Raw genomic sequence first — 57,671 nt, 5'->3', positions numbered from 1 at the left:
GACGCCCACTATCGGCCGGCCTTCCTGCAGGGCATGCGCGAACAACTCGCCGACGTCAAGTCCATCACCAGGCGAGCGGATGCCGCCACCTTCGAGAACACGCTCGTCGCGCTCGAGCGCAGCGGGCAGACACTTGCCCGAGTCGCCGAAGTCTTCTTCAACAAAAGCTCGTCCGACTCCAATGTCTTCACCACTGACCTCGAAACAGAACTCGCTCCGCTGCTCGCAGCCCACGCCGACGCCATCCGGCTCGATCCAGCCCTGTATGCGCGCATCGCCGCCCTGCACGCACAGCGCAGCAGCCTGGAACTGGACGCTGAGTCGCTCTACCTGCTCGACCGGTACTTCACCGAGTTCACCCTCGCCGGAGCTGCACTGAGCGATGACGACAAGTTGGAGCTTCGCCAGTTCAACTCTCGGCTGTCAACCCTGACCACCCAATTCGAGAAGAACCTGTTGGCCGACACCAACGAACTCGCGCTTGTCATCGACAATGCGTCCGAGCTCGACGGGCTGACCGATGGCGAGATATCCGCTGCTGGCGAGGCCGCCCGTGACCGTGGCCTCGCCGGGCAGTACCTGATCAGTCTGGTCCTGCCGACCTCACACCCCTACCTTGCGAGCCTGACCAACCGTGCCGTGCGGGAACGGTTGCTGACGGCGAGCCGCGCACGGGGCATCCGTTCTGATGCCGCTGGGGCCGCCAACGACAACCGGCCTCTCGTGATCGAGATCACCCACCTGCGCGCCCAGCGTGCGCGCCTGCTCGGGTTCGACAGCCATGCCGCCTACGTAACCGCAGATGAAACGGCCAAGACCCCCGGCGCCGTCTGGGATCTGCTCGGGCGCCTCGCACCGGCCGCTGCCCGCAACGCTCTGGTCGAACAGGCCGACTTGCAGGCGGTGATCGATGCCGAGGGCGGCAGCTTCGAGCTGGCGGCCTGGGACTGGGCATTCTTCACCGAGAAGGTACGCCGGGCGAAGTTCGACATCGATACCGCAGCCATGCGTCCCTATTTCGAGCTCGAGAGCGTACTCACGAACGGAGTGTTCTTCGCCGCCCAGAAGCTGTACGGTCTGACCTTCACCGCGCGGCCTGATCTGGTGGGCTGGCACCCCGAGTCGAGGGTGTTCGAAGTCTTCGCCGAAGACGGCTCGCCGGTCGGGCTGTACGTCGGTGATTTCTACACCCGCGATTCCAAGCGAGGCGGGGCCTGGATGAACGCCCTCGTCTCGCAGTCGACGCTTCTCGGCACAGAGACCACCGTCGTCTGCAACAACCTCAACGTGTCCAGACCGGCGGCCGGTCAGCCGACACTGCTGACCTACGACCAGGTGACGACCCTGTTCCATGAGTTCGGCCACGCCCTGCACGGCCTGCTCGCGCGCGCGACTTACCCCAAATTTTCCGGCACCAACGTATACCGGGACTTCGTCGAATTTCCCAGCCAGGTCAACGAAATGTGGATGCTCTGGCCCGAGGTCCTCACGAACTATGCCCGCCACTTCCAAACCGGTGAGCCGATGCCACAACACCTCGTCGACCGCATCCAGGCTTCCTCTGCCTTCAACGAGGGCTTTCTGACCAGCGAATATCTGGCCGCAGCGCTCCTCGATCAGGCCTGGCACCGCATCGACGCCGACACGATCGTCACCGACGTTGCACAGTTCGAAGCGGATGCCCTCGCCGCCGTCGGCCTCGACAATCCGGCTATCCCCACCCGCTATGCGAGCACCTATTTCGCTCACACGTTCTCGGGCGGCTACGACGCCGGGTATTACTCCTATATCTGGAGTGAGGTTCTCGACGCCGACACCGTCCTGTGGTTCAAGGCGAAAGGCGGCCTCACCCGCGCCAACGGCGACCGCTTTCGGGATCGTTTGCTCGGTGTCGGCGGCACCAAAGATCCGCGTGAGGCCTACCGGCACTGGTGCGGCCGGGACGCGGAGCTGCAGCCGCTGCTCGACCGCCGCGGCCTCAACTAGGACGATGCATCAACTGGGTCGATGCATTAATGCAGGAGACAGCTTTGACGGGTGCGGACCCACCGGCACCCACCCAGGTTGTCCCCTGAGCACGGAAACTGGCTCTAACCTGAGCGGCCATCGTCTTTGGCAATCGTATTTGGCAGGTTGTGTTATTCAGGCCTGCTCCTGGTCAGCATCGAAGTCACCCTCTGCGTCGTCGGTCACGTCTATCTGCTCGGTGCGGTCGCATTCGAAGGCATCGGCGGGCTGGCACTCGTCGTCCGGCCGTCCCAGCACCGTGGGAGTACTGCGAGCGACAGGGCCCAGGGAACGACCCTAGCTCTGCCGTCCGGGCACGCGCGGGCGTCGCCAGCCCAGCCACAGTATGAATACCCCGCCGACCACGAGGCCCCAGAACGCCGCCCCGATACCGATGAGCGTCACGCCCGACGCTGTCACCAGGAACGTCGCAATCGCACTGATGCGGTGCTCCGGTTCCTCGAGCGCATTGGTGACACTCGTCACGAGGGCGCCGAGCAACGCCAGACCCGCGACGGCGATGATCAAGATCGGCGGCGACGCCGCAACAAGGGCGGTGGCGAGGCCGGCCCCGAGTCCCAGCACGAGGTAACCGAAACCCGACGCGACCGTCGCGATCCAACGTTTCGACGCATCCTGGTGGGCATCCGGGCTGGCCATGAGAGCCGCCGTGATGGCGGCCAGGTTCATGTTGTGCGCTCCGAAGACCGATCCGACCATGGTTCCGATGCCGGACCAGACCAGCACCGAGCGCGGCGGAGGCCGAAAGCCGAAGGTCGAGAGCACGGCGAATCCGGGAACGTTCTGACCGGCCATGGTCACGACGAACAACGGCAGACCGACGCTCACGATCACGAGTGGTTCAAAGACCGGAGCCACAAAGACCAGGCTGGGAGCGGATGTTGGTGCTGACAACCAGCTCAATCCCGCAGTGCTGCCGATACCGATGGCGGCCACGACCATCGCCGCCGGCACTGCCCAGCGCGGCGCCAGTCGGTACAACACCAGCCACACCACCAGGACCGGAATAGCCAGGAGCGGTTGTTCAATCGCCGCCTGAATCGGTGCCAGACAAATGGGAAAGAGAATGCCAGCCAGCATCGCCCCAGCGAGGGGCTTCGGGATGCTCGTGATGACCCGGCCGAGGAAGGGCCAGAGACCGCACAGCACAATGAGCACTCCGCAAACCAGGAACGCTCCCACTGCCGCGCCGAAGTTATCGGTCGTGGTTCCCGCCGCTACGAGGAGGGCGGCACCCGGAGTCGACCAGGCAAACGAAACCGGCATCCGAAAGTACCAGGGCAAAGCAATGCAGGCCACGCCCACGAGCAGACACAGCGCCAGGAGCCCCGAAGAGGCCTGAGCTTCGGAGGCACCAACGGCGCGTAACCCGGCAATAACCAGCACGAAAGAACTGGCAAATCCAGTGATGGCAGCAACGATACCGGTCGTGATCGGCTGCAGCGCATCTGTCGCGCCCATACTGATCGAGTACTGCTTTTCACTCATCGCCGCTCCCCCGCACACCCCGTGCGATTATGCAGCGGCTTACGCCGACTTCACCTGGCGGGTCTTGTGCAGAACCATCTCAGCCGGTGCATTGCTCATTACGGTATCGCGGGTGATGATCACCCGCTCAACGTCGGTGCTGGACGGCACCTCGAACATGACCGGGCCGAGCACCTCTTCGAGGATGGCTCGCAGGCCACGAGCACCGGTCTTGCGCAGCACGGCCAAATCGGCGATGGCTTCGAGGGCGGGCTGTTCAAACTCAAGCTCAACCCCGTCGAGCTCAAACATGCGCTGGTATTGCCGCACCAGAGCGTTCTTCGGCACGGTGAGAATCTGCATGAGCGCGACCTGGTCGAGCTGGGTGACCGTGGTGACGACGGGCAGGCGTCCGATGAATTCGGGGATCAGCCCGAACTTATGCAGGTCTTCGGGCAGGACCTCGCTGAACAGGTTGATATCGTCGCCCTTGATGTGCAGCGGCGCCCCGAACCCGATGCCCTTCTTGCCGGCCCGCGACGAGATGATGTCTTCGAGTCCAGCGAAGGCGCCGGCCACGATGAACAACACGTTGGTGGTGTCGATCTGAATGAATTCCTGGTGCGGATGCTTACGCCCACCCTGCGGCGGAACGGAAGCAATGGTGCCCTCGAGAATCTTCAGGAGCGCCTGCTGCACACCCTCGCCCGAGACATCGCGCGTGATTGACGGGTTCTCGGCTTTGCGGGCGATCTTGTCGATCTCATCGATGTAGATAATGCCGGTTTCGGCGCGCTTGACGTCATAGTCGGCGGCCTGAATGAGCTTGAGCAGAATGTTCTCGACGTCTTCACCGACGTAGCCGGCCTCGGTGAGGGCCGTCGCATCCGCCACGGCGAAGGGCACGTTGAGACGCTTGGCCAGGGTCTGGGCCAGATAGGTCTTGCCACAGCCGGTCGGGCCAATCAGCAGAATATTAGACTTGGCAATCTCGACATCGTCGTGAATAGCCTCGGCCGCGGTGAGCGTGGCACGAGACCGCACGCGCTTGTAGTGGTTGTACACGGCGACGGCGAGGGCACGCTTGGCGGGTTCCTGGCCGATGACGTATTCTTCGAGGAAACCGAAGATCTCTTTGGGCTTGGGGAGGTCGAATTCACCGGCGGTCGCTTCGGAGCCGGCCTCAGCCAGTCGCTCTTCAATGATCTCGTTGCACAGCTCGACGCATTCGTCACAGATGTACACGCCGGGGCCGGCGATGAGCTGTTGTACCTGCTTCTGGCTCTTTCCGCAAAAGGAACACTTGAGCAGGTCGGCACTTTCGCCTATTCGGGCCATGTCTGCCTCCTCCATTGGTCTCGCTGCAATTGAGCCTAGCCTGTACGTACGACACTTGAGTGCAGGGCGCCACAAACCGGTACGGCGCGGCGCCCGAAGGCGACGCGCCGTACCGGTGTTTAGAGCTCAGACTACTTAACCAGCATCGGAAGGTTCTTGCGGCTGGTTAGAACCTGGTCGATCAGGCCGTATTCGAGGGCCTCAGCCGCGCTCATGATCTTGTCGCGGTCGATGTCCTTGTTGACCTGCTCAACACTCCGGTTGGAGTGGTGAGCGAGGGTCTCTTCGAGCCAGACCCGCATGCGCAAAATCTCGGCGGCCTGAATCTCGATATCCGAAGCCTGGCCACCGCCTTGGCCACCAACCGAGGGCTGGTGAATCAGGATGCGCGCGTTCGGCAGAGCGAGCCGCTTACCGGCTGTTCCACCGGCGAGCAAAACGGCCGCAGCAGATGCTGCCTGGCCGAGGCACACTGTCATGACGTGCGGGCGAATGTACTGCATGGTGTCGTAAATCGCCGTCATGGCGGTGAACGATCCACCGGGCGAGTTGATGTACATCGTGATATCGCGGTCCGGGTCCTGGCTTTCGAGCACGAGGAGCTGGGCCATCACGTCGTCGGCGGAAGCATCGTCAACCTGCACGCCGAGAAAGATGATGCGGTCTTCGAACAGCTTGGCGTACGGGTCCTGGCGCTTATAACCGTAGGCAGTGCGCTCTTCGAAAGTGGGGAGGATATAGCGGGAATCGGGCATGCCAGATGTAGAAGAGTGCGTGGTTGAGCCGCCCATCGAGCTGTAGGCCGTTCCACCGAATGTGGGGATAGTCATGATTTCTTCCTGTTCAGTTTCGGTGGACTACTTGGTGGCGTCGGGGTCGGTACCGCCGCCGCCGATGACATCCGAAGCGGATGCGCGGAGATGGTCGACGAAACCGTACTCGAGGGCCTCCTGGGCGCTGAACCAGTTGTCGCGGTCACCGTCGGCGTTGATCTGCTCGGGGGTCTTCCCGGTCTGCGCGGCCGTGATCTCGGAAAGACGCTGCTTCATGTCGAGGATGAGGCGAGCCTGGGTCTGGATATCGGCGGCCGTGCCACCGAACCCGCCGGACGGCTGGTGCAAAAGCACACGAGCGTTCGGGGTGATGTACCGCTTGCCCTTGGTCCCCGAAGTCAGCAGGAACTGGCCCATTGAGGCTGCCATGCCGATGCCGACCGTGACGATATCGTTGGGTACGAACTGCATCGTGTCGTAGATCGCCATGCCGGCGGTGATCGAGCCGCCAGGAGAGTTGATGTAGAGGTAGATGTCGCGTTTGGAATCTTCCGCTGCCAGCAAGAGGATCTTGGCGCAGATCTCGTTCGCGTTTTCGTCACGGACCTCTGAGCCGAGCCAGATGATGCGGTCCTTCAGCAGTCGGTCAAATACACCATTGGTGGGTGTCGGGTCGGCCATGTCGTGCTCCGTTTCAGTTGTCGCTTCTCAATAAATCTATCGGAGCGCGAGCGTCAAAATGGCTCTGTTCGCCCTCGGCAGATTACCGGCTGTCGCACACGTGCCCTGCAGCATGCGAAAGGCCGGCTGGAAGATTCCGGCCGGCCGATCACGCAAACGGGTGCTACTACTTGGCAGCAGCCTTCTTTTTCCTCTTGGGCTTCTCGTCAACCTCAGCATCGACTTCGGCGTCAGCCTCGGCCGCCGGAGCCGCCGGAGCCGCCGGAGCGTCGCTGTCAGCAGCATCCGCTTCACCATCCGTATCGTCGCCGACCGGGCCGGTGAATTCACTCAGGTCGACCGGCTTACCGTTGGAGTCAACGACCTCGGCCTTGCCCAGAGCAATGGCGAGGGCCTTGTTGCGAGCGACCTCGGCCACCATCGACGGAATCTGTCCGTTGGTGTTGAGCGTTTGCACGAACTCGCTCGGGTCCATGCCGTACTGGCTGGCACCCTGGATGAGGTACTGGGTGAGTTCGTCCTGGCTGACCTTGACCTGCTCGGCTTCGGCGATCGTGTCGAGCAGAATCTGCTGACGGAACGTCTTCTCGCTGGCTTCGGTGACCTCGGCGCGGTGGGTGTCATCCTCCAGGCGGCTTTCGCCTTCGAGGTGGCGGTTGACTTCGTCGAGGATGATCGCGGCGGGGATCGGAACCTCGACCGAGCCGAGAAGCGTCTCGATGAGACGCTCGCGTGCTTGGCTGCCCTGGCCGAAGGCCTTGGACTTCTCAACCTGAACCTTGAGGCTCTCGGTCAGCTCGGCGATGGTGTCGAACTCGCTCGAGATCTGAGCGAAGTCGTCGTTGGCCTCTGGAAGCTCGCGCTCCTTGACGGCGATGACCGTGATGGTGATCTCGGCCGTCTCACCCTCGTGGTCTCCGCCCATGAGGTCGGAGTTGAAGGTCGTGGTCTCGCCGGCGCTGAGCGCGTCGAGCGCCTCGTCGATGCCGTCGATGAGGTCGCCGGAACCAAGCTCGTAGGAGATACCGCTCGCCGTGTCGACCTCTTCGCCATCGATGGCGGCGTTCAGGTCGATCTGGGCGAAGTCGCCGGTCTTGGCGGGGCGGTCAACCGTGATGAGCGTGCCGAAACGGCTGCGCAGCTTGTCAAGCTCTTCGGCTACTTCCTCGTCGGAAACCGCGACGGCGTCGACGGTGAGCTTGAGGCCGTCGTAGCTGGGCAGGTCGATCTCGGGGCGCACGTCCACCTCGATAGCGAGGAGCAGGTCACCGGAGAAGTCGGTGTTGCTGGGCCATTCCACGATGTCGGCCTCTGGACGACCGAGCGGGCGCAGCTTGTTTTCTCCAACGGCCGCGCGGTAGAAACCGTCGAGACCCTCGTTGACGGCGTGCTCCAAAACGGCAGCCTTACCGACGCGCTGGTCAATGATGGCCGGCGGAATTTTACCCTTACGAAAACCGGGGACGTTGATGTCTTCGGCAATGTGGCCGTAGGCGTGGGTGATGGCTGGCTTCAGCTCGTCGGGGCTCACCGTGATGGTGAGCTTGGCGCGCGTGGGGCTCAGTTTTTCGACCGTGGACTTCACTCGAGACTCTCCTGTGTATTGAAACGGTGTGCTGCGGATAATGTCGGGGCGACAGGAATTGAACCTGCGACTTCTCGCCCCCAAAACGAGCGCTCTACCAAGCTGAGCTACGCCCCGGATCTACTTCGACCCGTCGGTATTACTTTGTTGGGGAACCAATTCGGTGGCGCAAGCGAAAGCTCACGACAGGCGGATTGACCTCAGCCAGTCTAATGCACGCCTTTCGAGCGGATGCGCCCGTACTGGCAAACGACGCCCGGTTTCCTGTACTACGATACTCGAGTGCCCAATTACTGGGCCTGGGGTCGTAGCTCAATGGTAGAGCCTGAGTTTTCCAAACTTATGACGCGGGTTCGATTCCCGTCGACCCCTCTATGTTGGGACGTTGATTCCGTGAAAGCCGCCAGCTTCAGCTGGCGGCTTTCACTCGTTAAGCGGATGTCGACAACTAGTGATCGTGGGCAGGCGAGAGTGTGCGCGGTCCGCTGCCGACGGCCAGGTTTGACTGGGGAACGATGGCGTCGCGAGCGGTTGGCGGGGTACCGGCCTCTTCGCCGGGCTTGACCACGACGAACTGGCCCATCATGCCGGCGTCTTCGTGCGACAGCATATGGCAGTGGAACATATACGGAAAGTCGGGGTCGGTATATTCCGCGAACTGCATAATGAGTTCGTAACGCTTGCCGGGCTCGAGGTAGATCGTGTCCTTCCAGCCAGACAGTTCGACGGGCGGCGGCTCGGTGCCCACCCGCAGCACCTGAAACTGCACTGCGTGCACGTGAAAGTTGTGCGGCAGGGGCATGGCGTTGTCGACGGTCCAGACCTCGGTCGCGCCGGCCTCGATCGTCTCGTCGATGCGGGTCATGTCCATCAGCCGATTGTTGATCGTGTAACCGTTGAGTGTGAACGAACGATCGACGGAGGCATCCTCTTTATCGAGCGGTTCGATGCTCGCGAGGGTGCTGGAGGTCTCTCCGATGCTGCTGAGCGTGTCGGCGGCGCGCAGCTCCATCACGTCGAGGGTGTCGTCACCGGCGTTGCGCGTCGCGGCGCTGGCCGAGGTACCGAGGTCTGGTTTGTTCGACTGCAGGTTCACGGTCTCCCCCGGCACCAGCTGAACGAGCATTTCGGCGCGTTCCCCCGGCGATAAACGGATGCCGTCCATCGGCGCCGCTTCCGTCAGCAGTCCCCCGTCGGTTGCGATCAGATCGAACGAGCGGCCGTCGCTGAACCCGAAGTCGTACACCCGTGCGGTCGACCCGTTGACCAGTCGCAGTCGCACCACCTCGGAGGTGACGTTGAGGTACGGCGCGAGGGTGCCGTTGACGAGCAGCTGGTCGCCTATGGGTCCGATGTAGCCGCGCACGTCGGTGACGAACTGGCCGTTCTCGTCGAAGCGACGATCTTGCACCACCACCGGAATATCGTCGACGCCGTAGCTGCGCGGCAGGGTGAGGGCGGCCTCTTCGTTGTCCTGCACGATGAAGACGCCAGCCAAGCCCATTTCGACCTGGTGCTCGGTGTCGCCTTCGGGGTGCGGGTGGTACCACAGCGTTGAGGCTGGCTGGTCGATCTCGAAGTTGGGGCTCCATTTCGCGCCGGGTTCGACCATCTGGTGCGGTCCGCCGTCCATTTTGGCGGGGAGGTTCGCGCCGTGCCAGTGCACGGTGGTAGCTACGTCGAGATCGTTGTTGACGTTGATGCGCACGTTTTCGCCGCGCGCGGCGATGATCGTCGGTCCAAGATAGCTGCCGTTGTAGCCCCAGGTGTCGGTCTCCACGCCCGACGTAAATTCGGTTGTGCCGGCCTGAGCCGTGAGGTCGAACACTCGCTCGCCCGCGGCGTCAACGGTCGAGTCGGCCAGGGGCGGGATGGCGAGCGGATTCACGAACTCAATGTTGCCGACCGTGTCGATCACGCCGGCCCCATCTTCACCGGAACACGCGGTGAGGCCGAGGGCCACTACCACCGTACCGACTACGGCCCCGCTCACGATAGTTGCGATGCGACGGCGGGGCCTGGCAATTCGGATCATGTTTCTATTTTCGCAGTTTGCTCTGGACTGTTACACCATGCCCCCTCGTCAGGCCTGGCAGCGCGGGCACCAGTACAGCTTGCGGGCAGCCATCTCTTCGAGCACGATGTGGGTGCCGCAGACTCGACAGGGTAGCCCCTCCCGTTTGTAAACCCAGTGCCGGTCGGCCCGATTCTTCATGGCGAGCCGATAAGGCTGGCCTTCGAGGCCGTCCATGGTCATCATCTGCCCGGTCGCAACTCCTATGTGGAGGAGGTGCGCCCAGTCACGCCACAGGTCACGCACGGTTTCGTCGCCGAGCGATTTGCCGGGCGCGTGCGGGTTGAGCCCGGCCCGAAAGAGCATCTCGGCCCGATAGACATTGCCGATGCCGCTGACCACGCCCTGATCCATGAGCAACCGGCCAATCGATGTGGGCTTCTTGCGCACGACGCTCACGAACCGCTCTTCGGCTTGTGGACTGTTGTCCAGTTCCGGGTCGGGGCCGAGTTTGGCGATGACGGCACCGACCTCGGCCGGGTGGAGCACCTCACACGCCGTCGGACCGCGCAGGTCGGCGCACACCGTATCGCTGAGCAGGCGCACGCGCACCTGACCGACCGGCTCCGGCGGAAAAGTGTCGGCGAGGTCGATCTCCTTTTCCTGTTCCGACATGCGCACCCGGGTTCGGCGGGGCGCGCCGATGCTGAAGACCGAGTTCTCCCCGGCCGAGTCGTAGGTCGGCAGGCCAGCAGTCAGGTCGGTGCCGTGCTGGTTGGTCTGGCCCATCCGGCCGTTGGCCGAGGCCATCGTGGCATCCATCTGAATCTCGCCGCTGAAATCCCAGGCTCCGTACAATCCCAAGTGGATGCGCAACCAGAGTCCGTGATCGAACTCCAGGAACATCTGCTTACCGACGGCGCGGGCATCCGTCACGGTGTGCCCACTGAGCTGCGCGGAACCGGCCACGAACCGTCCCTGTGGGGAGGAAACGGTGACCCGTTGGCCGATGAAGTTGCGCTGAAACTGGCGGGTAATACGGTGGACGGAGTGACCTTCTGGCACCTCAGTTCACCGGCCGTCGACGTTTTTTCCGGCGATGGTTCCGGTGGTTTCATATTCCCCGAGCTGATGAATGCGGCGCACATGCCGCTCTTCAGCGCTGAACGGCTCGGCGATGAACGCGTCGATGAAGCTCGTGGCCTCTTCAATTGTGTGCTCGCGGGCACCGATGGAAATGACGTTGGCGTCGTTGTGATCACGGGCCAGACGGGCCGTGCTGAGGTTCCAGACTAGGGCGGCGCGGGCGCCGGACACCTTGTTCGCGGCCATCTGCTCGCCGTTGCCCGAGCCGCCGAACACAACACCGAGCGCCTCGATGCCAGTTTCTCGGTCGTCGACGGTGGCCTGCGCTGCATTGATACAAAAAGCAGGGTAGTCATCGAGGGCATTGTAGGTCCGAGGCCCGTGGTCGACGACCTCGTGCCCGGCCGCACTCAGGTGCGTGATCAGGTGATGGCTGAGGTCGAGACCGGCATGGTCCGTGGCGATGTGGATGCGCATAAGAGCAGTCTAATTTGTGCTGGCCGGAGTACCGACGGACTCGGTGATATTCGGCTCAAAGCGCGGTTCACGGGTTCGACTGCGCTTGAGTTCGAAGAATCCGTCGTAATTGGCCAGCGCGACGACGCCGTCCCACAGCGCCAGGGCCTGCTCGCCCATCGGTGCCGGGGAAATGACCGGACCGAAGAAGGCCACACCGTTTACGGCGATCACGGGCGTGCCGACGTCCTGGCCAACGCGATTGATGCCATCGAAGTGGCTGGTGCGCATCTCCAGGTCATATTCCTCGCTGTCGGCGAAGGCAGCGAAACTGGCCGGCAGGCCCACCTCGGCGAGCGCGGCGGGAATGACCTCGTCGGGGTTCGTGTTGCCTCCCGGGTGAATCCGCTGGCCAAGTGCGTCGTAGAGCGCCTTGACCATCGGCTGGCCGTGCAGTTCGTTGGCGGCGGTGACGAGGCGGGTGTACTTGAGCGCCCGGGGAAAAAACGCCGCGTACTCCTCACTCACCTCCTGATCTTCGTTGAGCACGGCGAGGCTCATGACATGCCAGGTCACCTCGAAATGACGCAGCCGGGCGACCTCGTCCACCCAGCGCGAAGTCATCCAGGCCCAGGGACACGAGGGGTCAAACCAGAAATCTACAGAATCAGTCATAGGACCAGCCTATGCAGAAACGGCAGGGGGATCTCCGTTCCTACGAATGACCATTTGGGCATCGCCCCCGGACGGGCTATCGATGTTGGGTCAAAAAAACTGCACCAGGCAGTACATCTCAACGTCGCAAGCACAGTATCTCCACAGGAGAAATTCACATGCCCATTGACCGAAGCACGTCCACCGCGCAGTCCACCGCGCAGTCCACGGCTGCGAAGCACACCGTGAAGCCGAAAAAGGCTCTCCTACGCCGCCGCATCGCGGTGTCCGACGTCAACGTCGTCGAGAAACCCATCATGAAGCGCGCCCTCGGCGGCACCATCGTGGGAAACACCATGGAATGGTACGACGTGGGTGTCTTCGGCTACCTCATCACCACCATGGGACCGGTCTTCCTTCCCGAGGCGGACGCATCCGTTCAAACCCTGTTTCTGCTCGGTACCTTTGCGGCGACCTTTTTCGCCCGCCCCCTCGGCGGCGTGTTCTTCGGCTGGCTCGGTGACCGCATCGGCGGGCAGAAGGTGCTTGCGACCACCCTGATTCTGATGGCCGCCTCGACCTTCGCCGTCGGCCTGCTGCCGGGCTACGCGCAGATCGGTGTCTGGGCGGCGGTGCTGCTCGTCTTCGTCAAACTCGTGCAGGGATTCTCCACCGGCGGCGAGTACGCCGGCGCCACAACCTTCATCAGCGAGCACGCTCCCGACAAGCAGCGCGGCTACTTCGCCAGCTTTCTTGACATGGGCAGCTACCTCGGTTTCGCCATCGGCGCCTCGCTCGTCTCGGTGCTGCAGCTCACGCTCGGCCAGGAGGTCATGGAGGATTGGGGCTGGCGCCTGCCGTTCCTCATCGCCGGGCCGCTCGGCCTGATCGCCATCTACTTCCGCATGAAGATCGATGAGTCTCCCGCATTCCAAGCCACCCTCGATGCGCAGGAAGCCGCCCAGAAGAACCCGGTCGGAGCAACTGCAGAGACCCCCAAGGGCCCGATTCAGATCTTCAAAGCCTATGGGCGCAACATCATCATCGCGATGATCCTCGTTGCCGCCGCGAACACCGTCGGTTACGCGCTGACCTCCTACATGCCCACCCATCTCACCGAGAACAAGGGCTACGACGAGTTGCACGGAACGGCGCTGACGATTCCGATCCTCGTGGTCATGGCCCTGTGCATCCCCCTGAGCGGCCGTCTGTCCGACCGGGTCGGTCGACGTCCGGTGCTGTGGACCGGTGCCATCAGCACGGTCGTGCTGGCTTACCCGGCGTTCCTGCTCATCGGCGTCGGTTCGATCTGGTCGACGTTGCTCGGCCTCGCGCTCATCGCGCTCCCAGTCACCTTCTACGTCTCGACCATTGCCTCAGCACTACCGGCGCTGTTCCCGACGGCGAGCCGTTACGGCGCCATGGGCATTTCGTACAACTTCGCGGTCGCCATTTGCGGCGGCACCACGCCGTTCATCATCGCCGCGCTTATCGTGGGCACCGGCAACGACATGATGCCCGCGTTCTACCTGATGGGCACCTCTCTCATCGGTGCGATCGCGATCTACTTTCTCAAGGAATCGGCCAACCGCCCGCTACCCGGGTCGATGCCGAGCGTCAACAGTGCCGAAGAAGCACACGGCCTGGTCCAGACACAGAACGACAACCCCCTGCTCAACACTGACGAAATGCCGTTCGACCACACCTACGAGCCACCCACCACTGCCATTCCCATTCAAGAACCGGCCAGACTCTAGATAAAACGGATGCTCACAGTCGCCCCGCGTAGAATTCGCGAATGACCACCGCGCCCCCCACCACTGCGCCCACCAACACTGCGCCCACCAACGCGAGCGCAGCTAAATGCAGCGCGCCGGCCCTTGAATTCGCCGGAATCGACCCGCACGACCTCGAAGTGACCCTGCGGGTGCTCGCCTCCCTCAGCGACGTGGACCCGGACAGCGCCGACTTCGTCACCGTGCGCCAGGCGACCGCCAAGATGTTCAAGTCGGTCAAGATGTCGCGGCGCCTGGAGAAACGCGCGGTCATCGCCGACGCCGATCGTAGCGTCATCGCCGCCACCGCCACCGGCGCGCCCACCCGCATCGACGACGAGACCCGCGGCGCCCAGCTCTCTCTTGGTACCAGCACGGCGACCGCCGGTAAGCTGCTCGTTCCGCGCGCCTGTTATATCTGCAAGCAGAAATACACCGTGGTCGACGCGTTCTACCACCAGCTTTGCCCGAGCTGCGCCCTCTCGAGCCACGCCAAACGCGACGCGCGCACCGACCTCACCGGCAAGCGCGCACTGCTCACCGGCGGCCGCGCCAAGATCGGCATGTACATCGCTCTGCGCCTGTTGCGCGACGGTGCCCACACCACCGTCACCACCCGGTTTCCGCGCGACGCCGTGCGCCGCTTCGCCGCTATGGACGACTCCAAGGATTGGCTGCACCGCCTGCGCATCGTCGGCATCGACCTGCGAGACCCGGCCCAGGTGATCGCCCTGGCTGATTCGGTCGCTGCCCAGGGCCCGCTCGACATTCTCATCAACAATGCAGCGCAGACCGTGCGACGCTCGCGCGGCTCGTACTCCCTGCTGGTTGAGGCCGAGGATGCTCCGCTGCCCGACGGCCCCCTGCCCGAGATCGTGTCGTTCGGCCACACCAACGATGCGCATCCGCTCGCCCTGGCTGCATCGGTCTCCGGGCATCCGCTGCTCACGACGGCGGCCGGTGCCGGTGCCCTTACAGCGGATGATCTCACCCGGCTGGCACTCGCCGCCGGGTCTTCGTCGCTGGAGCGTCTCGCCGCTGGCACCGCCATTGACGCCGGCGGGCTTGTTCCCGACCTGCACGACGTGAACAGTTGGACAGCCAACGTCGAAGATGTGGATCCGCTCGAGATGCTCGAAGTGCAGTTGTGCAACACGACGGCACCATTTCTGCTGGTGAGCCGTCTGCGGGCCTCGCTCACAGCATCCGCGGCCCGACGTACTTATATTGTGAACGTGTCGGCGATGGAGGGCGTGTTTGGTCGCGGCTACAAGGGCCCCGGCCACCCGCATACCAATATGGCCAAAGCGGCCCTGAACATGCTCACCCGCACCAGCGCGAAGGAGATGCTGGAAGACGGCATTCTTATGACCAGCGTCGATACCGGCTGGATCACCGACGAACGCCCACACCCCACCAAGGTGCGCCTGGCCGAGGAGGGTTTTCACGCTCCGCTCGACCTGGTCGACGGCGCCGCCCGGGTGTACGACCCGATCGTGCGCGGCGAGGACGGCGAAGACGTCTACGGCGTCTTTCTGAAGGACTACAAGCCCGGCGCCTGGTAGCACCTGGCCGTCGACCACTGGGGTGTACCCCAGGCGGCCACATAGTTGGACCAACCCTTCCCTGACCGGATCGCGCCCATGGCGAGGACTCAAAGATGTCGAGTAAACCTCAGGTCATGCGGCAAAAATTGCCCCTGTGAGGCTGACCGCATGCTACACCGCCGTCTGATCACGCCGACCGTTTTTCTCGCTCTCGTCGCTCTCAGCGGATGCGCGGCCGGGCCCGTCGCAGGGCCGCCAAGGTCAGCGAGCGCGGGGCCGACAGAACTTGCCGCTACCACGGGTGTCTACACCTGTGACGATGTTGCCACCCTCGATACCGTGGCCGGCGCGTTGGCCCCCGCCGACGAAAGTATGCCGACCCCGGTGGCCGCGACGCAGCCGGGGATGGCCCTCACCGAGTATGCCGTGCCCAGCCACCTGGTCTGGCCGGCGGTAGACCTGGTCGAACGGGAACCCGCCTGCACCGGCGCGCTCAAGTCGCAGGGTAGTGCGATGGCACTTGGTGTCGACGCCCTCGACTACGAAATCTGCGATTCGTCGAGCATGGACCCGATCTGGTTCGACCGGTACGTGACACAGACCGCGGGGGTCTTCACCTGCTACGTTGACGCCGCTGGTGTCAACGGCACCTCGATCACGGTCGGCTATGACCTCGCCAGCATCGTCGACACGATGATCTCCACTCCCGACAGCCAGGCTGCCCTGCCGCAGATTGCGTTGGAAGGCGCCGTCGACGGCGAGCACGCCGTGCAGATCTGCACCGACACCTCGTCGTACTGCACCGTGATCTTTTCGCTCGGCCAGTCGGCGTACCAGGTCGAGTCACGTACCGACGCGGTCGCTGTCGCTGTCGCTGTCGCTGTCTCCGAAGCAATCATCGCCCAAGCCCGCTAGCCTCCTACTGCGCTACAACGACAGGAGAACGACATGACCGAGGACACTTTCGACCGAGACGTCGTGCGCGCCTTCAAACACTTCATGGAACGGGTCGTATCTGCGGCGGATAACCGGGCCGGTTCGGGCCTGACACCACTCGGCGATCGCATCAGCGCCTTTCTCGGCGCCAACGCGTCGAGGTTGCCGGTCGTGTCGGAGACCCTGACCGATCATCGCCTAGTCGACGCGGACATCGCCCTGAGCACGTTGGCCAGCGTGGATCCGGCCGCGCTTCTGGGTGTATCGGGCGGGCAGCAGCGGTTTCATTCGACGCTGTCCGAGCTCGTGGCCAGCCCGTTACAGGGCTTCGGGCCCGGTCCTGTGGACTACTCGGCCCGGGCGACCGGACCGACGACAACCCGCCAGGTCGTCTCATTCGGCCTCCGACTCATCCGCTTTGACGATCAGCCGATCGCGGTGCTGCAACGCGCCGCGAATCCGCAATTCGGGCGCAATACGGCCGAGCTCGAAATCATGGCCGAGTCGCCGCACACGGTCACCGGTTTTCTGGAGCACCTGCGCGCACTCATGATCGAGCACAGCGTGCTGCGCGGGCAGGTGCTCTCGTTCGTGCAAACCGAATACGGATCCGGAGCCGGAATCACCTTTCTGGAACGACCCGTCGTACCGACGGCCGCCATCGTGCTGCCGGAGGGCATCCTCGGCACCATCACCGACCACGTCATCGGAATCGGCGAGCAGCGCCAGGTCTTGCTCGCCGCCGGGCAACATTTGAAGCGCGGTGTGCTGCTCTACGGGCCTCCCGGCACCGGCAAAACCCTCACTGTGCGCCACCTGCTCAGCGAAACACCGGGCATCACCGCCGTGCTGCTCACCGGTACCAGCATCGTGCACATTGCTGCGGCTGCCGAGATCGCGCGCACCTTTGCGCCGTCGATCGTCGTGCTGGAAGACATCGACCTGGTCGCGATGCAGCGTAACGCCACTCCGCAACCCCTGCTGTTCGAGGTGCTCGACGCCCTTGACGGACTCGACGGCGACGCCGATGTGGCGTTCGTCATGACCACCAATCGGGTCGAGGTGCTCGAGCGCGCCCTTGCCGAACGGCCAGGCCGGGTCGACCTCGCCGTCGAAGTTCCATTGCCCGCCCTTGCCGAACGCGAGCGGCTGTTCCGGCGCTATGCGGGAAGGCTGCCGTTCACCCCGGCCGCCCTCGACGCCGCTGCCCGCCGTGCAGAGGGCGTGACGGGCTCTTTCGCAAAGGAATTGATTCGTCGGGCCGTGCTTCGCGCTGCCCTCCGCGCCGACACCGTCGACGACGACGACCTGCAGATCGCCCTCGACGATCTGTTGTCGGCGGGCGAATCCCTCACCCGACGGCTCCTGGGCACCCGCAGCAGCGAAACCCCGCGCTGGCAGCCCGATGAGGAGCCAAGCGATGGGCCGAACAGCGGAAGCTACGTTTCGATGCACGATGCGGCGGCCGTGATGACGCGCCAATCCGCCTCCTTCGGCTGGGCAACGGGTAGCGCGGCGCCGTTGACAGCGGAGCCGACGCCCGAGCCCTCCGCGGACTCACCCGAGCCAGTGTAATGACCGGCCGTGTGGCTGGGTCAGGGCGATCGGCTCACCGTCCAGGGCAAGAATGAAAGCGGAAGCCGGAATTGAATGTGACGGCGCCGGCGCCTCCCCAAGCCGCTCCAACACCCCGGGCACCACGCTCTGCCCCTCGTTCGACAACCAGCGCACCGGCAGTCGGGTCATCTGCGCGGCGAACCGGCCGCGGTCGGTTGCGTTCAGGTAGGCGAGCACCGCGGTGTGGAACACGACAACGGTTGCCCCGGCCGGTGCCCGGGCAACGAGCGCCTCGATCTGAGCATTGAGGTCCCCCCGCACGATCTCGACCGGCTCCTGGCGGGCCACGGCAACCGCGGCGCGCAGCCGGGATCGACGGTCGTCATGTTCCGGCCAGATCAGCGCATCGAGCCAGGCTACGTCCGCGTCGCTGCAGACGTCGAGGGGATGAAGGTCGATTCCGGCCCGCCACACGATCTCGGGCATCCGCTCGGGCAGCGGCACCGGACCGCTCACGTCGCAGTCGAGCACCACCGGGTTCGCCCTGTCTCTCGGGTGCAGCATCCGCTCGCCGCCATCAGCAAACCGATATCGGTAGCTGTACCGATCGGGGTGCAGGCAGAGACCGGCGGATGCCCCAACTTCGATGATCGCGAGGGGCCCGGCGAGCGCCGCCAGGGCCGGCAACAGCACAGCGCACCGACCGGGTTCATTCGTCTGAGTGGCATGGGTCAGACAGGTGGCGGCGACGAGCGCCCAGTGCTCGCGCAGCCAGGCCGCGAAAGCCGGATACTCCCCCACCACGGCCCCGTGCAACCGGGCCGCGCTGAACACTAGGTTCGGTTGCCGTTTGACCGGCGGCAGCAGATCGATCAGTTTCACTATCTCAGGATCAGCCGCAACCCCAGCGGCCCAGCGTTCGTAACAGGCGCTCATTCCGCGGGCTTCAACCTCAGCGAAGGCTCGGTAGCGTTCAGCGGTCGCGACGCCGGGATCGGTGCTCGCTCTCATGCCCACATTGTAATCATGGTTAGGCTTGCGGGGTGCGATGGCGCCACGAGCGCCAGAGCTTCACCGTTCCAAATGGAATCCGTCGCGAATCGAATCGTGAATCGAATTGGAGAACTAAGTTGCCTGGAGAGAACCTCACCCGCCTTGAAGCGTCAGAGCGCGCCGCGCTCGTCACGGTAGCGAGCTACAACGTTGTGCTCGACCTCACTACCGGCCCCACCACGTTCGGCAGCACCACGACGGTGCGCTTCGCCGCTACCCCCGGAGCCTCGACCTTCATCGATGCCATCACTGCCATGGTGCACTCGGTGACCCTCAACGGTGCCGCGCTCGACCCGGCCGTCGTGAGTGACGGCATCCGCATTCAGCTGGACGGCCTGCAGGCCGACAACGAGCTCGTTGTCGTGGCCGACGCGCTCTACACCAACACCGGTGAAGGCCTGCACCGCTTCGTCGACCCGGTCGACAACGAGGTCTACCTCTACAGCCAGTTCGAGGTGCCCGACTCTCGCCGCGTCTTCGCCGTGTTCGAGCAGCCCGACCTCAAGGCGAAATTCGCTTTTACCGTCACAGCGCCGAGCCAGTGGCAGGTTGTTTCCAACTCGACCACGCCGGAGCCAACCGACGCCGGCAACGGTGCCAGCACCTGGGCGTTTGCACCGACCCACGTGATCTCGAGCTACATCACCGCGCTCATCGCCGGCCCGTACGCCGTCGTGCGCGGCGAACTGACCTCGAGCGACGGACGCACCATTCCGCTCGGCGTGTTCAGCCGCAAGAGCCTCAGCGAGTACCTCGACGCCGACTACATCCTCGAGAAGACCCGCCAAGGCTTCGCCTACTACGAGGAGAAGTTCGGTTACGCCTACCCGTTCGACAAGTACGACCAGCTGTTCGTTCCGGAATTCAATGCCGGCGCCATGGAGAACGCCGGCGCGGTCACCTTCACCGAAACGTACATCTTTCGCTCCAAGGTGACCGACGCCATCAAGGAACGCCGTGTTGTAACGATTTTGCACGAGCTCGCCCACATGTGGTTCGGCGACCTCGTCACCATGACCTGGTGGAACGACCTCTGGCTCAACGAGAGCTTCGCCGAGTGGGCATCGACCATCGCCACCGCCGAGGCCACCGAGTGGCATGAAGCCTGGACCACCTTCGCCGTGATGGAGAAGAGCTGGGCTTACAAGCAAGACCAGCTTCCCTCGACCCACCCGGTCGTCGCCACGATTCGCGACCTTGACGACGTACTCGTCAACTTTGACGGCATCACCTACGCCAAGGGTGGCTCTGTACTCAAGCAACTCGCCGCCTGGGTCGGCATCGACGCCTTCTTCACCGGCGTCGGATCGTACTTTCAGAAGCATCAGTGGGACAACACCGAGCTTTCCGACCTGCTGGTCGAGCTCGAGGCCGCCAGCGGTCGTGACCTCAGCGGCTGGGCGCATTTCTGGCTCGAGACCGCCGGCGTCAACACGCTGCGCCCTGAGATCGCCACGGATGAAGCGGGCGTCATCACCGGCTTCACGGTGCTGCAGACCGCCGCCGCCGACTACCCCACCATTCGCCCGCACCGTCTCGCCATCGGTTTCTACACCTTCAACGACGCGCAGAAACTCGTGCGCACGCACCGGGTCGAGCTCGACGTCGACGGTTCTACAACGGATGTCCCCGCTCTCGTCGGCCAGAAACGTCCCAACCTGATCCTGCTCAACGACGACGACCTCACCTACGCCAAGGTGCGCCTCGACCCGGCCTCGGAGGCCGTCGCGCTCGAGCACCTCTCCGCGATTGAGAGCCCGCTCGCCCGCGCTCTGGTCTGGGGTTCGGTCTGGGACGCCACCCGCGACGCCGAAACCACGGCCCGCGACTTCGTGCGTCTGGTGCTGAACAATGTCGCCACCGAAACCGAGTCGACCACGCTGCGCACCGTGCTCGGCCAGGTCGTGCTCACCGCGAGCCACTACGTGGCCGAACCGCACCGCGAAGCCACCACCACCGAGGTCGCTGACGCACTCTGGACGCTCGCGCAGGGCGCGGCGGCCGGCAGCGATGCCCAGTTCCAATTCGTGAAGTTCTTCGCCGCCGTCGCAGCCACCCCCGCGCAGCTCGAGAACGTGGCGGCGCTGCGTTCGGGCAACACCGTGCTCGATGGTCTGACCGTCGACACCGACCTGGCCTGGGAGCTCCTCACCGCCCTCGTGGCCGGTGGGCGCGCCGACGCCGCTCAGATCAGCGAGAGCCTCGCGGCAGACAACACGGCGACCGGCGCACAGTCGGCCGCTCTGGCCCGGGCTGCCCTCCCTACTGCCGAGGGCAAGCTCGCCGCCTGGTCGTCACTCATCGACATCGACACGGCCGCGACAACCATCGTACGCACGACGTCCGCCGGGTTCCTGCGGGTGAACGATTCGGCGCTGCTCGAGCCGTTCGTCACGACCTATTTCGAGATGTTGCAGCGGGTCTGGGACGCACGCAGCTTCTCGATCGGCGAAAAGCTCGTGATCGGTCTCTACCCGGCACCGCTGAACAACCAGGCCCTCGCGAATGCGACAAAGACCTGGCTCGATGCGAACCCCGAGCCGGCCGCCCTGCGCCGCCTCGTGGTCGAAAACCTGGCCGGAGTCGAGCGCTCGCTCAAGGTGCAGGCTCGCGACGCCGAATAATTAGTACCAACGAGCACTGAGAACCCCGCGACCTGATGGTCGCGGGGTTCTCCTTTACCTTGGAGGTTCACAGCAAACCCCACGTATGCCGAGAGGATGCCGCTGGCAGCGTCACAGGCGCAGGGTCGCGTCGGCCGCATGGCGGGCTGCGACCGCTCTGGCCCGGGCAACTTCCCGGGTACCGCTGAGGCCCTCGGTAGACTGGCTTGGATATGAACTGGGAAACTTTCTGGGCCAACCTCGGCACCTTCATCGCTAAAATTCCGTGGACCGATTACGTCGGAAAGATCTTCGCCATTGCGGCTATCATCGTTGTCGCGTTCGCTCTGCGCTGGGCCCTGCAATTCGTGATTCGCCGGGTCGTGCAACAAATCGTCTCCGGCGTCAAAAAGAACCAGAAGGTCGACGACACTCAGGCGCTAAACGTCTCCCCTATGGCTGCTGTGCGTGTCGTACAACGCTCGCGCACGCTTGGCGCGGTGCTGGCGAACATCGTCAATGTGTTCATCCTGATCACCGCGTTGTTGCTCATCGTCACCACCCTGAACAAGGAAATCCTGGGCTCTTTCGCGCTGCTGACCGCAGCGATCGGTGCCGGCCTCGGTTTCGGTGCTCAAAACATCGTCAAGGACATACTCAACGGCCTGTTCATGGTGGTAGAGGATCAGATCGGCGTTGGCGATATCGTCGACGTGGGATTCGCATCCGGTGTCGTAGAAACGGTCGGAATTCGCATCACGCAGGTACGCGATGTCGACGGCACGCTCTGGTTCGTGCGCAACGGTGAGATCCTGCGGGTCGGCAACATGTCGCAGGGCTGGGCCCGCGTCATCATCGATCTCGCCATTCCCTACAGTTCCGACGTGGAGGCCGTGCAAGACGAGCTGCTACGCGTTGCCAGCGCCCTCGCCTCCAGCCGTAAGTGGCGCGCGTATATCCTCGAAAAGCCGGAGATCTGGGGCCTCGAGTCGATCACGGCCGAAGCCCTCGTCACCCGGCTCGTGGTCAAGACCAGGGTCTCAGCCAAGTGGGACTTCGCCCGTGACCTTCGCCTGCACATGAAGAAGGCCCTGGATGGCATGGGTGTTCCGCTGACTCCGCTCAACAGTGTCGTCATGACCACCGGCGACGGCACCATCGATGGCTCGATCATTGAACCGGTTGAGGGAGCACTCGACGCGGCCGAAGAGGCCGCAGCTGCCGTGCCCGATGTTGTAGCCGATGTGCGCACCGGCCCGGTCGCGGTGCGAAAACCCCGCGGGCCGCGCAAGGCCAAGCCCAAAGACGTGCCGGCTCCGATGAAGACGCCTGACCCCGAAGTTCGCGGCGACGGCATTGACTGACCAGTACCGAACAGAAAGCTGCACCACATGACCTCTGAACGACACCCGACCGACCGACCCAGTACCCCCGCCGGCGTACACCTGCGCGAGGGCGAGAACGGCCCCGCCGTGGTGCCCACGTTCTTCGACGAGGTCGGTGGAACGCCATTCTTCGAAAAGCTCGTACACGACTTCTACTTGGGTGTCGCAACCGACCCAGTGCTCAAGCCGATGTATCCCGAAGAGGATCTCGGCCCCGCCGAACACCGTCTGGTCATGTTTCTCGAGCAGTTCTGGGGCGGTCCGGGAACGTACAGTGAACAGCGCGGCCACCCGCGGCTGCGCCAGCGTCACGTGCCGTTCAAGGTCAATCCGGATGCCCGTGACCGGTGGCTGGGCCACATGAAAGTTGCCGTCGACGCAGCCCATCTGCCGCCGCTGCAGCAGGGCATCCTCTGGGATTATCTGGAACGTGCAGCTTTCGCGATGGTGAACAGCTTCGAGGACTAGGGGGCTGGCGTCTCGCGCAACTTCTCGACGTACGGTCATCAGATGACTGCGGTGATACTGGAACAATGAAGATCCGCGACCTAACCTCGGCAAACATCGACGCAGCGGCGGCGCTCTGGCACCAGTCTGGGCTCACCCGCCCGTGGAATTCGCCCGAGCGTGACGCGCAGCGCGCCCTCGACGGCGACACCTCCACGGTGCTCGGTGCTTTCCTTGAAGAACGCTTAGTCGGTACCGTCATGGTCGGTCACGATGGGCACCGCGGGTGGGTGTATTACCTCGCGGTAGACGACAGCATGCGTGGAACCGGGTTGGGAAAGCGGATGATGGCTGCCGCAGAAAACTGGCTACGCACCAACGGTGTCGTCAAGGTTCAACTCATGGTGCGTTCGGACAACGACCTCGTTCTGGGGTTCTACGAACACCTCGGCTACGAGGACGCCAACGTACAGGTGCGCTCCAAGTGGCTTATCCAGGCAACGTCATAGAACAACCCGGCATATGTGGAACAACAAACCCGCCGACCTGCTCCGCGACGTCATCGACGGCCAGGTCGGCAAATAGCGTGCTTACGATGCGAACGACTCGGCTGCCTCGCAGGGGCTCGCCGTTGGATCGGCGCGGTGCACGCTCGTAGCCAACGCGCCAAGCAGCTCGGCCAGCCGGTGGGCGTCATCGTCGTGCATTCCCGAGAGAATGCTGGCTTCCACAGCAGCAACGCGCGTCTCGTACCGGGTGAGCACGCTCACGCCCTCTGGTGTGGCCCGAATCTTTCGGGCCCGACGATCGGTGGGGTCGGGAATGCGCTCCACCAGCCCGGCGTCTACCATACCGTCGAGCAGGTAGGTGAGCACGGTGCGGTCGATGGCCAGGTGCGCCCCGATGGCTTGCTGGGAAGGAAGGTCACGGTGAATGACCGTGGACAGCACCTGATAGCAGCGCACTCCCCCGGGCAGTCCCTCGACGGCGATCTCCAGCTGACGCTGATAACCGCGCAGAACCATCGCGAGGTTCCACCCCAGATCTCCCGGCACGGTGATTGACCGGCGCGATTCGATAGTCATACGGGTCAGCCTATCCCAAACCATGCAGTTGCATAGATATTCTTTGAGACATATGATCTGGACAACATCATATTTCGACGGGAGCAGCGCTATGAGCAGTCAAAGTGCTATGAGCAGTCAAAGTGCCAGGACCAGTCAGCACGCCACAACTATCGGTATCCTGGGCGCCGGTCGGGTTGGAACGGCGTTGGCTCGGCAGGCGCTGAAAGCCGGATATCAGGTTCGCATCGCGACCAGGCAGCCCGCAGCGGAGAACGCGCTGCTGGTCGACATTGTGACCCCCGGGGCGGTGGCGGTGGCGGTGCAATCTAGCCAGGCCGCGGCATCCGATCTGGTGGTACTCGCGATTCCACTGCACAAGTACCGCACGCTCAACCCGGGCGAGCTGGCCGGTCGAATCGTCATCGACGCGATGAACTATTGGGCACCGGTCGACGGCGTGTTCGATGATTTCGAGAGCGATCCGCGCACGTCGAGCGAGGTCGTCGAAGAGTTTCTGCAGGGTGCCCGGGTGGTGAAGTCGCTCAACCACATCGGTTATCACGAGCTCGAAGAAGATGACAAACCCGCAGGCATGCCGACCCGGCGGGCACTCGCTCTGGCCGGTGACGACGCCCAGGCCAAGGCAGTCGTTGAAAGTTTCATCGACCGACTCGGCTACGACGCGGTCGATGCTGGCTTCCTCGCTGCCGGCCGCTCGTTCGAGCCGGCCACCGAGATCTTCACCGGCAGTCACACCGCGAACCAGCTTCGCGCCCTCATTCAGAAGGCCCGTCCGCTCGCGGCCGCCGCCTAAGTCACCGACACAATGGAGAACACCTTGCAAATCGGCGCCTACAGCTTCGGCGATACTCAACTCAACCCCGATGGCAGCGCGCGTTCCACCGCGGAGGCGATTAAGAATCTGTTCGACGCCATCGTGCACGCCGACAAGGCGGGGTTGGACTATTTCGGCATCGGTGAACACCACACCATCTCCATGCCCGCCTCATCGCCCGGCGCGATCATCGCGGCTGCGGCTGCGGCGACGACTCAGATCAAACTCGGCAGCGCGGCCAGCATCATCGGAACGGATGACCCGGTGCGGGTGTTCCAGCAGTTCGCGACGGCGGATGCCATCTCCGGCGGGGGCCGCATCGAGATCACGGCCGGCCGTGGCTCCTCGGTCGAGACGTTTCCGTTATTCGGCTACGAGCTGGGCGATTACGACGAGCTCTACGCTCAGAAGCTCGATCTGCTCCTGACGCTCAACGCCAGCGCCACCGAGAACGTGACCTGGTCGGGAACCGCGCGCCCGTCGATCCCTCAGCTCGACGTCGTGCCGCGCCCCGTGCAGGGTTCCCTGCCCATCTGGATCGCCACCGGCGGTAGCGCACCGTCATCGGCTCGTGCCGGGCGCCTCGGCCTCCCCCTCGCCTACGCCATCATCGGCGGGCAGCCGCACCGGTTCGCGCCGCTCGCCAATCTCTACCGGCAGTCAGCCAAGCAGGCCGGCCACACCGGAGACAACATCAAGGTCTCGGTAGCGACCTTCGGCCTGGTAGCTCCGACCAAGAAGGAAGCGGTGGAGCGGATGTATCCGGGCTGGGTCAACCTCAACGTGGAGATGGGTCGGCTGCGCGGCTGGCCGGCTCCGCAGCGCGGTTCCTATCTGGCCCAGGTCGACGCCCCGAATGCCTATTTCATCGGCGACCCGGACGACGTGGCCGAACGCATCGTCGACCTGCACCGGCACCTCGGCCACATGCGTCACTTTCTGCAGGGCGACCACGGCGGGCTCCCCCAGGAGCACCTGCTCGAGTCCATCACGCTGCTCGCCACCGAGGTCAAGCCCCGCGTGAAGCGGCTGCTCGCCGCCAAATAGCAGCTGCTCGTTCTCAGCGTCGCTGCGAGAAGCCAGCGGCCGGTCGTGTCCGTCGCTGCCGTGATCGCTCTGACTTCTTCGCTCACCCGACCGGCAATACTGTAGTCGTACAAAATCGACATTGATTCGACATCCAGCACCTGCGGTTAGATGGAATCATGGCCGGAAACTGTGGCTACACGATCGGGCATTCGACTCATCCGCTTGATGAGTTCGTCGGAATGTTGAAGGCCGATGATATCGAACGGCTCATTGACGTGCGCACCATGCCGGGGTCTCGTCAATGAGCCGCAATTCGGGGAAAACGAACTCGTCACCAGCATGCCGGCGGCCGGTATCGGCTACCAGCGCCTCATAGCGCTCAGCGGTTTACGGCACAGCCCGGTGGCAGACGGTGGCGATCATGTGTACGGAGGCCGTACCCTGGCGTTGTCACCGCTCGCTGATCAGAGACGCGTTGCCCGCTCGCGGACTGCAGGTTGCCAACGTGATGAGCCGCACCTCCACCACGCCGCACACCCTGACCAGTTTTGCAAAGTTCCATGGTGACCGCGCCCGGTATCCGCCCGAAGATTGATCCGCGCCAGACCCTGCGCCGGGGTTAGGAGCGGCCCGGTTTGTAAGCCGAGACCGACGAGGCATCCGCTACCCAAAATCGCCAGGGGAAGTTCGTCGCACTGCCGCCGGGCCCGCTGACGCCCACGCGTGGTCCGATCAGGTGCGGGACAACCACCCCGTCATCGGGTACGAAAAACCTCCACTGTCCACCGAAAAGATCATCACCATCGTTGGCCAGAGATGCCCCAAAGCTTTGGGCGACGCAACCGGGACCGCGCGCCAGACTCCGATCGAGAAGGGGAACCTTTCGTGGTCTGCTTTCTCGACGGCTGCGGGCGATGTCGGCTCCTTCCAGCACGTCTCCTGCTCTGATGAGACATCCGTAGGGCTGGCCTGGGTGTCCGGCGACGAGGTTCAGCGCGTGGTGCATTCCGTAGGTGAAGTAGCAATAGAGGTGCCCGGCGGGACCGAACATGGTCTTATTCCGATTCGTCATACCCCGATAGGAGTGCGCGCCGGGGTCGCGTTCACCGGCATAGGCCTCGACCTCGGTGATGCGAATGGCTACAGTGCCATCGTCATCCGTGTGTTGCAGGATGCAGCCGAGAACTTCGGGTGCGAGTTCGAGCACCTCGCGGGCAAAAAATGCCCGGTCCGCCAGATGAAATCCCGCCAACACGTCCACTCAAACAGTGTATCCGCTCTCTGCAGGCCGGGCTCGAGCGCGACGTTCAGAGCATCTGAGAATTGCGGCAACCAGGCGATTTACCCGTCGCCTCGCCCGGCTGACGGCTGCTTCTTCCACGTTATGCATCCCGTCGGCACGATAGCGTGGAACACGGGTGAAACGATTTGTTCACCTCGATAGTTGCTGGGGGTTCTTATCCGTAAATCATTCGCTGTGATCACTCTTATCGTTTTGGCCGGGGCTTTGTCGGCCTGCACGGCCACACCCCCAGCCACACCCCCAGCCACACCCCCAGCCATTCCCCCTACCGTCGATCCGGTCCCGTTCGAAACGGCGGCGGCGGCAGAACCCGACCGCATTCTCATCGGCGCCGAGACGACCGACGTCGTGGACGAGGACGGAACAGTGCTGCTCTCGCTCCGCTATTTTGAGAACGGCGACGAAGCCGTCACTGCCGCCATCAATATTCTCGGAGAGCCTCAGGGAACGCATCATCAGGACGGCTCGAGTCACTACCCGGAGATGGATGGGACGTCGTGGGGCGGTTTCGACATCGTCGTGAACCGCTATTCGAGCGAGGCAATGCCCACCGGGGAAGCACGCTGGTACAAGCCGGCATATAGTGTGCAGGCCACGGCGGCAAGCACAGACGGCGGTATCGCCATCGCCTCGGTGGACGAAATCCGCGTTGGAGACGCATTTGACGTTGCCGCTGAAGACCAGGATACGAACCGCGTGCACTTCGACGATGCGTTCGGCACGCGCTCGGTGGCGCTCGACCTGCCAACGTCATTCCCGGGAATCATCGCCGATGCCGGGATGGAATTGCCCTACGGCGTCATTGCCGTATCCGATCAAGGGTCAATCGACATCACCCGAATCGTCGCGCCGAAATTTCTCTTTTCACTCACCTAGGTCTGACCGAACCTCCACTTAAAGCTCATCACGTTCGACCCCGGCGACTGACAAGAGCTAACAGATACTGCCGCCCTCAGAGTCTGCGGGAGACGCTGCTTTGGTGCGAAACCCGCAAAGCTAACAACACGAGTTCGGTGTCTGTGTTCATACCCCCGTTATTCGCCATCGACATCGCAGGTGTGAACGTATCGACTGCGCGCCAATAGTGTGTCGTGAGAATCACCAGTTGCTGTGTAGCCCTGGTCATCGCAACGTAGCGATCGACCGCTCCCTCGGTTCCGGCGCCGAACGATTTCCGGTCGAGGAGCACGACCAAGTCGAATTCGAGCCCCTTCGCCAGCTTGAGCACGCATGGGCTCGTACACGGAGACAGCGGTGAAAAGCGTGCGGTACTGGGCACTGTCGGCCAGAGCCTCGAGCGCTCCGGTGACCAGATCAGCCTCGTAGGCAAACTCGATGATTTCGTCCCAGGCGACGCCCGCAACCCGGTCGTCGGCCCCAGGCGTTCGCCGGTCAGGTCTAATAAACGTCACACCGCTCGGGGCCGATCCAGACTCACCTCGCGCCAGGCACGTCACGTCCTCGCCTTTCGCCACTGCCACTGCCACTGCCACTGCCACTGCCAGTTCTAAGAGACAAGATTGGGATTACCACTCGTGACTCACTGCCGCAACGTTTTTGTGTGATGCGTGCGATCTCGAAGCAATGATCCATTCTTCGTCACGAATGTGCCCGCGCAAGAGCGCTCCGCCAACTCCTCGTCGCCGATGCCCGCCCGCGACGGTCGACTTCGCTGAGTTGATGAGTGGTCGACGCCGGCGTCCCGACGACGGACTCGACAGAATCGAAACGGGCAGCGCGTCTCCTCGTGTTGGTACATTGCCAGCATGGGGAAAATCAGTGTCGTTCCGATCACCGTCGCTTTGATCCTTGCGCTGACGGGATGTGCGAGCCCGGTGACGCCAGGTTCATCGGGGCCGTCGACAATGCCGCCGACCATGCCATCGACAATGCCATCGACAACACCAGCAACCGAGCTTTCGTCGGCGCCCGCTTCGCGGTTCGATGTGACCTGTGCCGCCTTGGTGTCGAGCGCCGAACTGGCGGCGCTTTTCGGTGCGAACGGCTACGAGCCGCGGTTGGACGGGGCGCCAACCGTATCCCCGGTGAAGTATGCCGTACAGAACATTGGTGGGTTGAGCTGCACTTGGGGCAATGACGACGCGCCAGTCGCTGGTATTGCCAATCCCGCATATGACGAACTGACCGTACAGGTACTGCCCGATGCCACGGCCGCGCAGATCGAATTGCATGTCGGCGACCATCCGCTCGACGACGCCCACCCATTCGGAGACTCGTCCGGGACGACCTGTTTCGCAGATTCCGGCCTGTGCACGTCTAACATCCTCGTCGGCGCGGCCTGGATCGACGTGTTTTTGCAGGGAGCAAACGTTACCGATTCGGCCTCCGGCGCCGACGTACTGGCACTCGCCTCGCCGGTCCTGAGCACGATCGCCGAACGGGTCGCCACCGCCGTTGCTTCGAACATCACGCCGGCCGTCGCCGCAGTCGCTGCACGCACCGACTGCGAAGTAGTCCTGCCCGCTGCGACCGTGCAGTCCGTCTTCCAGTCCGCCGAGCTGCCCGTGCATTCCACCTACAACAGTGGCGGTTGGGGCGTCATGACCGGAGCTGCAACACTTGCCGGTGTGACACGCTGCATCGTGGGGCCGGCCGGTTCTGACGCGTCCCTCGCCAACCTAGAGATGCTGCCGCACGGTGCATGGGCCTTTGATCTCGCCCAGGTACGAAGCGGTGTATGGAAAACCCATGAGGCGGTGAGCGTCGCGGGGGTCACCGAATTGGCCTACCTCCGGTGCCCGGTCAAAACGGTCTCGGCCTGCGCGGTCGACTTCATCGTCGGCGATGACTGGCTGCGACTGGGAACGTTCATCAACGGCCAACGGCCGGTCGAAGACGCCGACCGGGACCAGGTATTGGAGCTGGCCGGGCACGTCGCATCCGCTCTGAAATGAAGTAGTCGTTCCCACCGACGCAGCGGTGGGCCAATCGAGAGCGGGTCAGCCTAGGCGGCGAGCGGCCTGGGCAGCGGACTCGTGGGCGGCGGCCAGTTCCTGGTGCTGCTTGGCGACCTCGTCGGCGGGGGCGCCGAAACGTTCGCTCAGCGTGCGGGTGGCCACGATCGTTTCCACCGTCATTCCCAGTGCGTTCGCCAAAATCAGGCTGAGCGCGGGCAGCGCGTGATCGTCGAATTCCGTGGATGTTCCCGCGTCGTAAACCCCGCCGCGAGTCGAAACGAGCACGGCCGGGCGACCGGCCAGCGGCTGCTGGCTGGCCGGGTCGTCGAACGGAGCGGTCACCGCTGGCAGGTGGATGTAGTCGATCCACGCTTTCAAGGTCGAGGGCATCGAATAGTTGTATAACGGAACCCCGATCAGCAGCACGTCGGCCGCGACCAGTTCGGAGATCAAAACCTGCTGAAGCGCCTCCTGCTCCACGCTCGGGTTCGCACCCTCGGGGCGTAACCGGGGCGGAAAATGCAGCGCGGCATCCGTCAGGTGGGGCACTGGTTCGCGGTGCAAATCACGGTGAATGACGGTGTGATCCGCGCCGAGACTGCGCCAGGTATCGGCGAAGGTCGCGGTAACCGCCCGCGACCGCGAGGTCACGAGGTCTGCGGACGAGTCAAGCTGCAACAGTATAGGCATTCCCACAGCCTAGAGGCAGCGAGCGTGCCCACTCGTGTTGCCGTCGTCGTGGCGGCATCCGCTTTCACTAAGCGGATGCCGCAGCCCGGCTACTCCTCCCGTTCGCCGAAGCGCGGCGCAGCCAGGCTGAGCGTCTCGCCGCGGAAGAACGCCGGACGCACCTGCGACTGCACGATCATGATGACAACACCGATCAGCAGGATCGCCATGCCGAGCACGAAGACCAGACCCAGCCCGAAGATCTCGGAGCCGCTGCCATAATTCGGATCCATGCTGTCGACCAGGGTGGTGCAGAACAGCACGGTCAGGATGATGCCGCCGACCAGCGGAAACACAAAGGTGAAGAAGGCGTTGCGCACGGTGACGAACCACTGGCGGCGAAAATACCAGACGCAGGCGAACGCGGTCAAGCCGTAGTAGAAGCAGATCATCATGCCGAGGGTCGTGATGGTGTCCCAGAGCACGTCTTCGCTGACAAACCGCATGATCGTGTAAAACCCGGCCGCGACGATCGCCGAGGCGACGGTGGCATAGCCGGGGGTAAAGAATCGCGGGCTGACCTTGGAGTAGGCCGGCGGCAACGCACCGTAATGGCCCATCGCGAGCAGGGTGCGGGCCGGGGATACGAAGGTGGACTGCAACGAAGCGGCCGAGCTGGACAGCACCGCGATCGACATGAGCACCGCGAACGGTCCGAGTGCCGGGCCGGCCAGGGCGAAGAACACGTTGCCTTGAATCTCCGGGTTGCCGAGGCCCACGCCGACGCCACCAACGCCAGCGAAAGAGATGGCCGCGATGGCGACGAACAGATAAAGCACCATAACGATGATCACGGTGAGGGTCGCGGCGCGGCCGGGCGTCGAACGGGAACCCTTGGTCTCTTCCGACATGGTCAGGGTGACGTCCCAGCCCCAGAAGATGAAAATCGACAGGCTCAGTCCGGCAGCGAAGGCGGAGAACGAGGTGACGGCGAAGGGGTTGAACCACGACAGGGAGACCGGGGTCGGATCGAACGCCGAGCCGTTCGCAATGTGCACGAAGGCCATGATTCCGAAGCCGACCAGCACGATCAGCTGAAAGCCGACCAGCCAGTACTGCACCTTCTGGGTGGTCTGCATGTCCCGGTAGCTGATCCAGGTCGCGATCAGAATGAAGACCAGGCAGGTTCCGACGTTGATGAACGGGTTGCCGGCGAGCCCCGCGATCTCGGCGCTGTTGGCAAAGATCTGCGAGAGCATCAGATAAAAAAAGTCAACGGCGATGCCGGCGAGGTTACTGAGCACGACGACGGTCGCGGCGATGAGCCCCCAGCCGGCCATCCAGCCGATCCATGGCCCGAACGCCCGCGTTGCCCAGGTGAACGACGTGCCGCTGTCGGGCATGGCCTTGTTGAGCTCACGATAGCCGAGGGCGACCAGCAGCATCGGAATGAACCCGGCGACGAAGATCGCCGGAAGCTGCAAACCGACTTCCGCCACGGTTGGGCCAAGTGCGCCGGTCAGCGTGTACGCCGGAGCGATGCAGGAGATGCCGATGATGACGGCCCCGACCAGTCCGACCGAGCCAGCGCTGAGGCCTTTCTTGGAAATGCCGCCGGCCTTCTGTTCAACGGCGGCACTGACGTTGAGTTCTTGAGTCATGGGTTGTTAGTCCTCCGCTGTGACGGTGAAATCACGGGGCACCACGATCAGTGGCACCGGTAGTTCGCGCAGCATCTTGGCCGCGATGGAACCCAGAAAGATGCGATGGGGCTGGGCCAGCCTGCTGGAGCCGACCAGGCAGATCTCAGCCGGATCCCAGGGCAAGCCGCGCACGGCGTGCTCAATGCTGCTGCCGGAGGCGACGCTGGCCGTCACCTCGAGTCCGTCCATCAGGTGGTCGGTGGCGTAGTCAAGCACTGCCTGGGCATGGTCGGCGGCGAGCTGGATGGTCCGTGCATCGGCGCCGGGACGATCGATCGCAACGAGGGACACCAACCGCAGCGGGGCATCCACTGTGCGCGCCAAGAGGATACCGGCCGTCAGTAGTCCGTCGGCTCCCGCCTTGGTGCCGACGGCGCAGGTGACGCGGCCGATCGGTTCGTCGGTGCCCATCACCCGGGTGCCTTCGGGGGCAAGCGCTACGGGCACGTGGGAAGAGTGCAGCAGGCCGTCAGCGACGCTGCCGATCGCGAAGCGTCCGAGCAGGCCGTGGGTGGCCGCGCCGACCACGATCAGGTTCGCCTGCAGCCGGGCAGCGGCGGCGAGCAGCCCCTGGGTGAAGGAATCGGCGTGTTCGAGGTGGGTGCGCACCAAAATTCCCGCTGGCACGAGGGTGAGCGCTTCGGCCAGCCATCCCTCAGCCGTCTCCAGCAGCAGCCGGTCATAGCCGGGATCGTTGGGGGTGAGCGTCGCCCGGTCCCCCGCGTTGAGCACGAGTACCACGTCGAGTTCGGCGCCGGGCGCACGAGCGAGACGCACGCCGAGGGCGAGGGCATCCGCTCCCGCCGGGGTGGCGGTGTAGCCGACCAGAAACCTCATGCATCCACCCGGGTGGCAAGGATCGCCGCTGCGGTCTCCTGCCCGACCCGGATCGCGCCGTCCACGTGCTGGTAACCTTTGCCAGCCATGTCGCTGCAAGAAAACCTGATCGGACCGACGGGGCTGCGCAGTTCAGCGCCGTACCGGGCCAGTCCGCCCATGTCGAAGCTCGCCGCGTAGGCGCCGCGGGTCCACTCCTCGGAGCCCCAGTCGCTTTCGTAATAAACGACCGGGTGCAGCGCCTGCTCGCCGTAATAGTGCGAGAGCGACCCGAGAATGCGGGCCTTGCGCTCGAGCGCGGTCAGCGCGAAGACAGCATCCGCTTCTTCATCGGAAACGAAACCGACGAGGGTACCGCGCGGGTCTTTAAAGTTGGTGTTGTCGTATGCCTCGTGCACCAGCTCGTACGGGCTGAATGCGGTACCCGAGAGGTCGTCGGCGCGCCAGAACGGCGTCTCGTAGACGGCGTGTACCTTGATCACGAAGCCCATAGAGAGGTGCTGGTGCAGTTGCTGCTGGCGGCGTGGCAGCGGCGGGTTGAAGCTGATCCGGCTGATCAGGGGCGGCGGAACCGCCACGATGGCGTGCCGGGCCGTGACCGTCATACGGTCGGCGACGACGGTGACTCCGGCGTCCTTCCAGGTCAGGCTGCGCACCGGCTGCCCGAGATAGACGTCACCGCCGAGCTTTTCGGCAAGCAGCAGCGGAACCTGTTGCAACCCGCCGACCACACGCTCGTCGAGAATAAAATCGGAGTCGACGAGATTGCTGAACGACCCGGCGCTCGCCGCCATGAGCAGGGCCTGCAGCGCCGAGAAGGCGTGCGCAGGCTTGGTGAGCATGGCTCCGGCAATGAACATGCCGATGTTGTCGCGGGCTTCCTGATCGTCGGTTTGGGTTTCCAGCCAGCGGCTGAATGAGATCTCGTCCAGTTCTTTGGCAAGCGGATGCTCCCACGGTCGATCCGGGTCGATTTCGGCCACGAGGGCGTCGAGTTTGTCGATCAGGCCGACGATCTGCGCCTCGGTGCCGGCCGGAACCGGAAAGATCTCGCCGTCGAACCGGCTGACCACGCCGGAACCGTTGATGTACACGTTATGACCGGCCCGGTAGCGGGGGTAGGTGGCGAGGCCCAGCTCGGCCAGGGTTTCCTTGAGGGCGTGCTGGTCGGGAGAGACCCACTGGCCGCCAATCTCGAGCATGGCGCCCTCGATCTCATCGGTCCACAGCCGCCCGCCGACCCGATCGCGGGCTTCGAGCACGGCCACGGTGAGGCCCGCTTTCTGCAACGCCGTGGCGGCGGTGAGACCGGATGCCCCGGCGCCGATAATGACGACGTCACGATCAATCGTGGTCATGGTTGCTCCTGTGTTGACTGGATTAGGACGAGGGAATGAGGGTGTATTTGGTCGAGAGGTACTCATTGATGCCTTCAACGCCGCCCTCACGACCGAGCCCGGACTGTTTGACACCGCCGAATGGTGCTGCGGCGTTGGAAACCAGGCCGGTGTTCAGGCCCATCATGCCGGTGTCGATACTGTCGATCATACGGTGCCCGCGGGTGATATCAGTCGTGAATGCGTAACCGATCAGACCATATTCGGTGTCGTTTGCCATTTGAATGGCCTCTTCGTCTGTTTCGAAGGTTTGAATACCAACGACCGGTCCGAAGATTTCCTCCCGCACGAGGCTGCTATCGGCGGCAACGCCCATCAGCACGGTAGGGGCGTAGAACGAGCCGGGCCCATCGGGGCGGATACCGCCGGTGAGCAGCGTGGCACCGCGCGCGAGGGCGTCCTGCACGAGGGCAGCCACGTTGTCGACGGCCGCCTCGCTTACGAGCGGTCCGAAGTTCACCGTAGGGTCGGTTCCCGGCCCCGACACGAGGGCGTTCACCCGCTCGGTCAATCGGCGGCCGAATTCCGCGGCGATCGACGCGTGCACGATGAACCGGTTGGCCGCCGTGCAGGCCTGACCGGTGTTGCGAAACTTCGCGAGCATGGCGCCGGGGACCGCCTGCTCGAGGTCTGCGTCGGCGAACACCAGGAAAGGGGCATTGCCGCCGAGTTCCATCGAGGTGCGCAGCACGTTTCGGGCGGCCTGGGTGATCAACGTACGCCCGACGCCGGTCGACCCGGTGAAACTGAGCTTGCGCAACCGAGGGTCGGCGATGATCGGGGCCGATACCGCCTGCGACTGGGTCGTCGTGATGACGTTCACCACGCCGGCCGGAACGCCGGCATCCGCTAGCAACTGTACGAACAGCAGCGTAGTCAGCGGGGTCAACTCCGCTGGTTTCACGACGACCGTGCAGCCCGCGGCGAGCGCCGGGGCAATCTTGCGGGTGGCCATGGCGAGCGGAAAGTTCCACGGCGTGATCAGGTAGCACGGGCCCACCGGACGCTGGGTGACGACCATCGTGCCGGTTCCCTCCGGGGTGGCACCGTAGCGGCCGCTGATGCGCACGGCTTCCTCGCTGAACCAGCGCAAAAACTCGCCGCCGTAGGTGACTTCACCGTTGGCCTCGGCGATCGGTTTACCCATTTCGAGCGTCATGAGCGTGGCGAAATCCTTCCGACGCTCCTGCAACAAATCGAAGGCGCGGCGCAGGACCTCGGCGCGCACCCGGGCCGGCGTGGCCGCCCACGCATCCGCTGCCGCCACCGCGGCGTCGAGGGCTCGGGCACCATCGGCGACGGATGCGTTTTGAATCTGTTTGAGCACCTGCCCGGTCGCCGGGTCGGTCACCATAAACGGCTCCCCCGTGCCGTTCACCCACTGGCCGTTGATGTAGAGCTGGTCGGGCACGCGGGCCAGCAGCGTTGCGCTGTGCTGTGCTCTGCTGCGCTGCGCTTCCGGTTCTCCGGTGAGGGTCACGGCGCTCACGCGGCGGCTAGGGACTCAGCGAGAACGTGAAGGCCTTCGAGCAGCAGATGGTCCGGAATGCTCAGCGGCGGCAGAAAGCGGATGACGTTGCCGTACGTTCCGCAGCCCAGCAGGATGACGCCCTGGGCGTGAGCGGCGGCGATGACCCGACCGGCCAGGGCGGTATCCGGTTCCCCTGTGGTCGGGTCGACGAGTTCGATGGCGATCATGGCCCCGCGACCGCGCACCTCGGCAATGCGCGGATCGACGGCAGCGAGCGCACCAAGCCGCTCATTCAGGATGGCTCCGATTGCGACAGCCCGTTCGACCAGGTGGTCGCTCTCGTAGGTGTCGATGGTGGCGAGCGCCGCGGCGCAGGCGAGTGGGTTGCCGCCATAGGTGCCGCCGAGGCCGCCGGCCTGGGGCGAATCCATGATGTCGGCGCGCCCGGTGACGGCCGACAGCGGCAGGCCGCCGGCGATGCCCTTCGCGGTGCAGATCAGGTCGGGCACGATGCCCTCGTGTTCGCAGGCGAACATCTGGCCGGTGCGGGCGAAGCCGGTCTGAATCTCATCGGCGATGAACACGACCTCGTTGGCCCGGCACCAGGCCAGCAGGGTGGCCAGAAATCCCGCTGCTGGAACGATGAAGCCGCCCTCGCCCTGAATGGGTTCGATGATAATGGCGGCGAGGTTGCTCGCCCCGATCTGCTTCTCGATCTGCAAGATCGCACGCTTGGCTGCCACGACGCCGTCCAGACCGCCATCGCGCAGCGGGTACGACATGGGCGCCCGGTATACCTCGGGGGCAAAAGGCCCGAAACCGTTCTTGTACGGCTGGTTCTTGGCGGTCAGGGCCATGGTGAGGGTGGTGCGGCCGTGATAGGCGTGGTCGAAGGCCACGATCGCCTGCTTGCCGGTGAAGTGCCGGGCAATCTTGACGGCGTTCTCCACCGCTTCGGCGCCGGAGTTGAACAACACGCTGCGCTTCTCATGGTCACCGGGGGTGAGGCGGTTCAGGGCTTCGGCGACCTCGATGTACGAGTCGTAAGGCGCAACCGTGAAGCAGGTGTGGGTGAACTGGGCGAGTTGGGCGGCGACGGCTTCCACCACGCGCGGGGCGCTGTTGCCGACGCCGGTCACGGCGATGCCAGACCCGAGGTCGATCAGGGAGTTGCCGTCGACATCGACGAGCACTCCCCCGCCGGCAGCCACCACGTAGATCGGCAGGGCGATGCCGACGCCGGCGGAGACCGCCTGGACCTTACGTTCGCTCAAGCGACGCGACTTCGGCCCCGGAATACTCGTGACCAGCTTGCGCTCCTGGGCCAGCGAAGGGCCACCGAGCGGTGTACCGGTGGGGCGAGGGGTATCCAGGAGGGTCATCAGAGTTTCCGATCTAAAGCGACGGGCGGCATCGCGGCACGATGCCAATGCCGTAATGCTAGGCAACGCCAGGCCGTCACGACATAACCAGGTTGTATAGTTGGGGACACCGTACTAGCCAACTTGTATAAGGCCCGTCATGCTCCCCACCCTGCGTCGATTGCTCACTGACCCAAAGCTCGGCCTGACTCTCCTCGGTGAGCCCGAAGCGCCCCTGCTTGAGCGAATCGTGGAGTGGGTGCACAGCTCCGACCTCGTCGACCCGACCCCGTTCCTGTCCACCGACCAGGTGCTACTGACCACGGGCACCCAATTCGGCTCCGATCCGAAAGCGGATGTCGACTACCGCCCCTATGTGCAGCGTCTGCGTGATCGGGGCATCGCCGCGCTTGGTTTCGGTACTGAAGTCATTCGAAACGGCACCCCGGAGGGGCTGCTCGCCGCTTGCCAATCGCTTGGCCTTCCCCTGTTCGAGGTGCCGTATCGCACGCCGTTCATTGCAGTGGCCCGCACGGCCGGCGATCTGGTGGCCGAGGATCGCTACGCCGGCGCGACCTGGGCGTTGCGCGCGCAGCGGGCCATCGCGCTCGCCGCGCTTCGCCCCGACGGCCTGAGTGCGACCCTCGCTGAGCTGTCGAATCAACTGGGGCATTGGGTCGCGCTCTTCGATGCCAGCGGCACCCTCGACCGGGTGTTTCCACGGTCAACGTTCACCTCCGCCGCCGGCATGCTCGGGACCGTGCAGCACGAGGCCCGTCGCCTGCTCGCGCGCGGCCAGCGCTCGAGCAGCAGTGTCAAGGCCGGCGGCGAGACGCTAACCCTACAGACCCTCGGCGGGCACGACCACCTGCGCGGTGTGCTCGCCCTGGGCGGACCGCGTGCCCTCGACCAGGCCAGCACCGAGGTCGTCACGAGTGTGATCGCCCTCGCCGGTCTCGCCCTTGAGCAGAACAACGCTCTCGATCGCGCGCAGGGGTTGCTGCGTTCCGGGCTGATGCACACCCTGCTCGGTGGTGACCAGAAACTGGTGGACCAGATTTCCCGACAGATGTGGGGTGCACTTCCGGTCGAACCGGTGCTGGTCGCGGTCGTGGACGTGCCGGACGCGCGCCGCGATGCGATCACGGAGTATTTGGAGCTCCGCGTTGACGACTCCCCCGGGCAGCTGTTTTTCGCCCGCCAGGAGGAGACCATCGTGCTGTGTCTGCATCTGGCGGGCGCCGGCATCCTCGTAAATCTGTGTACGCTATTTGAGTTGCACGCCGGTCTCTCGGAGCAGACCGAGTATCGCCAGCTGCCTCGGGGCCTCGACCAGGCCCAGCAGGCGCTCACCCGTGCGCGGGAGGGCGCCCCGGGCGTGACCGGCTTTGACGTCGTCGCACGGCAGGGCGTACTCGCGCTGCTGGCCAGGACGGATGCCCACGAGGTTGGCCTGGCCACCCTCGCCCCGGTCCTGACCCACGACCAGACCCACGGCACCGAGCTTCTCGCCACCCTGCGCGCCTGGTTGCTCTGCAACGGGCAGTACGGTGCCGCTGCCGACCAGCTCGGGGTGCACCGGCACACGGTGCGCGCCCGCATTCTGCAGGCCGAACTGTTGCTCGCCCGCGACCTGGGGTCGTTTCCAGCGCGCGCCGACGTCTGGGCGGCCTTGCTCGCCACCGACAATGCTGCGGAGAATCCGAGCCGCTAACCCGAGATCAGGCCTGGAGAGTCCAGGACTTGCGCCGCACCAAAACGTGACCGCGACTCGTGCTGAGACGGGTCCACAGGCCCGACTCGTAGAGCTGCACCGGTTCGTCGGCGGCGAGAAAGCCGAGGCTGAACGCGGCAAACCCGGCGCCGGTCGGCACGAATTCGAGTCCGTCAACCTGACGGCCCCAGACCTCGGCGCGCACTCGTTCGACGATCATTTCGCCGGTTCCTTCCGGAATCGCCGCAGCGACCTCGTCGATGCCGGCGCGGGCGGCGGCTTCGAGACGCGCGGCCGTCGTCTGCCCGTGCCGGTCCCAGCCCCCCTTGGGCGGCGAAATTCCGGCCCAGGTCACGGTGTTCACCTCGAGGGGAACGGTCACCGTCACCGGGAGGGTCAGGTCGCTGGTCGTCGATTCGAGCCGTTTGAGGCGCTCAATAAGGGAGCGCACCGGCACGACCTTGTCGAGATCGACCGGCGTGGTCAACGCGAAGGTGCGTAGGCCAAGCACGGTCGGGCTGGTATCGAGCAGGCCGCGCGGGTAGAAGATCGCGGTGTATACCGCGATCACCCCGTCCGATGCGATCAAGCGCACGGAACCATCGAGAACGCGACCGGACCGCGACAGAAATACAATCAGATCGCTGAGGGACTGGGAATCGGTAAGAGTGAATGACTGGCTCATCACCTTCTAAACTACCAAGATGCGTCACGACCGTTGGCCGCGCACGCAAACTTGCCCGAGGAGACAGCATGCACAAGCCGACGGAAGGCCTCCTGGCTGTTCTCGATCTGACCGACACCGGAGCCCGCACCAACGAAGATATCTTTACCGGCCCTTCCCAGTGGATGCCTCTGGGTCGCGTCTTCGGCGGGCAAGTGCTGGCCCAGTCCCTCGTCGCCGCAATGCGTACCGTACCCGATGAACGCCACGTGCACTCGATGCACGGCTATTTTCTGCGCCCCGGTGATGTCAATCAGCCGATCACCTTTTCGGTCGAACGCATTCACGACGGACGCTCGTTTTCGACCCGCCGCACCCAGTGCTATCAGGACGGCGTACCGATCCTGTCGATGATTGCCTCGTTCCAGGACGCCGACAAAGGCCTGGAACACCACATCGAGATGCCGACCGACATTCCCGACCCGGAAAGCCTGCCGACGGCATCCGATTCTCTCGCGCACATCGACCATTCGGTGGCGCGTTACTGGGCCAGTGAGCGCCCCTTCGACATGCGCCACGTTCCCTCTCCGATCTACCTCAAGGTCAACGGCGAGCACACCTCGCGTCAGGCCGTGTGGATGAAGACATTTTCGCCGCTGCCCGACGATCCCGACCTGCATCGCGCCGCGCTCGCCTACGCCAGCGACTACTCGATCATGGAACCGATCATGCGTCGGCACGGCGTAGCCTGGGCCTCGCCAGGCCTCAAAATCGCGAGCCTCGACCACGCTATGTGGTGGCACCGCTTCGGACGCGTCGACGAATGGTTGCTGTACGTGCAGGATTCGCCAAGCGCCCAGGGCGGTCGCGGCCTCGCCACCGGCAGCATCTTTAGCCGCAACGGCGTGCTTCTGGCCACCGTGGCGCAGGAGGGCATGTTGCGCGTGCCCATCATTCTCGAATAGTTCAGTAGCTACCAGCTCGGTTTGGACTCCAGCAGCACGCGCTCGTCGGGCATCCAGCGAATGTCCACGCTCGCAATCGCGTCTTCGGCGACATTCATGGTACCCACGGCGGTGATCGTGGTACCGGGACCGGCAATCCAGCTGGCGACCAGGCTCTCGTCCCCGGCGGTGTCGGTCACGAACAGGGCGTAGGGCTGCGGTCCGAAGTCGTTGCCGCTCTTGGCATAACTGCAGTTCGCGTCGATGCGGGTACCCCAGTTTTCGCCCGTCAGGCGAAAGCTCGCGGTGAGCGGACTCGGAACGACGGCGGTCATGGCGACGGCCGGTTCCCTGGCACTGGTGACTCGCTGGTCCAGCCAGCCAGGCACAATCAGGGCAGCGGATGCCGCAATCGCGGCGGCCGTCAGCATGGCCCCTACCGTGAGCAGGCGAGCCCGCCGGGAGCGGGCCCGGGCCGCTGCCAGCAGCCGGGGCAGCAGCTCGGCGGACGGCGATGTGCCCGAATCCACTGCCGCACCGGGCGCATGACCGAGCTGCACCGCTTGATCCAGGGGTACCAGGGCGAGCAGCCCGGGCAGCCCGGCGAGGTGGGCGACGGCCTGACTGCAGGCGGCGCAGTCGTTGAGGTGCCGTTCGTAGTCTCGTCGGTCGCCAGGCGAGAGCGCGCCGAGTACGTAGACGCCGTCCCAGTCTGAGTATCGGTCGGCAGGACTGTTCATCGCTCCGTCACTCCTCGCTCTTGCAGTGCGAGGCGCAGAGCTCGCAGACCATAGTGCAGCCTGGATTTCACGGTTCCTTCGGGAATATCCAAATTTCGTGCGGTCTCCGCGACGGACTGGCCTTGATAGTAGGCGCAGACGATGACTGCCCGATGATCGAGCGAAAGGTCGGTGAGGGCATCCGCTATCAGCCAGGCATCGAGTAAGGCGTCGGTTTGATCGTCGGTGGGCAGTTCGGGCAGCTGGTCGGTCGGCATCTCATGCCGGGCCCGGGCCGTGCGTCGATCGTCGATCACCAGGTTTCGGGCCACCGTGAACAGCCACGCCCTGGCCGACACCTCGGTCTGATCGAGCAGGCGCGGCCGGCGCCAGGCGCGCAACAGGGTCTCCTGCACCACGTCATCGGCGAGGGCGGTGTCATGAGTCAACCGCACTACATAGCGCCACAGAATAGGCCCGTGTTCGTCGTGGAGGGCACGCAATAGTTCGGCACGCTCATCGGCCACGGCCCACCTCCCCCGCTTAACACGCAGTGGACGCGTGTGTGGTTCAGTACAACAACGGTTTATTCACGGAAACTCTAGCCCACGTTCTGCCCTGCGGGACGAGTCAGTGCCGGGCGAACTCGATCGGGTCGTCGAGGTAGGGAGTCCAGGCGGCGCGTTCGGTGTCGTTGATGCGGCGCGGGCGTTCGCTCGTCGCATCGACGAGCACGATGGTCGTGCTCGCCCGCGCATACAGAACCTCCGGCATGACGCTCTCGGGGCTGTACACCTCATAGCACACGTCGAGGCTCGCGCCACCGAGCTTGCCGATCCAGAGACGAACGTCGAGCGGCTGACGCAGGTAGGGCACCGGCGCCAGATACTCGATCTCCTGCCGGGCGATCAGTGTCAGGGTCGCCGCTCCCGGACGTCCGTCGAGCACGGCCGTGCTCGCGCCGATCGCCCCCTCGTCTTCGGTCACCCAGAAGGCCAGGATGCGCGCCTCTTCCAGCAGGCGCAGCATCTCGGAGTTGTTGACGTGACCGTAGGCGTCGAGGTCGGACCAGCGCAGGCGGATCGGTACGTGCAGCTTCACCTTTTTATGTCCTAATCGCGAGTGAGCTTGCGGTAAGCGGAACGGTGCGGCTTGGCCGCATCGGGGCCGAGACGCTCGATCTTGTTCTCTTCGTAGGACTCGAAGTTGCCCTCGAACCAGTACCAGTTGGCTGGGTTGTCGTCGGTTCCCTCATACGAGAGGATGTGCGTGGCCACCCGGTCAAGGAACCACCGGTCGTGCGTGATCACCACGGCGCAGCCGGGAAACTCGAGCAGCGCGTTCTCAAGCGACCCGAGCGTTTCGACGTCGAGGTCGTTAGTGGGCTCGTCGAGGAGCAGCAGGTTTCCGCCCTGCTTCAGGGTAAGAGCAAGGTTCAGACGGTTGCGCTCACCACCGGAGAGCACGCCGGCCTTCTTCTGCTGGTCTGGACCCTTGAAACCAAAGGTCGAGACGTAGGCGCGCGAGGGAATTTCGGTCTTGCCAACCTGGATGTAGTCCTGGCCGTCGGAGACAACCTCCCACAGGGTCTTGTTCGGATCGATGCCGCCACGGTCCTGGTCGACGTAGGAGATGTTGACCGTGTCGCCGATTTTCAGCTCGCCACCGTCGAGTGGTTCCTTGCCGACGATGGTCTTGAACAGGGTGGTCTTTCCCACACCATTCGGGCCGATAATGCCGACGATGCCGTTGCGCGGCAGGGTGAAGCTGAGATTGTCGATGAGCAGGCGCCCGTCGAAGCCCTTTTCGAGCTTGGTCGCGTCGATGACCTGGGCACCGAGCCGCGGGCCGACCGGAATCACGATTTCTTCGAAGTCCAGCTTGCGGGTGCTCTCGGCGGCGGTGACCATCTCCTCGTAGCGAGCCAGGCGGGCCTTCGACTTCACCTGACGGCCCTTGGCGTTGGAGCGCACCCATTCAAGCTCGTCGGCGAGACGGCGTGACAACTTCGCATCCTTCTTGCCCTGCACGAACAGTCGTTCCTGCTTCTTTTCGAGGTAGGTGGAGTAGTTGCCCTCGTAGGGGTAAAGGTGTCCGCGGTCAATTTCGGCGATCCACTCGGCAACGTGGTCGAGGAAGTACCGGTCGTGGGTGACGGCGATCACGGCGCCGGGATACTTGGCCAGGTGCTGCTCGAGCCAGAGAACACTCTCGGCGTCGAGGTGGTTAGTGGGCTCATCGAGCAGCAGCAGATCGGGCTTTTGCAGCAGCAGCTTGGTCAGCGCTACCCGGCGCTTCTCACCACCGGAGAGGTTGGCGACCTCGGAATCGCCCGGCGGAGTGCGCAGGGCGTCCATGGCCTGCTCGAGCTGGGAATCGAGGTCCCAGGCATCCGCTGCATCGATGGCTTCCTGCAAAATGCCCATTTCGGCGAGCAGTGTGTCGAAGTCGGCGTCGGGTTCGCCCAGGGCAAGGCTGATCTCATTGAAGCGGTCGACCTTGGCCTTGATCGGCCCGACGCCCTCCTGCACGTTTTCGAGCACGGTCTTGCTCTCGTCGAGCTGCGGTTCCTGCATCAGAATACCGACGGTGTAGCCCGGGGAGAGTCGCGCCTCACCGTTGCTGGGGGTGTCCAGACCCGCCATGATCTTGAGAATGGTGGACTTTCCGGCGCCGTTGGGGCCAACCACACCAATCTTGGCACCGGGAAAAAAGGACATGGTGACGTCGTCAAGAATCAGCTTTTCACCGATCGCCTTGCGAGCGCGGACCATTGAGTAAATAAATTCGGCCATAGTGTTCACCAGTCTATTTGTCGACTAGACCCAACCAGACACAAACCGGTCGACAGGATCGGCGCGACCACGCTGTGGAAGCCGTCGCTGGCCGGGCCGATCTGACCGATCAAGCATTCGCCGGCGAAGCGCACGGAGAATTGCACAGAGTCGGCGACGAGATTGGCCTGGGTACGATCGAAGGTCACTTCCATCGCGCTGCGGTCAAACCCGCCTTCGACGAGGGCGTCGATGTAGGCGCGACCGTCAGCAGAGGGGTCTGCTTTGGTTACCGCCGCGGCCAGAAAGTTGAAGTAGACCAGATTCTCTCCCGCGGTTCCGGTCGGTACCAGCGCCGGGTCGGGTGCTGGCGTGGCCGAGGGTGTCGGTGTCGCCGGAGTGGCGGGAACAGCGGTCGTAGTGGCGGGTTCTGCCGGGACACCGGTACACGCGGTCAGGGTGACGCCAAAGATCAGCGCAGCGCCCACCATGGCAGCGGAGAACCGCGAGCGGCCGGCGCGCCGACCGACCGCCCTCACAACGGACTGATCCTGCGGATGTGGTTCTGCCAAGCTCACGTACTGCCTCCCCCGGTCCACGTGCGTGGACGATGTTACGAGTCTAAACGCGCAAACGAATCACGGTCGGCGTCGGTCGCGTCCGGAACGAAACCGTCTGCAGAACCATCTAGTTGCCTGAAGTCATCCTCGTATGCGGTGGCCGATTCGGCAGATTCGGCGGATTCGGCCGGTTCCGACTCGGTCTGCTCCGATTTAGCGCGGGCCGGTAAGCCAGCGCGAACGGGCGTTGTGGTGTACCAAGCTAGGTCATGGCCGATGGCGTCAGCGACGATATCGACATCCGTTCCTGAGCGTTCCGCATTCGTCCAGTTGCGAACGAAGAGCTTGCCCGTCACTACCACATGCTCGCCCTTGCTGAGCGACTGGGCCGCATTGGTAGCCAGGTGGCGAAACGTACTGACGGTGTACCAGCTGGTGTTGTCGTCGACCCATTCGTCCTTTGCCCGATCGAAATGGCTCTGGCGAGACGCCAGACGAAAGGATGTGATCGGGGCTCCGTTTTTGGCAAAAGGGCGGCGGGGAACGGTGCCAATGACTCCGGATATCGTGATGCGCTCGCTCATGGTTTCTCCCGGCACGATGTTCGCGTGAACACGATCGCTGGGCGCCGAACAGGGAGCCGACGCACGCGGCCCGGGAACAACAACTCGTGCCAGTCTTCGTTGTTCCCGGGTCGCACACTGCGAGTGTGCCGCCCCACGACACAGTGGTGGGGCAAGTCGTGCGAATCCGTAGAGAATTCCCGCTCTCGAGGAGCTGTGGAGAAGAAGCTAGCCGACGAGATACTCGGAGTAGGACTTGCGAATCTTGTTGACCTTCGGCACGGCAACGGCCATGCAGTAGCCCTGTCCGGGGTTCTTGTTGAAGAAGTCTTGGTGAAGGTCTTCGGCCTCGTGGTAGTCACCGAGCGGTTCGATTGTGGTAGTGATGCCAGCGCCCCACCACTCACTTGCCCGATCTCGGGCTGTCTCAAACAGCTGCTTCTGCTCATCGTCGGTGTAGAACATGGCCGACCGGTATTGGGTACCGACATCGTTGCCCTGCCGATTGAGCTGGGTCGGGTCGTGCAGCGTGAAAAACACGTCCAGGATGACGCTGGCTGGTATGACCTTCGGGTCGAAGGTCACCGCAACGGCCTCAGCGTGGCCGGTACGGCCGGTGCAGACCGCTTCGTAGTCAGGGTCGGCGGTGGTACCGCCGGTGTACCCCGAAACGACCTCGCTCACACCGCGTAAGACCCGATAGACAGCATCGAGACACCAGAAACATCCACCTGCGATCACAAAAGTTTGCACTCCTCCACCCTAACTCGTCCAGCGTCGCCCCCGCAGGATGCTGCGTCATTGCTGCCGCCTGTTCGCCGAAAGCGGATGTCGGTGGTCGCCCATACGGTGGAGGAAACACCAGCGGCCGGCCGAATTCAGAAGGAGCAATCATGACATTTCTCATCGCACCGATCGCCAGCATTCGTGGCCGTGATTTCATCGCAGTGCGCGAGGGATTGTGGCGCGTCGTCGATCCGGTTGGCGCTGTCATCGGCTATCTCGAACGCCGGGCCGGCGTCGACGGTGAGCGGTATAGCGCCCGAAGAATCGTTTTCGCGACTCGCACGCGTGATCTCGGCGCGTTCTGCCGCATCGAAGACGCTATCGATTGTTTCCGTTTATGCTAATCGCTGCCGCATCACACCCATTGGTCCCAAATGAGTGGGGGCACGCCGAGGCTGGTCCCGCAGAACAGAAACTGCGCGGATAAAATCCTCGACATGGAATGGTGGAATAGCTTCGTAACCTGGCTCACAGACGTCAGCACAGAACCTGTGGTTTTCAGTGCGATCGTCTTCATTGGTGCGATTGTCATCGCCAGCGTGCTGGCGGCGTTGATCTCCCGGGGGGCCGTCAAGCGGCTCCTCACCCAACGGGATCGGGAGATCAAGGTGGCCGCGATCGCCGCCCTCGTCGATGCCGCCACCGAGGCATCCGTTTGGAATTCGCTGACCCCGCAGGAACAGGTCATGAGCGACCGGGCGGTCGGACAAGCCGACATTCAGGTTCGACTGCTGCCGATCCGCGGGTCGGGCATCGCCGCGAACTGGGCCACCCACGAGTTGTACGAGCTCAAGCGCACCTCGGCCACATTCGGATACCAGCTGGAACCGGCTTTGGTCGAGTTTCGCGACCGCTTGGTGGAGTGGCAGAACAAGCCTGGGCGCGCCCGCAAAATCTTCCAGGGCGATCTCGATCGTTGGAAAGCCCAGAACTCCGGCGCCGAGAAGAGCCTGCTGGCCGAGCAAGACGCGTGGGTTGCCCAGCAGCACCACAACCAGCACAGTGCGGCAGAACCCGCGCCCGCACCGGTGCGAGCGGCACCGCTCACTCCTGCGGCGGTCAACCGTGCGCCGGCATCCACTTCGACGGCGGCTGCGGCCGACGCATCAACGGAGACCCAGCGTCTGCTCGACGACGTGAACAAACTCGAGGTGCGCAGCACAGACCCGCTCACGCGTTCGTCCTCCGCACCGACCATCTAGAGGTCAATCAGTACAACCTGAACGAGCCGGTCGGCGCTGTCGCAGCGCTGACCGGCTCGTTTTTTGTCGCGCTGGGACGCTTATCGCCACCAGTCGTCAAACAGCGCGGCGGGCATCCGACGCTTGTGTTCCGTGCTGAGGTAGCGTGCTTCGATTGCCTCGGCCACTTCGTCGTCGACCGGCTGACCCTCGAGAAAATCATCGATGTGCTCGTACTGCAGTCCCAGATTCGCTTCGTCGCTCTGACCGGGCGTGTGGTCGAGCAGATCAGCGGTCGGGTCCTTCAAATAGAGCCGTTCGGGGGCCCCGAGCTCTATCAACAGGGCGCGACCCTGGCGCTTGGACAGGCCGGTCAGCGGCAGAATGTCGGTGCCGCCGTCGCCGTACTTGGTGAAGAATCCGGTAACCGCTTCGGCCGCATGGTCGGTACCGACCACGAGCAGGCCGAGCTGGCCGGCGAGCGCATACTGCGCGATCATACGGGAACGCGCCTTGACATTCCCCTTGGTGAAGTCGGTCATCGCCACGTCGAGGCTCGCGAGAAATTCGGTTTCAAAACCCTCGACGGCGAGTTCAATGTTGAAGGTAGCCTGCGATTGCGGGCGGATGAATTCCAACGCGAGTTGGGCATCCGCTTCATCGCGCTGAATCGCGTACGGCAGGCGCACGGCGACGAAGGTGGCCGGGTGCCCCTCGGCGACGAGTTCATCGATGGCGAGCGAGCATAACCGGCCGGCCAGGGTGGAGTCCTGACCGCCACTGATGCCGAGCGCCAGGCCCGCAGCACCGGTGCGCTTGAGGTAGTCCTTGAGAAATTTCACCCGGCGGTGTACTTCGGCGGCAGGGTCGATGGTGGGTGAGACGTTGAGTTCCGCGATGATTCGCGCCTGGAGTTCTCGCATACTTGAATCTAGCAATCCTCGAGAATTAGCGCTGCCGCCTCAACCGGAAGACGCCGTGAGACCTTGGACTTCACGTCGATTCGCGCCACACTGAAGTCGGTAGTATCAACAACGATCGGGGTTAGTCCGAAATGGCGCAGTCAGACGAAGCACCGCTGGCCTTGACGATTGTCGGGCTCTTGTACCTGGGTCTCGGGGTGTGGAGCGCAGTGACCCCAGGCAATGTGCTTTTCACGATTGGGATATTGGGCTTGGGCGTTATTCAGACGATCTACTTTGGCCGAAGGTACGTCCAGCAGCGGCGCAAGCGCACGTCATCCCAATCAGTCCGCTAACGGTGGTGCCCCCGGTAGGAATCGAACCTACGACAATCGGATTAGAAGGCCGGTGCTCTATCCACTGAGCTACGGGGGCGAATTGTACATTGAAAGCCTACCGGAGGTCGGTGGAGACCCGGACATCCGCGTGATTACACGGGAGTTGCGGGTTCGTTGTGTACCGCCAGAGCTTCAAAACGGACATTTCGCTCAGGGAGCTCACAGATCATAGAATTAACTAGCCCTTTCCCGGAACAACCACAAGAGGGCCCACTCGAAGGTATACCTGCCCGTACTGTCGATTTCAGGCACACGGAGGGCATCATGACCAGGGCAAAGCGAAAAACGTCAAGCGCGCGTCATCAGGCGCAGGGTCATTCAAATGGGACGCAAAACGTGGGCTCTGGGTCGGACTAGAACGCTGCCACCCGGTCCAGACGGGAAAGCACGCGGCATTGCAGTGACCGTTGTAGATGAAAAGGCAGCCCGAGAAAAATTTGACACCGCACACGCAAAGATGAAGACCGGTATCGTACAGCGCACCCGGAATCCGACCCTAGCCGCGTATTTCGGGGAGTGTCTGGATACGGTGGCCATCCGTCCACGCACCCTCGATTCATAGCGAGCCAGCGTGCTGCTAGACATAATCCCCGCCATTGGGAAGATCCGAATCACGCAGCTCGGATGCGACGACGTATTAGAGATGACGCAGGGCATGACGAAACGCGGCCTTTCCTCCACAACCGCGCGGAACGCCCATCCGATCCTGAGCACATCCCTGAGCACATCCCTGAGCACAGTCCTGAGCGCAGAGGTCAGCCGGCGCCTCGTGGATTGGAACCCGGCTACCGCGATCGAACGCCCGAAGGCAGCCGTAGTCAAAAACGCACGTGACCATTGCGCAAACAAATACTGTTATTGCAGCGGTGAAAGACGAGCGTCTAGCAGCCAGGTGGTTGCTGTTTCTGCTGACCGGATGCCAGGAAGGAGAGGGGCTCGGCCTTACGATCGATCGTGCAGACTTGACGCCCGGAAGCGAAACTCTCGACCTCGCCAGGCAACTTCAACGCCTCCCCTGGGCGTACGGAACAGGCTGGGTGGATCGGAACACAAAGAGGGCTGCGTGCGGCCGACTGCACGGCGCGGACGGCCCCGGCCGGCTTCGAGATGGAAGCGCTTGCCGGTGCACTCATGCTCACACGCCCAAAAAACTGCGAGCTCCAACGGGCGCGTGCCGCTCGCCTCCCGCTGCTCGAGGTGGTCGCCGCCGCCATGCGGCAGTGCTCATCGAACACAATCCGCTTGGCCTCATGTTCACATCGCCCGGAAATATTCGGCGGCTCGTCGGTAACCCGCTCTTTGACGGCGGGGCACCATGAAACCCCAGCGCGTGCAACCTCGGCTGGCACGCTGCTCTGGTGAAAGCCGGGATAGAAGCGCTTAGGACACCTGTCTATGCCCTCCGGTCCACCCGTCACTCCGCAACAACAGTGCTTTCAGCGATGGGGGTTCCACTGGCGGTTCGAATGCAGATGACGCTGCGTGAGTAGCCGGGCTCAGCACCGATCTCGATAGCCGTTGACCTTCGCGAGACATCACCTGAGCCCAAACCGCGCCGCGCCTAACGATCGACGGCGCTACTGCAGACGCGCATTCGCCCCGGCCGATGCCGTTGCGAAGGTGACTGTCGCGAGCTCCGATCCGGTCAAATAGCCGAGTAGCCCGATGCGCAGGGCGCTCACCCGATACTCGGCGCTCGACGCCGCAGCCGAGGCTGTGAACGCCGCTCCCGTTGGTGCATTCGGCTGATCGGGTTGCACGTTGATAGTGAGCGACAGCACCCCGGGAAGTGCTGAGAATACCCCGTTCAAGGTCGGCGTGAGCGCAGTGACCGTCGTGTTTAAAACGCTCGTCAGACTGTTCAAGGTGGCATTCAGAGTGTTCAGCAGCCCGGTGAGCAGCACGCTCAACGACGCTTTCGCCTCCTGCAATTTCGTCGAAATTGCCTCTGTCCACGCCGTGACCAGGGTGATGACCTGGGTAATGGCGCTCTGGACTTTGGTGGCATCGAGGCCGAGCGCCGTGTTCGGCGCCTGATCGTTCAGACCTAAACTCATCAAACTTGCCAGATCCATCGTCACGGTGCCCTTGCTGAGATTGACGGTCATCGTGTCGGTTACTATTACCGGGTTCTCTAGCAGCGCCGTTGCCTTCCCGACTGACGAGTGCGACGAGAGAGTTGAATTGACAAAGGACGACACCGTCGATGTCGCGTTCGCGAGAATATCTTTCAGCACCGGTACCTGTGTCACTAGGTTGAGGCTCGCGATCTCGTAGTTCCGCACGACGCCACTCACCGTGCCGTCGCCCCAGATCTCGTCTTCGAGCGCCGTGCACCAGTCCAGCTGCGCCGACGCCGCAACCGCCCCGATCAAGAGCGAGGCGCTCGCGACTCCGACAGGAAGCACCGACGCCAGATTGAGGCTCGCTGCCGTCGGCAGCTGCGTATCCTGTGTCGTCGGGGTGAAACCGATGCCGCCCGAATTGTTTAGGAGACCGGATGCCCCCGCTGACGACCCCGTGTTGCTCACCTGGGCATATTCACCAAGCATGCCAGCCGCGCCCACCGGCAGCGCCGCGTTCAAACCCGTCAGATCGAGCACATTCTCTTTCAGCACAGACACCGTGAGCGGGTTCCTGAATGTGTCAGTGGTGGTGGAGACGCCGGCGTCGGGGTGCTGGGCTGAGGTCGGCGTTACCTGTGCCGCGGTATCGCCGTTGCGTGTGGCCTGCAGCCCGTTGATACCCACGACGGGGCCCAGGCTCGCATCGGTCAGGGTCGCATTCAGAAACTTGCCCGACGCCGTGCTCGAATACCCGGTGTCAATTCCACAGCTGACCAGGTCGGTACCGAGTGATCCCTGGGCCCATTCGGTGTCGGTCCATGAGGCCACGCTCAGTGCGATGGTCGGCGGATTGGTCGCAGCGAGCAAAGTCGCGATCACGGTCAGGCCGAGCACGGTCGCCCACACTGCCCGCCCGCGGGGTAGGAGTGAGTGCCCGCTAATCGCACAACGTCGTCAGCGGCTGGCATTTCTGCGAATCGACGGATTGAGACAACAATGCCGAGTGCGAGAACCCCGACCGCGACGAGAACCAGAGCCAGCGCATCGATCCCGGTCAGGGCAAGATTATCGCCGCCACCCGCCGAATACGACCCGCCCGGTGTTTCGATTGCCGGCCGAGTCGACGAGTTGTCCCCCGCGGCGGTCAGGCCGATTCCGACTTCACCGCTTAGCCCGATCAGATCGTTGTTGGCCGTCTCGGGCGCGACGTTGAGAGACAGTGCCACGAGCAGGTATTTTCCGCGGGCTTCGGAAATCCCGGCCAGGTCGTAGATGCCGCTGACAGACGAGTTATCGTCAAGGGGTGTGGCCACAAGCACGTGTTCCCGCTCGTTGGTGCAGCTCGGCGTGGTCTCGAGGTTCGTCCACGGTTCGCTGCAGCGGTCGATCACGACATTCAGGCCGCGTGCGTTGATGGCGAGGTCGCCGCTCTTGCGAATCTCTAAAACAAGGGATCCAGTGAGGTCCTGGGTCAGGGCGGCGCCGATCTGCCAGTAAACGGGTTTGCCCGGCGTCAGATTGAGAACCACATCGTGGGGCAGGCTTGAGGTCAGCTCCAGAATCCCCGGCTGCGACACGGTCGTGACGGTCTGGATCACAGCGACGGCGCGCACCGACAACAGGCCTAGCCCACTCACCACGGCCACGGCGGCAACAAGAGCTACCGCCAACAGGCCGCGTCGGCGCGCCGGAGCGACCAATCTCGTTACCGTGCCGCTACGTGTCACCGTGTTTCCTGACATTCTCTAGTTGAGTTGATGCTTTCCTGCCGCGAACCAATCACCGCTGCCACGCGCTCCGGGCGCGGCGGCCAGAAGGCCCAGACAATGGCGAGTGCCATCAGCAGGGTGGTGACGCCTATGAACAGGGGGGATTGCATTGTGCGCAGAGCAAAGCCGAATCCGGGAAATCCGATCACGGCCCGCTGCGCGGTCTGCACGATATAGGCATCGCGGTCGACCGAGGCATTGGCATCACCCTGCAAGGTCAGTGCGCGAGCGGATACGTCCCCTGAAATTTCCTCGATGCCAACGATCCGGTGGGTAACCGGCAGGTCGTATCCGGGGCGGGCAACCGTCACGATATCGCCAATGACGAGGTCGGCCGCTGGAACGTCTTCTTCGACCACGATCGCTGATCCGGTGGGCAGACCGGGCGCCATTGATCCGGTCAACACGATCACGATCGAGAGCGAAAAAACGAGGGTCAGCGCGAACCCGACGATGGACAGAAGTCCCGCCATACCGGCGAGGGTGAGCAGAACATCCTTGGCGATTGCGCCGGCATTACGACGGGGCAGTCTCACGCGTGGCATCGTTATATCGGCAGGTTAGCTTGAGGCGGCAGAGAATTCCCAGGCCGGCGCAACGGTACGCCCCTGCAGGTTGAGGCTCTGGCTGGTCTGGGCGTTGCTCGGCAGGGTGACCTTGAAGCAGTAGTACTGCGTGTTCGCGCCGGCCGCTGATAGGGCCTGCACGGTGGTTCCGCCCGTGCTGCCCAGCGGCCCGTTGGCGATCTCCATAATAATAGAAGGTGAAGTGGATGCCACAGTGCTGGCATTGCAGGTGAACGCCGCTTCCGAAACCCAGACTCGCATGGTCAGGGCCGTCCATAGAGCAGCATCGGAGTCGACGACGGTGACACCGGCCGCGGCAACGGCCGGCTCCAGCGTCAGGTTACCGGCGGACGAGTTGCTGATCGTGCGCAGGGCGACGGGAGCGTAGACCGAGTCGCCGGGGGTGAGGCTCAAAGCGTCGAGACCGAAGGTGAGCGCCTGGCCCGGGTTCGTTTCGTCCTGAACGAAAGCGGCCGTATTAAACGGGGCGACGACATTCTGCTCAACATCAAAGGAGGATGTTCCGACGCCAGCGCTGTCACCGGTGCCGCCGGTGCCACCACCGAAGACCCATTCGGTGTCGGTCCACGCGGCCAGGGTTGCCGTCGTTCCAAGACCGAGTGCGGCTCCACCGGCCAGGATAGCCATAATCTTGCCTCGCCTGGCGCGCTTATGTGCCAGACAGCGGGCGGGTGTGGTGTGTGATGTCATGCTGTGTCCTTTGGTTCAACTGGGCTAATTCGATGTAACGAAGCAGGCTGATTAGTCCGGTCGTCACCCGTGGAGCCACCAACGCTAGGTGAGGTGTTTCGACGGGAGGGGCATTTCGCGCCGAGCCCCGTACCTCAGCCGGTCAACTGACGGGTATACCAGTGATGCCGTCCATTTACTCCAGTGGGGTCTTGGCGCAAACCCAGTAACGCAGTGCGGGAACCCAGTAGCGTGGTGCGGGAACCCAGTAGGTGACGACTGCAAGCGCACGGAGGGCTGCAGGTATCGTGGAAAGAGCCCACCGGGTTACCGTACGTGGTGAGGTCGAGATCCGTGGGGGCGGCATGAGGGTTGAGCGACACAGAATGGTGCCGGACAATTCAGCTGCCTCGCCCCGCGTCATCGGGATCGATCGCCACCCGCAGCAGATTGTTACCCGCCTGGGGTCGGACATCAGTGTGGTGATCTTTGGGCCGCTCGGATTTGGTAAAACCTTCCTGCTCGACAGCGTCGTGCGTCGCCTGAGTGAGACCTCTCCGCGGCCCGTGCGCATCATTGGAACCATGGGTGCCAGCAGCGAACCCTTCGGTTCCCTGCTCCACGGACCAAACCTCACCCTCGCCGAGGCGCTGGCCGGTGCGAGCGTGACCACCGGTCGAATTTTGAGTTACTTCCAGCAGGTTAGCGCTGTCGACCGGCCAGTCGTTCTCGTTGACGACGCCCACCTCCTCGACGCCCACACGATGCGGAGCCTGAGTCAATTGGTGGCCACGCAGGCCATCACGCTCCTCGCTGCGAGCGACCTGGTACCACACGCCGCCCTCCTGGCGATCGACAGAACAACCACACATCTGCTCGCTGAACTCTGGATCAAGGGCGACGTCGAGCGCATCGACCTGGAGCCACTGACCGCGCCTGAGTCTGCCGATTTGGTGCAAGAGTTCGCACCGGGCACGCAATTCGACCGCGTCACGCAAGCACTTTTACACGACCGCAGCGGCGGCTCCCGGGTCTTGCTCCGCGAGCTCACGGCCGAGGCCGCCCGGCAGCAGCCGCCCCTGTTCGACCTGAACCGCACCGCTTTCGCGTTCCTGGTGCCGTCTCGGCGCATCACCGATTTGCTGACCCACCAATTGCTCGATCTGGCCCCGGCCCAACTCGTGACGCTCTCGCTGATTGCCGCGCTGCACAAGACTACGTATGCCCGGGCGCTGATGCTCAGCAACCCGGCTGATTTGAGCGATCTTATTCGGCGCGGCCATGTGCACCACCTGTCGGGCCAAGGCAACCACGTGCAGGGTCACACCATGCTCGCCGAGGCTGCTCTCGCCCAGATCGACAGCGCCCTGCTTCGTGAAACTACCAAACGCTTGGTGGAAGTGTTGCTGACGGACCGCAGCCACGGGTTCGCCACGACCCCCGCGGAGGCCCAACTCATCGCGAGGAGCTGGATTCAATGCTCCGACTTGGAACCCGGCGTATCGGAGAAATGGGGCCAGGCCGTCGTCGCCGATATTCTGCTGATGGCCGCCCGCCGCAGCCGCAGCGTCGGCCAGCCCGAGCAGGCACTCCTCTACGCCGGGCTGAGTCTGGGGATCGAACCAGGTCTCAAATCGACCATTGAGTATTCTCGTGCTCTGGCTGCCACAGGTCGATACTCGGCAGCCTTGGCCATCATCGCACCGGCCGATACGCTCGTCGTGAGACCGTCGGACGGCGTCAAGCTCGTGCGCTGGTTAGTTTCCCTCGCCAAGTTCTCTCCCCTGACTGCGGCGGAATACGCCGCGTTCAGCACCCGGGTCGCCGGTTGGCTTGCCGGCGATATCACCATGCGTGGCGAAGGCGAATATATTCGCCTCACCCAGGCCATGCAATGCATGGACTGGGTCCGGGTTGCCCGAGAGGGCGAGTTCATCGCCAACAACGCCGACTACAACGTCGTCACCCGCATTCGCGCGGCGTGCCTGAGCAGCATCGGCCACGCCCACGAAGGGCGCACCCAGCACGGCCTCGCCTTGCTCGAACTCGCCACGACCCTCAACCGCCGCGACCGCGGACAACGCAACGCCGACATTTACTCGAGTGAAGGCCTGGCCCTCGAAATCTTTCAGAGCAAGGCGGCCCTGCGCTGCATGAGCGGTCTCAATGTAGCGAGCCTCACGGACGAGTTGAACCGGTGGATCCTGGTCTCCGTCGCTGACCACGACTTAGGTAAGTTGGGCATTCTCGGGTTCATCTCTGCGCGGCTGTTGGATTTTCGAGGCGACACGGTCGGAACGGAGGCCGAACTACGAATGGCCCATGCGAACCTCATTAGATCCGATCCCTGCGGCTGGCTGCCCTGGGTGCAGAGCCTGCACGCGAGTTCCCTCGCCCGGCTGGGACTCATGCAGGCCGCCGCCGCTAAAATGGCGTGCGCACAGGCATCCGCTGAGCCGACCGGCGATGACGCACTCTCGCAATTTGAGTCCGACTATTCCGACCTGCAATTCTTGATGCATTCGGGGCGAATCGTTGCCGCTCGCGGTCTGGCACATCGTCTACTCGAGTCGGCCGATGGACAGGCACCGCTGATCCGGTCATGGCTGTTCGATACCTTGGTCGCGCTCGGCGAACCCACCGCCGACATCGCGGTGCACCTGGAGCGAATCGCCGCAACGACGGACTCGCCTATCGTACTCGCGATGGCCCATCGCACGCGTGCCGCCGCAGCGATCGATGCCGAAGCGATGGACGGCGCGGCGAGCCACCTGGCCGAACTCGGTGCCTACGGAATGGCCGCCAGCGCCAGCATCCATGCCGCACGCCTGCACGAGCAACGGGCCGATTCGCTGTCCGAGCACCGGAGCCAGGCCCGGGCCGAACACTATGCGGCGACGAGTGGGTCTAGCGGTGAAGACCTGCGCCAAGCTCCGGAACGTAGCTCGCTCGACGCGCTCACCACGCGCGAACGCGAGATCACCACGCTGGCCGGGCAAGGTCTGAGCAATCGGGAGATCGCGACCAAACTGTATCTCTCGGTGCGCACCATCGAGTCCCACCTCTACCAGGCCCGCATCAAGACCGGGCAGAGCCCCCGCGGTATCGGGCGGGAGCCTGACCCTTCCCCCGATCTCAGCGATGCCTATCCCCTGGTCTCAACCGCCTCCGGTCCAGCGCAATTCGACACGCTTGCGCATGGTGTCGCGCGGCAGCACATCGACCACGGCCGTCACGGTCATGTCGTGTAGTTGCACCGGACGTCGACGGCGATGAGAAAAGCCGTTTCCCGACATCTCCCGGTCGCGATGCGCACGAGCAACTAGTGTCCTGCGTCGGAAGTTCGTTGTAGAAGTCGTTTGAGGGATTCGAGGATTTGTTCCGCGGATTTGGTCCAGAT

The 57,671-nt window shown here is 63.7% G+C and carries 52 protein-coding genes, 3 tRNA genes and 1 pseudogene (1 of these 56 running past the window's edge); 21 read left to right on the top strand and 35 right to left on the bottom strand.

What is annotated here, in order from left to right:
- On the top strand, positions 1-1,986 hold the 3' portion of the coding sequence (locus CXY73_RS10840) for a M3 family metallopeptidase (protein WP_104177717.1). It extends 78 nt beyond the left edge of the window; only the last 1,986 of its 2,064 coding nucleotides appear in the window; the start codon falls outside the window, past its left edge; its stop codon occupies positions 1,984-1,986.
- A 156-nt stretch (positions 1,987-2,142) separates the two neighbouring features.
- Here the strand turns inward: CXY73_RS10840 and CXY73_RS23235 are convergent, their stop codons facing one another.
- The 7 genes from CXY73_RS23235 to CXY73_RS10810 all read right to left on the bottom strand — a co-directional run bounded on the left by CXY73_RS23235 (position 2,143) and on the right by CXY73_RS10810 (position 7,989).
- On the bottom strand, positions 2,143-2,265 hold the full coding sequence (locus tag CXY73_RS23235; RefSeq protein WP_255411383.1) for a hypothetical protein: 123 nt from the start codon (positions 2,263-2,265) through the stop codon (positions 2,143-2,145).
- A 39-nt stretch (positions 2,266-2,304) separates the two neighbouring features.
- A complete protein-coding gene (locus tag CXY73_RS10835; protein ID WP_199185345.1) occupies positions 2,305-3,516 on the bottom strand; it encodes a benzoate/H(+) symporter BenE family transporter in 1,212 nt (403 codons plus the stop codon).
- 39 nt (positions 3,517-3,555) lie between these two features.
- A complete protein-coding gene (gene clpX, locus CXY73_RS10830) occupies positions 3,556-4,833 on the bottom strand; it encodes an ATP-dependent Clp protease ATP-binding subunit ClpX (protein WP_104135757.1) in 1,278 nt (425 codons plus the stop codon).
- Positions 4,834-4,964: 131 nt separating this feature from the next.
- Positions 4,965-5,663: an ATP-dependent Clp protease proteolytic subunit gene (locus CXY73_RS10825; RefSeq protein WP_104135708.1), complete on the bottom strand. Its 699-nt coding sequence runs from the start codon at positions 5,661-5,663 to the stop codon at positions 4,965-4,967.
- Between the two features lie 27 nt (positions 5,664-5,690).
- On the bottom strand, positions 5,691-6,287 hold the full coding sequence (locus CXY73_RS10820; protein WP_092450832.1) for an ATP-dependent Clp protease proteolytic subunit: 597 nt from the start codon (positions 6,285-6,287) through the stop codon (positions 5,691-5,693).
- Between the two features lie 166 nt (positions 6,288-6,453).
- Positions 6,454-7,872, bottom strand: a complete 1,419-nt coding sequence (gene tig / locus CXY73_RS10815; RefSeq protein ID WP_158254106.1) for a trigger factor — start codon at positions 7,870-7,872, stop codon at positions 6,454-6,456.
- 43 nt (positions 7,873-7,915) lie between these two features.
- A tRNA-Pro gene (locus CXY73_RS10810) sits at positions 7,916-7,989 on the bottom strand.
- A 184-nt stretch (positions 7,990-8,173) separates the two neighbouring features.
- On the opposite strand from CXY73_RS10810, the gene CXY73_RS10805 reads away from it, so the two are divergent.
- Positions 8,174-8,244, top strand: a tRNA-Gly gene (locus CXY73_RS10805).
- Between the two features lie 76 nt (positions 8,245-8,320).
- On the opposite strand, the gene CXY73_RS10800 is transcribed toward CXY73_RS10805, so the two are convergent.
- The 4 genes from CXY73_RS10800 to CXY73_RS10785 are packed head-to-tail and all read right to left on the bottom strand — an operon-like array spanning position 8,321 to position 12,103.
- A complete protein-coding gene (locus CXY73_RS10800; protein ID WP_104177714.1) occupies positions 8,321-9,907 on the bottom strand; it encodes a multicopper oxidase family protein in 1,587 nt (528 codons plus the stop codon).
- A 48-nt stretch (positions 9,908-9,955) separates the two neighbouring features.
- The gene (locus CXY73_RS10795; RefSeq protein ID WP_104177713.1) at positions 9,956-10,951 is read right to left on the bottom strand and encodes an Fpg/Nei family DNA glycosylase; all 996 of its coding nucleotides are present in this window, start codon (positions 10,949-10,951) and stop codon (positions 9,956-9,958) included.
- Between the two features lie 6 nt (positions 10,952-10,957).
- Positions 10,958-11,449 carry a ribose-5-phosphate isomerase gene (locus CXY73_RS10790; RefSeq protein WP_104135712.1) on the bottom strand — a complete coding sequence of 164 codons (492 nt, stop codon included), beginning with the start codon at positions 11,447-11,449 and terminating at the stop codon, positions 10,958-10,960.
- Between the two features lie 9 nt (positions 11,450-11,458).
- Positions 11,459-12,103 carry a DsbA family protein gene (locus CXY73_RS10785; RefSeq protein WP_104135713.1) on the bottom strand — a complete coding sequence of 215 codons (645 nt, stop codon included), beginning with the start codon at positions 12,101-12,103 and terminating at the stop codon, positions 11,459-11,461.
- A gap of 158 nt (positions 12,104-12,261) precedes the next feature.
- Here CXY73_RS10785 and CXY73_RS10780 point away from each other — a divergent pair, with 158 nt between their 5' ends.
- From CXY73_RS10780 to CXY73_RS10765, 4 genes are all read left to right on the top strand, one after another.
- Positions 12,262-13,839: an MFS transporter gene (locus tag CXY73_RS10780; RefSeq protein ID WP_104177712.1), complete on the top strand. Its 1,578-nt coding sequence runs from the start codon at positions 12,262-12,264 to the stop codon at positions 13,837-13,839.
- 41 nt (positions 13,840-13,880) lie between these two features.
- Positions 13,881-15,422 (top strand): SDR family oxidoreductase, encoded by a 1,542-nt coding sequence (locus CXY73_RS10775; RefSeq protein ID WP_104177711.1) that lies wholly within the window; start codon positions 13,881-13,883, stop codon positions 15,420-15,422.
- 150 nt (positions 15,423-15,572) lie between these two features.
- A complete protein-coding gene (locus CXY73_RS10770; protein WP_104177710.1) occupies positions 15,573-16,319 on the top strand; it encodes a hypothetical protein in 747 nt (248 codons plus the stop codon).
- Positions 16,320-16,352: 33 nt separating this feature from the next.
- Entirely contained in the window at positions 16,353-17,915 is a 1,563-nt protein-coding gene (locus CXY73_RS10765) for an ATP-binding protein (RefSeq protein ID WP_104177709.1), read from the top strand.
- Here the strand turns inward: CXY73_RS10765 and CXY73_RS10760 are convergent.
- Positions 17,898-18,908, bottom strand: a complete 1,011-nt coding sequence (locus CXY73_RS10760; protein WP_104177708.1) for a DUF2332 domain-containing protein — start codon at positions 18,906-18,908, stop codon at positions 17,898-17,900. The genes CXY73_RS10765 and CXY73_RS10760 overlap by 18 nt on opposite strands.
- A 119-nt stretch (positions 18,909-19,027) precedes the next feature.
- On the opposite strand from CXY73_RS10760, the gene pepN reads away from it, so the two are divergent.
- The 4 genes from pepN to CXY73_RS10740 all read left to right on the top strand — a co-directional run bounded on the left by pepN (position 19,028) and on the right by CXY73_RS10740 (position 23,894).
- Positions 19,028-21,574: an aminopeptidase N gene (pepN, locus tag CXY73_RS10755; protein ID WP_104177707.1), complete on the top strand. Its 2,547-nt coding sequence runs from the start codon at positions 19,028-19,030 to the stop codon at positions 21,572-21,574.
- Positions 21,575-21,786: 212 nt separating this feature from the next.
- Positions 21,787-22,917, top strand: coding sequence for a mechanosensitive ion channel family protein (locus CXY73_RS10750; protein WP_104135720.1), 1,131 nt, complete (start codon positions 21,787-21,789; stop codon positions 22,915-22,917).
- Between the two features lie 27 nt (positions 22,918-22,944).
- Positions 22,945-23,406, top strand: a complete 462-nt coding sequence (locus CXY73_RS10745; protein ID WP_369831235.1) for a globin — start codon at positions 22,945-22,947, stop codon at positions 23,404-23,406.
- Positions 23,407-23,471: 65 nt separating this feature from the next.
- Positions 23,472-23,894: a GNAT family acetyltransferase gene (locus CXY73_RS10740; RefSeq protein WP_104177706.1), complete on the top strand. Its 423-nt coding sequence runs from the start codon at positions 23,472-23,474 to the stop codon at positions 23,892-23,894.
- Positions 23,895-23,975: 81 nt separating this feature from the next.
- Here the strand turns inward: CXY73_RS10740 and CXY73_RS10735 are convergent, their stop codons facing one another.
- A complete protein-coding gene (locus tag CXY73_RS10735; protein WP_158254105.1) occupies positions 23,976-24,470 on the bottom strand; it encodes a MarR family winged helix-turn-helix transcriptional regulator in 495 nt (164 codons plus the stop codon).
- A gap of 109 nt (positions 24,471-24,579) precedes the next feature.
- Between CXY73_RS10735 and CXY73_RS10730 the strand changes: the two genes are divergently transcribed.
- From CXY73_RS10730 to CXY73_RS22815, 4 genes are all read left to right on the top strand, one after another.
- Complete coding sequence (locus CXY73_RS10730; RefSeq protein WP_104177704.1) at positions 24,580-25,266, top strand: NADPH-dependent F420 reductase; 687 nt, start codon at positions 24,580-24,582, stop codon at positions 25,264-25,266.
- Positions 25,267-25,290: 24 nt separating this feature from the next.
- Positions 25,291-26,334, top strand: a complete 1,044-nt coding sequence (locus CXY73_RS10725; RefSeq protein WP_199184285.1) for an LLM class flavin-dependent oxidoreductase — start codon at positions 25,291-25,293, stop codon at positions 26,332-26,334.
- 158 nt (positions 26,335-26,492) lie between these two features.
- On the top strand, positions 26,493-26,621 hold the full coding sequence (locus tag CXY73_RS22820) for a DUF488 domain-containing protein (RefSeq protein ID WP_233198265.1): 129 nt from the start codon (positions 26,493-26,495) through the stop codon (positions 26,619-26,621).
- Positions 26,622-26,737: 116 nt separating this feature from the next.
- Positions 26,738-26,911, top strand: a complete 174-nt coding sequence (locus tag CXY73_RS22815; protein ID WP_233198264.1) for a hypothetical protein — start codon at positions 26,738-26,740, stop codon at positions 26,909-26,911.
- Positions 26,912-26,935: 24 nt separating this feature from the next.
- Here the strand turns inward: CXY73_RS22815 and CXY73_RS10715 are convergent, their stop codons facing one another.
- Positions 26,936-27,577: a DNA-3-methyladenine glycosylase gene (locus CXY73_RS10715; RefSeq protein WP_233198263.1), complete on the bottom strand. Its 642-nt coding sequence runs from the start codon at positions 27,575-27,577 to the stop codon at positions 26,936-26,938.
- Positions 27,578-27,793: 216 nt separating this feature from the next.
- Between CXY73_RS10715 and CXY73_RS10710 the strand changes: the two genes are divergently transcribed.
- Positions 27,794-28,495 (top strand): hypothetical protein, encoded by a 702-nt coding sequence (locus tag CXY73_RS10710; RefSeq protein WP_104177703.1) that lies wholly within the window; start codon positions 27,794-27,796, stop codon positions 28,493-28,495.
- Positions 28,496-28,709: 214 nt separating this feature from the next.
- Here the strand turns inward: CXY73_RS10710 and CXY73_RS23575 are convergent.
- Positions 28,710-28,895, bottom strand: a pseudogene (locus CXY73_RS23575) (hypothetical protein); the annotation flags it as partial.
- Positions 28,896-29,508: 613 nt separating this feature from the next.
- On the opposite strand from CXY73_RS23575, the gene CXY73_RS10700 reads away from it, so the two are divergent.
- Positions 29,509-30,534: a hypothetical protein gene (locus tag CXY73_RS10700; protein WP_104177702.1), complete on the top strand. Its 1,026-nt coding sequence runs from the start codon at positions 29,509-29,511 to the stop codon at positions 30,532-30,534.
- Positions 30,535-30,579: 45 nt separating this feature from the next.
- Here the strand turns inward: CXY73_RS10700 and CXY73_RS10695 are convergent, their stop codons facing one another.
- The 6 genes from CXY73_RS10695 to gabT form a co-directional block, all read right to left on the bottom strand.
- Positions 30,580-31,227 carry an FMN-dependent NADH-azoreductase gene (locus CXY73_RS10695; RefSeq protein ID WP_104177701.1) on the bottom strand — a complete coding sequence of 216 codons (648 nt, stop codon included), beginning with the start codon at positions 31,225-31,227 and terminating at the stop codon, positions 30,580-30,582.
- 89 nt (positions 31,228-31,316) lie between these two features.
- On the bottom strand, positions 31,317-32,867 hold the full coding sequence (locus tag CXY73_RS10690; RefSeq protein WP_104177700.1) for an APC family permease: 1,551 nt from the start codon (positions 32,865-32,867) through the stop codon (positions 31,317-31,319).
- A 6-nt stretch (positions 32,868-32,873) separates the two neighbouring features.
- Positions 32,874-33,746 (bottom strand): universal stress protein, encoded by an 873-nt coding sequence (locus CXY73_RS10685; RefSeq protein ID WP_104177699.1) that lies wholly within the window; start codon positions 33,744-33,746, stop codon positions 32,874-32,876.
- Entirely contained in the window at positions 33,743-35,104 is a 1,362-nt protein-coding gene (locus CXY73_RS10680) for an NAD(P)/FAD-dependent oxidoreductase (RefSeq protein ID WP_104177698.1), read from the bottom strand. The genes CXY73_RS10685 and CXY73_RS10680 overlap by 4 nt, the downstream gene beginning before the upstream one ends.
- Before the next feature lie 22 nt (positions 35,105-35,126).
- A complete protein-coding gene (locus tag CXY73_RS10675; RefSeq protein WP_233198269.1) occupies positions 35,127-36,623 on the bottom strand; it encodes an NAD-dependent succinate-semialdehyde dehydrogenase in 1,497 nt (498 codons plus the stop codon).
- Between the two features lie 5 nt (positions 36,624-36,628).
- Complete coding sequence (gene gabT / locus CXY73_RS10670; protein ID WP_104177697.1) at positions 36,629-37,996, bottom strand: 4-aminobutyrate--2-oxoglutarate transaminase; 1,368 nt, start codon at positions 37,994-37,996, stop codon at positions 36,629-36,631.
- A 139-nt stretch (positions 37,997-38,135) separates the two neighbouring features.
- Between gabT and CXY73_RS10665 the strand changes: the two genes are divergently transcribed.
- Positions 38,136-39,689, top strand: a complete 1,554-nt coding sequence (locus CXY73_RS10665; RefSeq protein ID WP_104177696.1) for a PucR family transcriptional regulator — start codon at positions 38,136-38,138, stop codon at positions 39,687-39,689.
- A 7-nt stretch (positions 39,690-39,696) separates the two neighbouring features.
- Here CXY73_RS10665 and CXY73_RS10660 read toward each other — a convergent pair whose 3' ends face one another.
- Complete coding sequence (locus tag CXY73_RS10660) at positions 39,697-40,374, bottom strand: hypothetical protein (RefSeq protein WP_104177695.1); 678 nt, start codon at positions 40,372-40,374, stop codon at positions 39,697-39,699.
- Positions 40,375-40,442: 68 nt separating this feature from the next.
- Here CXY73_RS10660 and CXY73_RS10655 point away from each other — a divergent pair, with 68 nt between their 5' ends.
- Positions 40,443-41,318: an acyl-CoA thioesterase II gene (locus CXY73_RS10655; protein ID WP_104177694.1), complete on the top strand. Its 876-nt coding sequence runs from the start codon at positions 40,443-40,445 to the stop codon at positions 41,316-41,318.
- A gap of 8 nt (positions 41,319-41,326) precedes the next feature.
- Here CXY73_RS10655 and CXY73_RS10650 read toward each other — a convergent pair whose 3' ends face one another.
- The 7 genes from CXY73_RS10650 to msrA all read right to left on the bottom strand — a co-directional run bounded on the left by CXY73_RS10650 (position 41,327) and on the right by msrA (position 46,666).
- Positions 41,327-42,037, bottom strand: a complete 711-nt coding sequence (locus CXY73_RS10650) for a zf-HC2 domain-containing protein (RefSeq protein WP_104135737.1) — start codon at positions 42,035-42,037, stop codon at positions 41,327-41,329.
- Entirely contained in the window at positions 42,034-42,543 is a 510-nt protein-coding gene (locus CXY73_RS10645; protein WP_104177693.1) for a sigma-70 family RNA polymerase sigma factor, read from the bottom strand. The genes CXY73_RS10650 and CXY73_RS10645 overlap by 4 nt, the downstream gene beginning before the upstream one ends.
- Before the next feature lie 103 nt (positions 42,544-42,646).
- Positions 42,647-43,117 (bottom strand): thioesterase family protein, encoded by a 471-nt coding sequence (locus tag CXY73_RS10640; protein WP_104135739.1) that lies wholly within the window; start codon positions 43,115-43,117, stop codon positions 42,647-42,649.
- 11 nt (positions 43,118-43,128) lie between these two features.
- Positions 43,129-44,811: an energy-dependent translational throttle protein EttA gene (ettA, locus tag CXY73_RS10635; protein WP_104177732.1), complete on the bottom strand. Its 1,683-nt coding sequence runs from the start codon at positions 44,809-44,811 to the stop codon at positions 43,129-43,131.
- A 5-nt stretch (positions 44,812-44,816) separates the two neighbouring features.
- Positions 44,817-45,368 carry a hypothetical protein gene (locus CXY73_RS10630; protein WP_233198262.1) on the bottom strand — a complete coding sequence of 184 codons (552 nt, stop codon included), beginning with the start codon at positions 45,366-45,368 and terminating at the stop codon, positions 44,817-44,819.
- 35 nt (positions 45,369-45,403) lie between these two features.
- Positions 45,404-45,934, bottom strand: coding sequence for a single-stranded DNA-binding protein (locus CXY73_RS10625; RefSeq protein ID WP_104177692.1), 531 nt, complete (start codon positions 45,932-45,934; stop codon positions 45,404-45,406).
- 207 nt (positions 45,935-46,141) lie between these two features.
- On the bottom strand, positions 46,142-46,666 hold the full coding sequence (msrA, locus tag CXY73_RS10620; RefSeq protein ID WP_104177691.1) for a peptide-methionine (S)-S-oxide reductase MsrA: 525 nt from the start codon (positions 46,664-46,666) through the stop codon (positions 46,142-46,144).
- A 140-nt stretch (positions 46,667-46,806) separates the two neighbouring features.
- On the opposite strand from msrA, the gene CXY73_RS10615 reads away from it, so the two are divergent.
- A complete protein-coding gene (locus tag CXY73_RS10615) occupies positions 46,807-47,043 on the top strand; it encodes a DNA mismatch repair protein (RefSeq protein WP_104177690.1) in 237 nt (78 codons plus the stop codon).
- Positions 47,044-47,136: 93 nt separating this feature from the next.
- Positions 47,137-47,901 (top strand): hypothetical protein, encoded by a 765-nt coding sequence (locus CXY73_RS10610; protein WP_104177689.1) that lies wholly within the window; start codon positions 47,137-47,139, stop codon positions 47,899-47,901.
- 80 nt (positions 47,902-47,981) lie between these two features.
- Here CXY73_RS10610 and nadE read toward each other — a convergent pair whose 3' ends face one another.
- The 6 genes from nadE to CXY73_RS10575 form a co-directional block, all read right to left on the bottom strand.
- A complete protein-coding gene (nadE, locus tag CXY73_RS10605; protein WP_104135744.1) occupies positions 47,982-48,803 on the bottom strand; it encodes an ammonia-dependent NAD(+) synthetase in 822 nt (273 codons plus the stop codon).
- Between the two features lie 338 nt (positions 48,804-49,141).
- A tRNA-Arg gene (locus CXY73_RS10595) sits at positions 49,142-49,217 on the bottom strand.
- 1,540 nt (positions 49,218-50,757) lie between these two features.
- Positions 50,758-52,152, bottom strand: a complete 1,395-nt coding sequence (locus CXY73_RS10590) for a choice-of-anchor G family protein (RefSeq protein WP_104177688.1) — start codon at positions 52,150-52,152, stop codon at positions 50,758-50,760.
- Entirely contained in the window at positions 52,128-52,988 is an 861-nt protein-coding gene (locus CXY73_RS10585; protein WP_233198261.1) for a hypothetical protein, read from the bottom strand. The genes CXY73_RS10590 and CXY73_RS10585 overlap by 25 nt, the downstream gene beginning before the upstream one ends.
- Positions 52,970-53,551 (bottom strand): signal peptidase I, encoded by a 582-nt coding sequence (locus tag CXY73_RS10580; RefSeq protein WP_158254102.1) that lies wholly within the window; start codon positions 53,549-53,551, stop codon positions 52,970-52,972. The genes CXY73_RS10585 and CXY73_RS10580 overlap by 19 nt, the downstream gene beginning before the upstream one ends.
- A gap of 24 nt (positions 53,552-53,575) precedes the next feature.
- A complete protein-coding gene (locus CXY73_RS10575) occupies positions 53,576-54,292 on the bottom strand; it encodes a SipW-dependent-type signal peptide-containing protein (RefSeq protein ID WP_104177685.1) in 717 nt (238 codons plus the stop codon).
- Positions 54,293-54,660: 368 nt separating this feature from the next.
- Here CXY73_RS10575 and CXY73_RS10570 point away from each other — a divergent pair, with 368 nt between their 5' ends.
- Positions 54,661-57,522: a LuxR family transcriptional regulator gene (locus tag CXY73_RS10570; protein ID WP_233198260.1), complete on the top strand. Its 2,862-nt coding sequence runs from the start codon at positions 54,661-54,663 to the stop codon at positions 57,520-57,522.
- Positions 57,523-57,671 lie beyond the last annotated feature (149 nt).

Source organism: Cryobacterium sp. Y50 (assembly GCF_002929805.1).
In the GTDB taxonomy this organism is placed as follows: Bacteria; Actinomycetota; Actinomycetes; order Actinomycetales; family Microbacteriaceae; genus Cryobacterium.
Note: the sequence above shows the minus strand (reverse complement) of the source record. Positions and strands in the feature narration are given on the sequence as shown.

Excerpts from the sequence above, each read along its gene's own strand:
- CXY73_RS10735 (WP_158254105.1), bottom strand. The coding sequence starts at position 24,470 with ATGACTATCGAATCGCGCCGGTCAATCACCGTGCCGGGAGATCTGGGG.
- CXY73_RS10785 (WP_104135713.1), bottom strand. The coding sequence starts at position 12,103 with ATGACTGATTCTGTAGATTTCTGGTTTGACCCCTCGTGTCCCTGGGCC.
- CXY73_RS10760 (WP_104177708.1), bottom strand. The coding sequence starts at position 18,908 with ATGAGAGCGAGCACCGATCCCGGCGTCGCGACCGCTGAACGCTACCGA.
- CXY73_RS10820 (WP_092450832.1), bottom strand. The coding sequence starts at position 6,287 with ATGGCCGACCCGACACCCACCAATGGTGTATTTGACCGACTGCTGAAG.
- CXY73_RS10800 (WP_104177714.1), bottom strand. The coding sequence starts at position 9,907 with ATGATCCGAATTGCCAGGCCCCGCCGTCGCATCGCAACTATCGTGAGC.
- CXY73_RS10775 (WP_104177711.1), top strand. The coding sequence starts at position 13,881 with ATGACCACCGCGCCCCCCACCACTGCGCCCACCAACACTGCGCCCACC.
- CXY73_RS10685 (WP_104177699.1), bottom strand. The coding sequence starts at position 33,746 with ATGAGGTTTCTGGTCGGCTACACCGCCACCCCGGCGGGAGCGGATGCC.
- CXY73_RS10585 (WP_233198261.1), bottom strand. The coding sequence starts at position 52,988 with ATGTCAGGAAACACGGTGACACGTAGCGGCACGGTAACGAGATTGGTC.
- CXY73_RS10765 (WP_104177709.1), top strand. The coding sequence starts at position 16,353 with ATGACCGAGGACACTTTCGACCGAGACGTCGTGCGCGCCTTCAAACAC.
- CXY73_RS10700 (WP_104177702.1), top strand. The coding sequence starts at position 29,509 with ATGCCATCGACAACACCAGCAACCGAGCTTTCGTCGGCGCCCGCTTCG.
- CXY73_RS22820 (WP_233198265.1), top strand. The coding sequence starts at position 26,493 with ATGGCCGGAAACTGTGGCTACACGATCGGGCATTCGACTCATCCGCTT.
- CXY73_RS10615 (WP_104177690.1), top strand. The coding sequence starts at position 46,807 with ATGACATTTCTCATCGCACCGATCGCCAGCATTCGTGGCCGTGATTTC.
- CXY73_RS10680 (WP_104177698.1), bottom strand. The coding sequence starts at position 35,104 with ATGACCACGATTGATCGTGACGTCGTCATTATCGGCGCCGGGGCATCC.
- CXY73_RS10770 (WP_104177710.1), top strand. The coding sequence starts at position 15,573 with ATGCTACACCGCCGTCTGATCACGCCGACCGTTTTTCTCGCTCTCGTC.
- CXY73_RS10655 (WP_104177694.1), top strand. The coding sequence starts at position 40,443 with ATGCACAAGCCGACGGAAGGCCTCCTGGCTGTTCTCGATCTGACCGAC.
- CXY73_RS10750 (WP_104135720.1), top strand. The coding sequence starts at position 21,787 with ATGAACTGGGAAACTTTCTGGGCCAACCTCGGCACCTTCATCGCTAAA.
- CXY73_RS10825 (WP_104135708.1), bottom strand. The coding sequence starts at position 5,663 with ATGACTATCCCCACATTCGGTGGAACGGCCTACAGCTCGATGGGCGGC.
- clpX (WP_104135757.1), bottom strand. The coding sequence starts at position 4,833 with ATGGCCCGAATAGGCGAAAGTGCCGACCTGCTCAAGTGTTCCTTTTGC.
- CXY73_RS10625 (WP_104177692.1), bottom strand. The coding sequence starts at position 45,934 with ATGAGCGAGCGCATCACGATATCCGGAGTCATTGGCACCGTTCCCCGC.
- CXY73_RS10575 (WP_104177685.1), bottom strand. The coding sequence starts at position 54,292 with ATGACATCACACACCACACCCGCCCGCTGTCTGGCACATAAGCGCGCC.
- nadE (WP_104135744.1), bottom strand. The coding sequence starts at position 48,803 with ATGCGAGAACTCCAGGCGCGAATCATCGCGGAACTCAACGTCTCACCC.
- CXY73_RS10790 (WP_104135712.1), bottom strand. The coding sequence starts at position 11,449 with ATGCGCATCCACATCGCCACGGACCATGCCGGTCTCGACCTCAGCCAT.
- CXY73_RS10660 (WP_104177695.1), bottom strand. The coding sequence starts at position 40,374 with ATGAGCCAGTCATTCACTCTTACCGATTCCCAGTCCCTCAGCGATCTG.
- CXY73_RS10695 (WP_104177701.1), bottom strand. The coding sequence starts at position 31,227 with ATGCCTATACTGTTGCAGCTTGACTCGTCCGCAGACCTCGTGACCTCG.
- CXY73_RS10690 (WP_104177700.1), bottom strand. The coding sequence starts at position 32,867 with ATGACTCAAGAACTCAACGTCAGTGCCGCCGTTGAACAGAAGGCCGGC.
- CXY73_RS10740 (WP_104177706.1), top strand. The coding sequence starts at position 23,472 with ATGAAGATCCGCGACCTAACCTCGGCAAACATCGACGCAGCGGCGGCG.
- CXY73_RS10730 (WP_104177704.1), top strand. The coding sequence starts at position 24,580 with ATGAGCAGTCAAAGTGCCAGGACCAGTCAGCACGCCACAACTATCGGT.
- CXY73_RS22815 (WP_233198264.1), top strand. The coding sequence starts at position 26,738 with ATGTGTACGGAGGCCGTACCCTGGCGTTGTCACCGCTCGCTGATCAGA.
- ettA (WP_104177732.1), bottom strand. The coding sequence starts at position 44,811 with ATGGCCGAATTTATTTACTCAATGGTCCGCGCTCGCAAGGCGATCGGT.
- CXY73_RS10745 (WP_369831235.1), top strand. The coding sequence starts at position 22,945 with ATGACCTCTGAACGACACCCGACCGACCGACCCAGTACCCCCGCCGGC.
- CXY73_RS10780 (WP_104177712.1), top strand. The coding sequence starts at position 12,262 with ATGCCCATTGACCGAAGCACGTCCACCGCGCAGTCCACCGCGCAGTCC.
- CXY73_RS10665 (WP_104177696.1), top strand. The coding sequence starts at position 38,136 with ATGCTCCCCACCCTGCGTCGATTGCTCACTGACCCAAAGCTCGGCCTG.
- gabT (WP_104177697.1), bottom strand. The coding sequence starts at position 37,996 with ATGACCCTCCTGGATACCCCTCGCCCCACCGGTACACCGCTCGGTGGC.
- CXY73_RS10835 (WP_199185345.1), bottom strand. The coding sequence starts at position 3,516 with ATGAGTGAAAAGCAGTACTCGATCAGTATGGGCGCGACAGATGCGCTG.
- CXY73_RS10610 (WP_104177689.1), top strand. The coding sequence starts at position 47,137 with ATGGAATGGTGGAATAGCTTCGTAACCTGGCTCACAGACGTCAGCACA.
- CXY73_RS10650 (WP_104135737.1), bottom strand. The coding sequence starts at position 42,037 with ATGAACAGTCCTGCCGACCGATACTCAGACTGGGACGGCGTCTACGTA.